Below are 56408 nucleotides of genomic sequence, written 5' to 3'. Positions count from 1 at the left end.
TTCACGGCAGCGCTATCCGCGCCTGCTGGAGGTCGGGCCAGGACAGGCAGAAGCCGGGCCGGTCCGGCACGAAGGCCGCGCGGTGCGGAGCGAACTTCGAGGTGGCCGGGTCGTCGAGCCGGAACTCGACGGCGAACGCCAGGCTGTCCTGGATGAACCGCGGCACCTCGTCCCACGTCCGCGCGGTCACGACGACGTGGCGCTCCGGGTCGATCGGCTCGCCGGGGCCGTCGAGCAGCTGGTACCTGTGCACCTCGTCCCCGAGCACGGTCGCCAGGGTGCGCAGGGTCGTGCTCTTGCCCGTCCCCGGACCGCCGACGATGGCGCCGTGCCGCCGGTGCTCGTCGAAGTGGACGATCATGACCGCGAGGCGTTGCTCGAACGGCAGGTCCACGATGCCGATGCCCCCTGGCGGCAGCATGCTCAGCCTGAGCTCCTTCCCGCTGTCGTGCAACGGCGGCGGGACGATCGGGCGGGCGGGCGAACCGGACCCCGCCAGCGCCCGGGGGAGCACGTCGGCCCACTCCTCGAGGTCGTGCGGCGGCACCCCGGAGGGCCACTCCGACCTCACCGACGCCCGCAACCCCTCGGGGAACGAGTCCCCCGAGTGGAGCACGTAGACGCCCAGGACGCGGCCCGCGCTCGTGATGGTGTTCAAGGCGTCCGCGAAGCGGGGGTGCCGCCGCAGCACCACCTCCGCGCTGTCCACGCAGACCAGCAGGGCGGGCAGCGGTTCGAGGTCCTCACCCGCGAGCACCTTGGCGCGGTAGTCGTGGAAGTCGCGGCACCCCCCGGCCGCGCGCAACAGCTCCTGACGCCGGGCGATCTCGCCCTGGAGGCCCTGCCCGAACCGCTCGAAGGTCTCGGCGCTGTCGCCGCCGGTGAGGCTGAAGGCCATGTGGGGCGCGTGTTCCAGGCCGTCGAACACGCCGATGTCCGCCATGTCGACGCAACCGATGTTCAGGTCCGCCGGCGAGTGCGTGACCATGAACCCCAGCAACGCGGTGAGCACCTTCTGCTCCCGTTGCGCCGGCGGACCGACGTAGGCACCCAGGTAGCCGTCGCCGTCCACGCTGACGTGCAGGTACACCGGCCAGCCGCGGTCGTCGGACCCGACGGCGACCCTGAGGTCCCGGTGCCGGTGCTTGTTGCTCAGGTCGGGCTCGATGCCGTGCAGCGCCAGGAAGTCCGTGGCCTCGCCGTGCAACCGGCGCCGCAGGCGGCCGGGGACGTCCGCCCACTTCCGCGCGGTGACGACGACCTGCACCCCCTGCGCGGGCCCGAAAGCGGCGATCCACTCGACGGTCCGCTCCAGCCCGCGGTCGAACTCCGCGCACAGCGCCCAGTCGTCCACCAGCAGCACCGCACCCGACGGCGCCCCGCGCTCGAACCAGTCCAGCAGGCTCCGGCACCCCGGCTGGTCGGAGGGGTCGAACGTGGCCGAGACCGGCAACGGGTCCGCACCCCGCCCGATCCGGTAGACCGAGATGTCCGGTGCCGCCGCCAGAGCGGCCGTCAGCCGCTCCCTGGTCGCCTGCCCAGGGCCGACGACGGCGAAGTTCCTGATCACCGTTCAGATATACCAACAGCCCCGAGAGCGCCGCTGGCCCTTCGCTAATGTGGGCGGCGTGCCAGCCAGAGCCGTCGACCCCGCCGAGATGCGCGCAGCGGTGCAGGCCGTGCTGCCGTGGCTGCGCGGTGAGGCTGACCAGCCGGAACGCTCCGTGCTCGCCGCCGCGGTCCGCCTGAGCCTGCGCACCTTGGAGCAGATCGCGCCCGGCCGCAGCGTCGAGGTGCGCGTGCCGCCGTTCGCCGCCGTGCAGTGCGTCGAGGGCCCGCGCCACACCCGCGGCACGCCCCCGAACGTCGTCGAGACCGACGCCCGCACGTGGCTCGAACTGGCGACCGGCAGCCTCGAGTGGGCCGACGCCCTGGACGGCCGGGTCACCGCGTCGGGGACCCGTGCCGACCTCTCACCCCTGCTGCCGGTCGTGCGCTTCCAGGACCCGGACTAGAACCAGGAACCGATCGTCTTCGCCACGCCGCCGACGCCCTCGACGACGTCGCGGCCCAGCTCGACCGCGTTGCCGACGGTGTCGACCACGACATCGCCCGCGTCGCTCGCCACCTCGCCGAGGGTGTCCACCGCGTGGCCCGCCGCGTCGCCCCAGCGGCCGTTCGAGATGTCGTCCACGACCTGGCCGCCACCGCGCCAGACGTCCTCGCCGATGTCGGCGACCTCCTTGCCGGTGTTGACGCCCCAGTCGATGACCGGGCCCGCCACCGGCAGGTCGGAACCGGGCACCTCGCGCGGGGTGGGGGCGTCCTGCCAGCGCTGCTCGGTGACGCTGCCGCCCTCGCCGTTGGCGATCTTCGCGATGTTGCCGAGCGACTCGGTGCCCTTGTCGTAGTAGGACGAGTGGGCGTGCCCGATCCACGACTCGCCGGACGTGCCGAACGTCTTGGCGCCGAACGAGGAGTCGTAGGGACCGGTGGACGACCCGTCCTTGGTGAACCAGTCGCCGCTGGTGGCCTGGATGACCGGGTCGTGCTCCGTGCCGCCGACGTAGACGTGCCCGGCGCCGACCGAGAGCTGGTCCACGTTGGACGCGCCGACGCCCGGCGAGCCGACGAACACGATGTCGTCCGCCTTGAGCCCGTTGTCCATCGCCGAGTAGCCGACGACCGTGCTGCCGTAGCTGTGGCCGACGACCGTGACGTGCGCGTTCGGGTTGGTCGTGCGGTAGCCCTCGACGTCCTTCGCGAGGATCGCGCCACCCTCGCGGGCCTGCTCCGGGTCGTTCACCTGGCCGGGCAGGAACTCCGGCGCGTCGTAGCCGAGCCACTGGATCGCGGCGCCGTTCGGTCCCATCTCGCCGCTGAGGTTCGCGGCCTGGTCGAGGCCGAAGCTGCTGAGCTTGGACGTGGTGCCCGGCACGCAGACCGCGACGTTCTCCGCCGTGTCGGGGTTGCCGAACGCGACGGCGATCGCGCCTTCCTTGGCACCGGCGCCGTCCGGGCTCCACGCGAGGACGTACGCCTTCTTGCCGTTCTCGTCGCTCAGCGAGTCGGCCTTGCCCAACGCGCCGACCGCGTCGTCCGCGTTCTTCGCCCGGCGCGCGGCTTCGTCGTACTGCGACATCAGCTGCGAGCCTTGGGCGTCGTTGCGCAGCGCCCGCTGGCCCTCCGGTGAGTCCGGGTCGACGCCCAACTCGCGCGCACGGTCGGCCAACTGCTGCTTGAGCTGGTCCTTCTCCGCGTTGAACCGCGCCGCGTCCTCGGGGATCCGCTTGCGGTTGGCGAAGTCGAGCACGTCGGCGGGCAGGCCGCGGAGCTGCCCGAGCTCCTGGTACTTCGTGTTCTTGAGCGCTTCCTGCTGCGCGGGGCTGAGCGACTTCCACCAGTCGGCGACGGCCTTCGGGTCGCTGCCCGGCGGCGGCACGGGAGGCAGCGGGCCGGAGGCGCCGGCGCGTTCGGCGGCACGGCTCCAGCCGCTGTCGGTGCGCGCGGACTGCTCGAAGCCCGGCGGGATCCTGGTGAGGGCGCTCGCGTACGAGCGCAGGACGTTGTCGTACCCCGCCTTCACCTTGGTCAGGTGCTCGTTGACCTGCTGGGCGAGCTGACGGGTCTGCTCGGCGTCCAGGCCGGGCGGACGGCCGCGCCAGACGCCGATGGCCTGGTCGGCGGCACCGCGCATCTGGCTGTAGGCGCGCGAGGCGGCCTGGACGATGTCGACGCCGGCACCGAGCCGGTCGACGGCGGCCTTGGCGGCGGTGGCGGACAGCTCGGCGCGCGCGGTGAACCGGGTGGCGGTGTCGCCGACCCAGCCGCCGACCGCGGTCTTCCCGCCCCTGGCGACCGACTCACCGGCTCGCCCGACCGCGCTGATCGCGCCGGTGATGGGGTCGGCGGCGGCGGCGATCCGGCCGGCGTCGCCCGAGGCGAGCTTGCCGTACAGGCTCTCCGGGTCCGTGTAGCTCACTTGCCGCCCCCAAACCCGGAGAAGAGCTTCTTCAGCACCGCCGCGTGGTCCTCGTCCGTGCGCTGGTAGGCGTCGGCGTTCGACACCAGGCCCTCGGCGGCGTCGTTGATCCAGGCGGACCCGCGCTGGAGGTCCTGGGCGTGCTTGCCGACGAACTCCGCGAGCGCGCCGGCGAACTCGGCGGCGCCGTCGACCTCGCCCAGCGCACCGGGGTCCAGCCGCAGCATCGAGATCATCTCGGCCGCCTCCCGCACCGCGTCGGAGCCGTTGCCGAACTCCTTGGACGCGTTGCGCAGCAGCTCTGGCTCAACGCCGAACATCGCCACCCCCGTGTTGGTCCTCGGTCACTGCGACGCAGTCACATCATGGCCGGTTCCCCCCTCGTGCGATGAACGTTTCGGGCACGATGTCGCTCATGGTGCAGACAGGGTGGACGGCCGAGCGGTGGACCGCTGTGTTCGTCGAGCAGGCGGAGATGTTCCGCAAGGCGGTGGTGCAGGCGGACCCGGCGGCCGAGGTGCCGACCCGCCCCGGCTGGACCGTCGGGGACCTGGTCGTCCACGTCGGGCGCTTCCTCGAGACCTCGACCCCGTACCTGCGCACCGGCAGCCGCACCGCGATGCGGCCGCCGGAGCCGCGGGCCGGCCTGGCGCCGCTCGAGTACCTCGACCTGCAGATCACCGCCGCCGCGGAGGTCCTCACCGCCGTGCCGGGCAACCGCCCCGTCTGGACGTTCTCGCCCGCGGCGCCCGACCTCGCGTGGGTGTGGCACCGCCGGATCGCGCACGAGACGGTGCTGCGCCGGTTCGACGCCCAGACCGTCGTCCGCCAGGTCGTGGCCACGGACGCCGACCTGTGCGTGGACGGCATCGACGAGGTGCTGACCACGATCGTCGCGGCCAAGCTCGACGGCGACGTGCCGAACATGGTGTCGGGAAGCGCCGTCGTGCGGCCGGCCGACGTGCCGGAGTCGTGGCTGATCTCCCTGGCCCCGGACGAGGCGCCGCGGATCCGTGCCGCCGCCCCCGGCGAGGAGGGCGACGCGCAGGTGACCGGTGAGGCCGAGCTCGTCTACTTCTGGCTGTGGAACCGGATGAACTACCGGGAGATGACCGGCGACCGGCGCGTGCTGGACGTCCTGCAGGTCGGAAGGGGGCACTGATGCGCGGGCTCGCGGTCGTCCTGACGTGCTGCCTCGCGGTCACCGCGTGCGGCGGCAGTGACAAGTTCGAGGGCGACGTCAGGTTCAAGGTCACCAAGGCGGACTCCGAGGGCTACGAGCTCGTGCTGGCGCAGGAGCAGCCGAGGGCCATGATCAGCGACTGGTATTCGGGCCGGGTCCTCGCGAGGGAGTTCTCGGGTCCGGTGGCGGTCGGCGACGAGGTCGTGTGCCACGTCGCGCAGCAACGGGTCGATGAGAAGCACATCTCCACCCGCACCCAGGTCACCGGCTGCAAGAAGGCCTGACGGGGCGGCCTGGGTGCCGGTCCGCTCCCGCGGGCATGAGCTTCATCACCTCACCAGGGGTCTGATGGGGGTGGTTGGCCCCCTGCGCCACATACACTCGGAAGCGCAGCCAGCCCCGTCGTGAGGGAGCCAATTCGGTGGTCGACGACCATTCCCCGTCCGAACAGGAACCCCGTGAGGAGTGCGGCGTCTTCGGCGTCTGGGCTCCCGGTGAAGACGTCTCCAAGCTGACCTACTACGGCCTCTACGCCCTGCAGCACCGCGGTCAGGAGGCGGCCGGCATCTCGGTCGGAGACGGGGCCCAGGTCGTCGTCTTCAAGGACCTCGGGCTCGTCAGCCAGGTGTTCGACGAGCAGGTCCTGCAGTCGCTCAAGGGCCACGTGGCCGTCGGGCACTGCCGCTACTCCACCACCGGGTCCACGACCTGGGAGAACGCCCAGCCGACGTTCCGCACCACCGCCGCGGGATCGGGGCTGAGCCTCGGCCACAACGGCAACCTCGTGAACACCGCCGAGCTGCTGGAGAAGGCCAAGGCCCTCGGCATCACCAGCCGCAACGGCGCCACGACCGACTCGGACATCCTGACCGCGCTGCTCGCGCACGCGGCCGCCGACAAGGGCATCGAGCAGGCCGCCCTGGAGCTGCTCCCGACGGTCAAGGGCGCGTACTGCCTGACCTTCTCCGACGAGTCCACGCTGTACGCGGCGCGCGACCCGCACGGCGTGCGCCCGCTGGTCCTCGGCCGGCTGGAGCGCGGCTGGGTCGTCGCGAGCGAGACCGCCGCCCTCGACATCGTCGGCGCGAGCTTCGTGCGCGAGGTCGAGCCCGGTGAGCTGATCGCGATCGACGAGGACGGGCTGCGGTCCACCCGGTTCGCGACGCCCGAGCCCAAGGGCTGCATCTTCGAGTACGTCTACCTGGCGCGGCCGGACACGACGATCTCCGGGCGCGGCGTGCACGCCACCCGCGTCGAGATCGGCCGCCGCCTCGCCAAGGAGCACCCGGTCGAGGCCGACCTGGTGATCCCGGTGCCCGAGTCCGGCACGCCGGCCGCGATCGGGTACGCGCAGGCCAGCGGCATCCCGTACGGGTCGGGGCTGGTCAAGAACGCCTACGTCGGCCGGACGTTCATCCAGCCGTCGCAGACCATCCGCCAGCTCGGCATCCGGCTGAAGCTGAACCCGCTGCGCGACGTCATCCGCGGCAAGCGGCTCGTCGTCGTGGACGACTCGATCGTGCGCGGCAACACCCAGCGCGCGCTCGTGCGCATGCTGCGCGAGGCGGGCGCCCTCGAGGTGCACGTCCGGATCGCGTCGCCGCCCGTGAAGTGGCCGTGCTTCTACGGCATCGACTTCGCCTCGCGGGCCGAGCTCATCGCGAACGGCCTGGACGACGACGGCATCCGCCGGTCGGTCGGCGCCGACTCGCTGGGCTACGTGTCGCTGGAGCAGCTCATCGCGGCCACCGAGCAGCCCAAGACGCGGCTGTGCTCGGCGTGCTTCGACGGCGAGTACCCGATCGAGCTCCCGCAGGACGCGCTCATCGGCAAGCACCTGCTCGAGGGCCTCAAGGGTGTCTCGGGCTCGGCGGCTCCCGTCCTGCCGAACGGCTATGGTGCCGAAGACGCCCTGCGTCGTCCCTAGGCACCCGATATCCAAGTGGAAGAAGTTGACGTGACCGACAGCGCCAAGGCCACCTACGCCGCCGCCGGAGTCAGTATCGCCGCAGGTGACGAGGCGGTGGAGAAGCTCAAGCCGTGGGCGGCCAAGGCGCACCGGCCCGAGGTTCTGGGCGGCATCGGCGGCTTCGCGGGCCTGTTCCAGCTCAAGCTCGACCGCTGGAAGGAGCCCATCCTGGCCTCGTCGACGGACGGCGTCGGCACCAAGATCGCGATCGCGCAGGCGCTCGACAAGCACGACACGGTCGGCATCGACCTGGTCGCCATGATCGTCGACGACCTGGTCGTGTGCGGTGCCGAGCCGCTGTTCGTCCAGGACTACATCGCGGTCGGCCGGGTCGTCCCCGACAAGATCGCGGCGCTGGTCAAGGGCATCGCCGAGGGCTGCGTCCAGGCCGGCTGCGCGCTGCTCGGCGGCGAGACGGCCGAGCACCCCGGCCTGATGGGCGACGACGACTACGACATCTCCGGCACGGGCGTGGGCGTGGTCGAGCAGTCGAAGCTGCTCGGCCCGGACAGGGTCCGCGACGGCGACGTCGTGATCGCGATGGGCTCGTCCGGCCTGCACTCGAACGGCTACTCGCTCGCGCGGCACGTGCTGCTGGAGATCGCGCGCATGCCGCTCGAGGGCCACGTCGAGGAGTTCGGCCGCACCCTCGGCGAGGAGCTGCTGGAGCCGACGAAGATCTACGCCAAGGACTGCCTGGCGCTGATCGCCGAGACGGAGGTCCGCGGGTTCTCGCACGTCACCGGTGGTGGCCTCGCCGCGAACCTGGCCCGGGTGCTGCCGCAGGGCCTGCACGCGCAGCTCGACCGCGGCACCTGGACGCCCGCGCCGGTGTTCCAGCTCATCGCCCAGCGCGGCCGCGTGGAGCGCGAGGAGATGGAGAAGGCGTTCAACATGGGCGTCGGCATGGTCGCCGTCGTCGCGCCCGAGGACGTCGACCGCGCGCTGGCCGTGCTCACCGCCCGCCACGTCCCGGCGTGGGTGCTCGGCGAGATCACGAAGTCCGAGGAGGGCGGCGCCGCCCTCGTCGGCGACCACCCGCGTTTCTGAGGCAACCTCCTGAACCGGTCGTCGCGTACCAAGCGGCGACCGAGGAGGGGCACTTGGACCGGGACCGCGAGTTCGGGGAGTTCGTCGACGCACGCGCTCTCGTCATGCGCCGCACGGCCTATCTGCTGTGCGGCGACTGGCACCGCGCGGAGGACATCGTCCAGCAGGCGTTGATCAAGATGTACGTGGCCTGGTCGCGCGTGCGCAAGGACAGCGTCGACGCCTACGCGCGCAAGGTGCTCGTGCGCACCGCCATCGACGAGACCCGGCGCGGCTTCTTCCAGCGCGAACGCATCGTCGACACCGTGCCCGAGGGCGCGGTCGTGGACGCCACGACCGACCTGGACCTGCGTGAGGCGCTCAACGCGCTGCCCGCCGGGCAGCGCGCTGTCGTCGTGCTGCGGTACTGGGAGGACCTGAGCATCACCGAGACCGCCCGCATCCTCGGCAGGACGGAGGGCACGGTGAAGAGCCAGGCCGCCAAGGGGCTCGCCGCGTTGCGCGACCTGCTGCTGGACGAGCCGGTGTCGCGGATCCACACCTCCGAGGTGATCCGGAAGGGCCGGACGAAGCTGGTGCGCCGCCGCACCGCGATCGCGGGGGCGCTGGCGTTCGTGCTGCTGGCGGGGTTCGGCACGGCCGGCTACCTGGCGTCGCCGCAGAAGGCGAGCAGCAACCGGGTGAGCGAAGCGGCCCCGGTCCTCGACCGGAACGCCCGGCTCACGGTGATCCTGCGCGATGCCGGAGTCGTCCCGCCGGGCGTGAAGGCGGAGGACGTGCCGGGAGCGAAGGCGCTGCAGTTCTTCGAACGCGACGGAAGGCGTCAGGCGGCGGCGCTGCTGGTGGACGCGCAGGGCTCCAGCGCCCTGACGATCCTGCTGCACCGCGATCCCGGCGCGAAGGCCCCCGCGTGCCTGCCCGAGGAGGGCGCGGACTGCCGGATCGAGAACGTCGACGGCATCGAGGTGCGGTCCAGCCTGGCGCGCCGCGAGGACGGCCTGCTGGCGCACGACGTGCGCGCGTACCGCCCGGACGGCACGTACGTCGAGATCCGCAGCGCCAACCTCGGGGCGTTCGTCCCCGACGTCCCCGGCCTGTCCGACTGGAACTCCGCGCCGAGCAGGCCGACCCCGGTCCTCGGCAGGGACGCCCTGATAAAGATCGCGACACTGCCGGGCCTCACCTTCTAACCTGGAGGCATGAACGACGTGACCGTGACTCGGACGCTGGTGGTGCCGGCGTCCGAGTTGCGCGAGCGTTTTTCCAGGTCAGGTGGGCCGGGCGGGCAGGGGGTGAACACGGCGGACAGCCGTGTGGAGCTCTCGTTCGACCTGGCTGCCTCGCCGTCGATCCCCGATCACCTCAAGGCCCGGATGCTCGACAGGCTGGCGGGCCGGCTCGTCGACGGCGTGCTCACGATCGCCGCGTCCGAGCACCGCGCGCAGTTGCAGAACCGCGCCGCGGCCCGCGAGCGCCTGGCCGCGGTCCTGCGGGCCGCCGCCGCGCCGCCACCGCCGGTGCGCCGGGCGACGAAGCCCACCAAGGGCTCGAAGGAACGGCGCATCGCCGGGAAGAAGCGGCGTGCGGAGACCAAGCGCGGCCGTTCAGGCTCCTGGGACTAACGCGTAGATCCGTTCGGGGCGGCCGGTTCCGCCGTACCGCAACCGGACCTCGGCCCGTCCCGTCGACACGAAGTGCTCCAGGTACCGGCGCGCGCTCACCCGCGCGACGCCGGTCGTCGAGGCGCACTCCGACGCCGACAAGCCCTCCGGGCGCGACCTCAGGGCACCCTCGACGAGCCGCGCCGTCTCCGGCGTCAAACCCTTGGGCAGCAACGGTTTCGACGTCGGTCGCGCACCGAACACCTGGTCCACGTCCGCCTGCCCGGCCGAGGCGAGCCCGCGCAGCTTCTCCCGCAGCGCCGCGAAGTGCGCGAGCTGGTCGCGCAGCGCCGAGTGGTCGAACGGCTTGATCAGGTAGTGCAGCACGCCACCGCGCATCGCACTGCGCACGGTGTCCACGTCCGTCGCGGCGGTGATGACGATGACGTCCACGTCCTCGTTGGCGCGCAACGACTTCAGCACTTCGAGCCCGTTCACGTCCGGCAGGTAGACGTCGAGCAGCACCAGGTCCGGCTTCAGCGACGCGACCAGCCGCAGCGCGTCCGCGCCGTTGTGCGCGACGCCCACGACCTCGAACCCCTCGGTGCGCGCCACGTACCCGCTGTGCACCTTGGCCACCATGAAGTCGTCGTCGACGACCAGCACCCGGATCACCAGGGCAGCCTTGCCGTGAAGACCGACCCGGACACGCTCACCGAACCGCCTCGGCGCAGGCAGGCCCGCCTGATCAGCGCGAGCCCGATCCCGCGTTCGCCGTGCGACGCCGCCTTGGTCGTGAAGCCGTGCCGGAACACCTCTTCCGCGAGCTCCGGAGCCACGCCCGGACCCGAGTCGCGCACCACGACCTGGACCTCGTCGTCCAGCTGCACCACACCCACCTCGATCCACTTCCCCGCGCCGTCGGAGCTGAACGAGCTCAGCGCGTCCAGCGCGTTGTCGACGAGATTTCCCAGCACCATCACCAGATCCGCCGACAACGCCTCGTCGACCCTGCCCAGCACGCTGTCCGGGGCGAGCCGCAGCGCCGTACCGCGTTCGGCCGCGAGCGACGCCTTGGCGATCAGCAGCGCGGCCACGGCGGAGTCGCCGATCGCCGAGCCGACCTCGGTCCGCCACTGGTCCTGCGCCGAGCTGATCTGGTGAATGTAGTGGGTGACCTCGTCGTACTCCTTCAGCGCGATCAGGCCGGCGATGGTGTGCAGCCGGTTCGCGAACTCGTGCGCCTGCGCCCGCAACGTGTCCGTCGCGTGCTGCGAGGCGTCGAGCTCGTGCTGCAGCGCGAGGAGCTCCGTGCGGTCCCGCAGCGTCACGACCGCGCCCTCGCCACCCTCGATCGGCATGCGGTTCAACGTCAGCACGACGCCCTGCCGCAGCACGAGCTGGTCGACGCCGGTCGCGCGGCCCGTCAGCACGTCGCGCAGCCGGTCGTTGAGCTCCAGCTCCTCGACCGAGCGGCCGACCGAGTCCTCCGGCAGCGCGAGCAGGTCGCTCGCGTGGTCGTTGACCAGCGTGATCCGGTTCTGGCCGTCGAGGCCGACGACGCCCTCGCGGATGCCGTGCAGCAACGCCTCGCGGTTCTCGACCAGCGCGGTGATCTCGTGCGGCTCCAGCCCGAGCGTCTGGTTCTTGACGCGGCGCGCGAGCAGCAGGGAGCCGGTGACGCCGATGATCAACGCGATCGCCAGGTAGCGCAGCACGTCGACGGGCTGCTCCAGCGCGCCGGCGAAGACGCCGGGGTCCTCCGCGCCCGCGACCACCATGCCGTTGACCCTGCGGCTGACCGGGTCGAACACCGGCACGTGCGCCTCGATCGAGTCGCCTGCCGTGCCCGTCCAGGACCGGCCCTCGAGCGCGGTCGTCCTCGTGTCCAGGGTGGACCCGATCTGCGCCGGGTCCGGCGAGGCGATCACGAGCCGCCGGTCGTCGAGGATCAGCACGTAGGAGGCGCCGGACAGGCTGCGGGCCGTCTCGGCGGGCGCGGACAGCTCGCGCCAGTTGCCCATCCGCTCCTGGACCAGCGAGTTCGCGGCCACCGTCTCGGCGACCGCCAGCATCCGGCGTTCCTCGTTGGAGCGAAAGTTGTTCCCCGTCTGGACGACCGTCAGCGCGCCCACCGCGACCAGCAGCAACGTGACGACTACGAGTTGCCAGGCGAGGAGCTGGCTGGCCAGGGAACGGCGGCGGCGCATGTCACCTCCCGTGACCAGAAAGACCGAAAGAAACCTTAAAAGCGCAAGAGCGACATCCAGGTTTACACGAGTGCAACATGTCCAACCACGCGGACGAGAGGCGGGGATCACAGTGTCGGTGAAGGTGTGGGTGGCGGTGGCGACGGCGTTGCTCGCCGTCCTGCTCGTGCCACCGCTGCTGACGCCGGGTGCGGACAGCGGCGAAACGAACCAGGTGCGCGCGCTGCGGGTGCTGGTGCCGAACGCGCCCGGCGGCGGGTACGACATCACGGCCCGTACGGCGGCGAAGGCCATGGAGGACGCGGACCTGCTGCGCAACGCCGAGGTGTTCAACCTCCCCGGCGCGGGTGGCACGGTCGGGCTCGGGCGCACGGTCGGTGAGCGCGGCAACGGCAAGCTGATCATGTCGATGGGCCTGGGCGTCGTGGGCGCGGTGTACACGAACAAGTCGCCGAACTCGCTGCTCGACACCACCCCGATCGCGAAGCTGATCGAGGAACCGGACATCGTCGTGGTGGCGAAGGACTCGCCGTACACGTCGATGCAGCAGCTCGTCGACGCCTGGAAGGCCAACCCCGGCACCGTGACGGTCGGCGGCGGTTCGGCTCCCGGCGGTCCCGACCACCTGGCGCCGATGCTGATGGCGAAGGCCGTGGGCCTGGAGCCGAAGACGGTCAACTACATCCCGTTCGACGGCGGTGGCGAGCTGCTCGCGTCGGTGCTCGGCGGCAAGGTCGCGTTCGGCGTCTCGGGCGTCGGCGAGTACCGCGACCAGATCCAGGCCGGGACGCTGAGGGTCCTCGCGGTGACGAGCGGGGACCGCATCGAGGGCATCGACGCGCCGACGCTGCGGCAGTCCGGTGTGGACGTCGAGTTCACCAACTGGCGCGGGATCGTCGCTCCGCCCGGCATCTCGCCGACCGACAGGGCGAAGCTGGTCGAGGTCTTCCAGAACCTGCAGAAGACGCCGCAGTGGAAAGAAGCGCTGCAGCGCAACGGGTGGACGGACGCCTTCGCGCCGGGAGACGAGTTCGGGACCTTCCTGGACAACGAGAACAAGCGGGTGGCAACGGTGCTCAAGGACTTGGGGCTGGCATGACGACCGTGACGAAGCCGGAGCGCGGGAGCTGGCTCCGCGAACACTCCGAGCTGGGCATCTGCGCCCTGCTGGTCGTGCTCGGCGTGCTGGTGCTCACCGACGCGCTGCGCATCCCCACCGACTTCGCCCAGCGCGGTCCCGTCGGCCCGAAGGCGGTGCCGATCCTCGTCGGCTCGCTGCTGCTGGTCGTCGCCGCGCTGCTGGCCCGCGACGTCCTGCGCGGCGGCAGGGGCGAGGCCGAGGCGGGCGAGGACGTCGACCTGTCCGCCCCCGCCGACTGGCGCACGGTCCTGCTGCTGTGCGGCGCCTTCCTCGCGAACGCCGCCCTGATCGGCGTGGTCGGGTTCCCCATCTCCGGCGCGATCCTGTTCTGGGGCGCGGCCTACGCGCTCGGCAGCCGCAACCTGGTGCGCGACCCGCTGATCGCGGCCGGTCTCTCGATCTTCACGTTCGTGATGTTCAACAACCTGCTCGGCGTCCCGCTCCCCGGTGGCCCGTTGATGGAGGTGTTCTAGGTGGAACAACTGCTCGACGGCTTCGCCACCGCGCTGACGCCGACGCACCTGCTGCTCGCCGCCGTCGGCGTGCTGCTCGGCACCGCGATCGGCGTCCTGCCGGGCATCGGCCCGGCCATGGCGGTGGCGCTGCTGCTGCCCGTCACCTACGGCATGGAGCCGACCGGCGCGTTCATCATGTTCGCGGGCATCTACTACGGCGGCATGTTCGGCGGCTCGACCACGTCGATCCTGCTCAACACGCCGGGTGAGAGCGCCGCGGTCGTGGCGGCGTTCGAAGGCAATCCCATGGCCCGCAAGGGCCGGGGTGCGCAAGCGCTTGCCGCGGCGGCCATCGGCCACTTCACCGGCGGCATCATCGGCACGATCCTGATCGTCCTGCTGGCCCCGTTCGTCGCCAAGCACGCCGTCGACATCGGCGCACCGGACCTGTTCGCCGTCATGGTGCTCGCGTTCATCGCCGTCACCTCGGTGCTCGGCGCCTCGCGGATCCGCGGCTTCGCGTCGTTGCTCATCGGCCTGACGCTCGGCCTGGTCGGCCTGGACGAGATGACCGGTCAGCAGCGCCTGACGTTCGGCTCGCTGCACCTGGCCGACGGCATCGACATCGTCGTGGTCGCCGTGGCGCTGTTCGCGGTCGGCGAGGCCCTGTGGGTGGCCGCGCACCTGCGCCGCAAGCCGTTCGAGCCGATCCCGGTCGGCCGCCCGTGGCTGTCGAAGGCGGACCTGAAGCGCACCTGGAAGCCGTGGCTGCGCGGCCCGGCGATCGGCTTCCCGTTCGGCGCCATCCCGGCCGGCGGCGCGGAGATCCCGACCTTCCTGTCCTACGTGGCGGAGAAGCGGCTCTCCAAGCACAAGGACGAGTTCGGCAAGGGCGCGATCGAGGGCGTCGCGGGCCCGGAGTCCACGGCGTCGGCCTCCGCCGCGGGCACCCTGGTCACGATGCTGACCCTGGGCCTGCCCACCACGGCGGTCGCGGCGGTCATGCTCGCGGCGTTCCAGCAGTACGGCATCCAGCCCGGCCCGTTGCTGTTCCAGCGCGAGTCCGGCCTGGTGTGGGCGCTGATCGCGTCGCTGTTCATCGGCCTCACCCTGCTGCTGGTCCTGAACCTGCCGCTGGCCCCGCTGTGGGCGAAGCTGCTGCGCATCCCGCGGCCGTACCTCTACGCGGGCATCCTGTTCTTCGCCTCGGTCGGCGCCTACGCGGTCAACGCGGACATCTTCGACCTGCTGCTGATGTTCGTGATCGGCCTGCTGGGCTTCGGCATGCGCCGCTACGGGCTGCCGGTGCTGCCCGCGATCATCGGCGTGATCCTCGGCCCGGCCGCGGAACAGCAGATGCGGCGCTCGCTGCAGCTCTCCGACGGTTCGCTGACCGGCCTGGTCAACAGCCCGATGGCGGTCATCGTCTACGTCGTCATCCTGGTGATCCTGTTCTTCCCGCTGATCAGGAAGTTCCTGCCGAAGACCCCCGCCGCGGCCGCCGCGCCGGAGCGTGAGAAGATGGACGCCTGAACGCGTCGTGTGCAAGCCCCCGCCCAGGAACCGGGCGGGGGCTTTCTCATGCGCTGCGCACGATCAGGATCGCGAACGGCTTGTCGTCCTCGGGCCCTCTCACGGCGAGCTCGGTCTGCTCGCGCAACGTCGCCCACAGCTCCATCACGCGGGCGACCTGCGGTTCCGGCAGCCCGCAGATCGTCACGAACGTCCGCACCTGCTCGGGCTTCGTCGGCAGCCTGGCGCGCTTGAGCAGCGAGTAGACCTGGCTGCGCGGCAGCACCTGCCCCGCCCGCCGCGACAGCTCCGGCAGCGTCAGCCCGGACCGCGCGTGGATCGTCCGCAGCAGCTCGACGAACTCCGCCTCGGTCGCGGCCCGCAGCTCCGCGGTCGACGTCGCGACGAGCGGCCGCACCGGGTCGGGCCCGATGCCGAGCTCGGTGGTGAGCAGTGCGCTCACCTCGCGGTACGCGGCGATCGCCTCCGCCCGCCTGCCCGGCCGGGACAGACCGGACACGAGCTGGGACCAGAGCCGGTTGAGGCGCTCGAGCGGATCGCCCTCCGGGTAGGTCATCGCTGCTCTTCCTGCCAGATCACCATCGGACCGGCGGGCGGCAGCGGGCCGAACCTCGCGGTGAGCGGCCGGCTGCCGCCCAGCGCGACCGTCACGGCCAGGACCGCGCTCGTCGTGGCGATGGCGGCGACCGGCGAGTGGCCCTGCCCGAGCATCCAGCCGGTGAAGGGGAAGGCGAGCGCTGCGAGCAGCACGGTGCTCGATCCGGAGGTGGAGCACCGCCGGCGGGGGTGCAGAGCCCCGCTGTAGGGGGTCGTGGTCATCCGAGACTCCTGGGGTGGGGCCCGGCGCAGGCGTCACCGTGCGCCGGGTGGACCAGCTGATTGGCAGAACAACGAAAAGCCGGATGCCGGAAATCGTCTGCGCGGTCAATTGGCGTTGCCGCGGACTGTGCGACAGAGCGGCTCGACCACGAGCATGTCACTCACACGGGTGATTGCCAACCGAATCGTCGTCCAGATTTTCCCGCGTGCCGTCCACCGGCGTTCAAAGCCGTCCAACGGCGTCCAAATGTCCACTTTTTGGCATGTTCTCATCGGCTTCTGACCACGTCCGGGGACAATTGTTCGGAACGACAACGTCCAATGTCGTCCAACTGTCTGGTCGTAACCCGAGTACGGCGTTAGGCTCGCGGACGCCGGAATGCTACTCCGGTGGTGAGAAGCCCCTGGCCGAGCTTTGGACCAGCTGAGCAGCGGGGTGCGGCCTCCTGTTGGCGCGGGAGGCCGTCACGCGCCGCCACTGCCCGACCCACAGCTCCTGCGCCTCCTCCGGCTCACCGCAGCCGGTCAGGAAGGCTCTCAGCGCTTCCTCGTGCTTCGGCATCCGAAGGGTGCACATCGCGTGCGCGGAGCTCTTCGCCAGGACCAGGCCGCCGGCGTTGTCCGACACCTGCCGGAACGACAGCTCCCTGGATCTGCGCAACGCGTCGAGAGCGCGGATGAATTCGCGACCGGTGGCGGCGCGGCATGCCGTCGCGAACGGACTGTCGTCCTCGCTGGGCGACATCGTGGTCGATCCTCCTGCTTGCGGCGTTCCTCTCCCTTTCCCGCGACATCTGTAACGGGCAGCGGCTTGCCCGCGAGAAAGAAGGAGAGTTGTTCGGCTGTGAACGCGGATACTACCTGTGTGTCCAGCGTCTTTGTCGAGCCGATGATCCGCGCACTGCTATTCCATGATCGGCGAACCGCGGGAATTTCAAGCAGGACAATCGTTCGCTTAGTTCGTCGGTCCAGATCAGCGAGTTGTTCGCTCTTCGATTGGTTCGTACCAGGTACGACAACGGCCGCCTCGCGGGGAGACGGCCGTTGCTCCGAACGGATCAGCCGTGCGTCGGGAAGCCCAGGTTCACGCCGTGCTGCTGCGGCCACCGCGCCGTCACGGCCTTGGCTCGCGTGTAGAACCGCACGCCCTCGGCTCCGTGCACGTGCGTGTCGCCGAACAGCGAGTCCTTCCACCCGCCGAACGAGTAGTAGGCCATCGGGACGGGGATCGGCACGTTGATCCCGACCATGCCGACGTGCACCCGCCGCTGGAACTCGCGCGCGGCGAGCCCGTCGCCGGTGTAGATCGCGGTGCCGTTGCCGTACGGGTTGGCGTTCACCAGCTCCAGGGCGTCCTCGAACGTCTCGGCGCGCACGACCGAGAGCACCGGCCCGAAGATCTCGTCGGTGTAGATCGTCATCTCGGGCGTGACGTGGTCGAACAACGTCGGCGCCAGCCAGAAGCCGTCCTCGTGGCCCTCCGGCGCGTGACCCCGTCCGTCGACGACCAGGGACGCGCCCGCGGCCTCGCCCGCGTCCACGTAGGACCGCACGCGGTCCCGGTGCGCCCCGGTGACCAGCGGGCCCATCTGCGCGGAGGGGTCGGTGCCGGGCAGCACGGACGGGTGCAGCTCGCGGGTCCGTTCCGCGATCTTCGCGACCAGCTCGTCCCCGGCGGACCCCACGGCCACGACCACCGAGATCGCCATGCACCGTTCGCCGGCGGAGCCGTACCCGGCGGAGACAGCGGCGTCGGCGGCCACGTCGAGGTCGGCGTCGGGCAGGACGACCATGTGGTTCTTCGCGCCACCGAGGGCCTGCACGCGCTTGCCGGCCGCCGTGCCGCGCGAGTACACGTGCCGCGCGATCGGGGTGGAGCCGACGAACGACGCCGCGGCGACGTCCGGGTGGTCGAGCAGGGCGTTGACCGCGAAGGCGTCGCCATGGAGCACGTTGAGCACGCCGTCGGGCAGGCCGGCCTCCTGGAACAGCTCGGCCAGCCGCACCGACGCAGACGGGTCGCGCTCGGAGGGCTTCAGCACGAACGTGTTCCCGCAGGCGATGGCGACGGGGAACATCCACATCGGCACCATCACGGGGAAGTTGAACGGCGTGATGCCCGCGACGACGCCCAGCGGCTGCCGCAGCGAGTAGGCGTCGACCCCGCGCGAGACCTGCTCGGAGTGCTCGCCCTTGAGCAGCTGCGGGATGCCGCACGCGAACTCGACGACCTCCAGGCCGCGCTGCACCTCACCGGCCGCGTCCGAGAGCACCTTGCCGTGCTCGGACGTGATGATCGCGGCGAGCTCGTCGCGGTGGGTGTGCAGCAGGTGGCGGTACTCGAAGAGGATCCGCGACCGCGTCGACAGCGACGACTCCGACCACGACCGGGCCGCCTTCAGCGAGGACGAGACGGCGAGGTCGACGTCGGCCTGCTCGGCGAGCGCGACCCGCGCGGCGACCGCCCCGGTGGCGGGGTCGAAGACGTCAGAGGTCCGGGACGACACCCCGGCGGTGCGGGCGCCGTCGATCCAGTGGGGGATGGTGCTCAACGCGGTCCTCCTGGGGGAGCTGTCGTGGTCCGTACGACTAGAGAGGGGTTCAGCAGATGGCGCACGGGTTCGGTGCGGCCGTCACGAACCCGTTGCAGCAGCGCGGAAGCGGCCAGCCGCCCGAACTCGGCACGGGGCTGGTCGATCGTGGTCAGCGAGACGTGGCGCAGCGCGGCCAGCGACGTGTTGTCGTACCCCACGACGGAAACGTCGGCGGGCACGCGCAGCCCGGCGTCCTCCAGGGCCGAGATGGCGCCGACGGCGTTGAAGTCGTTGCAGGACAGGATGGCCGTGGGCAGAGCCTCGTCCTCGATCAACCCGCGGATCGCCCGCGCGCCCGCCGCGTCGGTGTACTCGGACGACACGACCTGGGGCACGAGCCCGTGCGACTCCATGGCGGCGACGTACCCGCGCCGGCGCGGCCCGGCCTGGGACCCCTCACCGCCGTCCAGGTGAGCGATGCGCTTGTGCCCCAACGACACCAGGTGGTCGACGGCCAGACGGGCGCCCGTCTCGCCGTCGTCGTTCACCGTGTCCACGGTGGACACCCGTGACGACCGCGCCACCAGCACGACGGGCAGTTGCTCGGCCGCCTTGCCGATGGCGGTCGCCGGCACGACGGGCGACAGCAGCACCAGCCCGGCGGGCCGGAACGACAGCAGCGACTCCAGGGCCCGGCGTTCGCGGGCGGGCGAGCGGCCGCCGGTGTTGATGATGATGTCGAACCCCTGCTCGCGGGCCACCTCGTCGATGCCGTCCACGACCTCGGCGAAGAACGCGTTGTGCAGGTCGGACACCATCACGCCCAGGACTGTCGACGTGCGCGAGGCCAGCGACCTCGCCATGGCGTGCGGGGAGTACCCCAGCTCCTCCGCGGCTTTCAGCACAGCGGTGCGCCGCAGCTCGCTCACCTTGGGCGAGCCGCGCATCACCAGTGACACCAGTGCGCGCGACACCCCCGCGCGCAGGGCGACGTCTTCCATCGTCGGCCTGACCACCGGCAACACCTCCCCTCACGTCACGGGCAGGAAACGCACCCTTGACACCCGTGTGACGCAAGCTACAGCATTAGAGCGCTCCAACCAATAGAGCGCTCTAACACATCAGGCTCATGAACAGGGGAAACCTGCGATGCGGATCGGAGTAGCGGGTGTCGGCAGGATCGGCACCATGCACGCGACCAACCTCGCCGCACTGGACGGGGTCGACGAGGTCCTCCTCTTCGACCCGGTGCCCGGTCGCGCAGCGCAGGCGTCGGCGGAGCTCGCCGGGACCAAGGCGGTCGACGACCTCGACGCGCTGCTGGGCGGCGTCGACGGCGTCCTGCTGGCGACCCCGACGAACACCCACCCCGAGATGCTGCGCGCGGCCATCGCCAGGGGCGTTCCCACGCTGTGCGAGAAGCCGATCGCGAGCGACGTCGCCGAGATGACCGCGCTGGTCGAGGACGTCGAGAAGTCCGGTGTCGAGGTGCTCGTGGGCTTCCAGCGCCGCTTCGACCCCGCGATCTACGAGCTGAACCGCCGCATCAAGGCGGGCGAGGTCGGTGACATCTACCTGGTCAGGGCCATCGGCAACGACGCGAACCCGCCGGACTTCTCCTACTTGCCCGCGTCCGGCGGCATCTTCCGCGACCTGCTGATCCACGACCTCGACTGCGTGCCCTGGCTGGTCGGTGAGCCGGTCGTCGAGGTCTACGCGAGCGGCTCGGTCCTGGTGCACCAGGCGTTCGCGGACGCCGACGACGTCGACAACGCCGTCGTGCTGCTGAAGTTCGCGGGCGGCGCGCACGCCACGCTGGCCGGTGGACGCCACGACCCGGTCGGCTACGACCACCGCATCGAGGTCATGGGCAGCAAGGACTCGCTCGTCGCGGGCGTCGACCCGCGCACCCCGCTGAACTCGCTCGAACCCGGCGGTCACGTGGCCGGCGCGGACGCCTACCCCGGCTTCCCGGAGCGCTTCCACCGCGCGTACGTCAACGAGATGAACCTGTTCACGCAGGTCATCAGGGGCGAGGTCGCGAATCCGTCCCCGGCGCGAGAGAGTTTGATCAGTCTTCGCCTGGCAGAAGCTTGTGAGCAGTCGCGCCGCAGCGGCGCACCGGTGAGGATCGAGGGGAACTAGGCATGGCGAAGATCGCTGGGGCACCGATCTCCTGGGGCGTGTGCGAGGTACCGGGCTGGGGCGAGGTGCTCCCGTCCGAGACGGTGCTGGGCGAGATGCGCTCCCTGGGCCTCACCGCCACGGAGCTCGGCCCGCCCGACTACCTGCCCGCGGACCCCGAAGCCCTGAAGGCGTTGCTGGGCGGGCACGAGCTGACGCTGGTCGGCGGCTTCCTCGCCGTCACGCTGCACACCGACGTCCGGTCCACCCTGGACGAAGCCGCCCGCGTGGCCGCGATCCTGCGGGCCGGTGGCGCCGAGGTCCTCGTCCTCGCCGCCGCGACCGGGCTGGACGGCTACGACGAGACGCCGAAGCTCACCGACGACGAGTGGAAGACCCTCGTCGACACCTGCGCGAAGATCCGCGAGATCGCCGCGGAGCACGGTCTGCGCACCGTGCTGCACCCGCACGTGGGCACCCACGTCGAGCGGGAGGCGGAGGTCGAGCGGTTCCTCGCGGACTCCGATCTCCCGCTCTGCCTGGACACCGGCCACCTGCTCATCGGTGGCACGGACCCGGTCGAGCTGGCGCGCCGCCACCCGGACCGCGTCGGTCACGTGCACCTCAAGGACGTGCGTGGTGAGATCGCGGCGAAGGTGCGCAGCGGCGAGCTCAGCTACACCGATGCCGTGGAACGGGGCATCTACGTGCCGCTCGGGGACGGCGACGTGGACGTGGAAGCACTGGTGCAGTCCGTCCAAGAGGCGGGCTACACCGGTTGGTTCGTGCTCGAGCAGGACACCCGGCTCGAGCACGGAAGTCCGGTGGACAAGCCACTCCAGGACACCGCGCGCAGCCTTGCGCACCTCAGCAGGATCCTCTGAAGGGACTGGAGACGATGAAGTCTCGCTTGGTCATCCGCGCGGGCGTGGCGCTCGCGGGTGTTGCTCTACTCACCGCGTGCAGCGGTCCCACCGGTACCGGCACGCAGAACGCCGGCGGCAACAACAGCTCGCAGGCCTCGGGTGACCTCAAGGTGTCCGTCATCACGCACGGCACCGCGGGGGACGCGTTCTGGAGCGTCGTGAAGGTCGGCGCCGAGGACGCGGGCAAGCAGCTCGGCGTCGGCGTCACGTACAACTCCGACGGCGACCCCGGCGCCCAGGCCAAGCTGATCGACAACGCCGTGTCGCAGAAGGTCGGCGGCATCGTCGTGTCGATGGCGAACCCGGACGCGCTCAAGACCTCCGTCGAGAACGCGGTGAAGGCCGGCATCCCGGTCATCACGATCAACTCCGGCAGCGCGAAGAGCGCGGAGTTCGGCGCCATGGCGCACGTCGGCCAGGAGGAGACGATCGCCGGCGAGGAAGCCGGGAAGAAGCTCAAGGCCGCCGGCAAGACCAAGCTGCTCTGCGTGATCCACGAGGCCGGCAACTCGGGCCTCAACCAGCGCTGCGACGGTGCCCGCTCCGGCTTCGGCGGCGCGGTGGAGAACCTCCAGGTCGACATCTCCAACCCGACCGACATCGAGGCCCGCATCAAGGCCAAGCTGCAGTCCGACGCGTCCGTCGACGGCGTGCTGGCGCTCAACCCGCAGGTCGCCGTGAACGCGGCGTCCGCCATCAAGGGTGCGAGCTCCAAGGCGCAGGTCGCGACGTTCGACCTCAACGCCGACGTGGTCAGCGCGATCAAGGCGGGCGAGGTGCTCTTCGCCGTCGACCAGCAGCAGTACCAGCAGGGCTACCTTCCTGTCGTGATGCTGAAGCTGTTCAAGGACAACGCCAACACGCTCGGCGGTGGCAAGCCCGTCCTCACCGGACCCGGCTTCGTCGACAAGACCAACGTGGACAAGGTCGCGGAGTACGCCAAGAACGGCAAGAGGTAGGGAGGAGGCGGGGAGATGACCGTGACAGCCACAGCTCCACCGGCTGCCGACGAACGGCTGGGCCAGCCGAGGGCGATGGATCAGCTGATCAAACGCCCCGAGATCGGCGCGATGCTCGGCGCACTGCTCGTGTTCGTGTTCTTCTCCGTGGTCACCGAGCAGTTCCTGAGCGTGGGCGGCGCGGCCACCTGGCTGGACGACGCGTCCATGCTCGGGATCATGGCGGTCGCGGTGGCACTGCTGATGATCGGCGGCGAGTTCGACCTGTCCGCCGGCGTCATGACCGCCTCCACGGCGCTCGTCACGGCTCTCCTCGCCACCCAGCTGGGACTGAACGTCTGGCTGTCGCTGCTGGTGTCGCTCGCCTTCGCGTTGTCGGTGGGCGCGCTCAACGGCTGGCTCGTGATGCGCACGGGCCTGCCGAGCTTCATCGTGACGCTGGGCAGCTTCCTCGCCTTGCAGGGCCTCAACCTCGGCGTCACGCGCCTGGTGACGGGCAGCGTGCAGGTGTCGGGCATGCGGGAGGCGGCGGGCTACGAGTCCGCCGGGTTCCTGTTCGCCTCGACGTTCCAGATCGCCGGCACGAGCTTCTACGTGTCGATCATCTGGTGGGTCCTGTTCACCGTCGTGGCGTCGACGGTGTTGCTGCGCACCAGGTTCGGCAACTGGATCTTCGCGATCGGCGGCGCCGCGCAGAGCTCCCGCGCGGTCGGCGTGCCGGTCGTGCGGTCGAAGGTCCTGCTGTTCATGACGACGGCGTTCGCCGCGTGGCTCGTCGGCTCGATCAACATCCTGCGGTACGCGAGCGTGCAGGCGAACCAGGGCATCGGCCTCGAGTTCCAGTACATCATCGCGGCGGTCATCGGCGGCTGCCTGCTCACCGGCGGCTTCGGCTCCGCGGTGGGCGCGGCGATCGGCGCGCTGATCTTCGGCATGGCCCGGCAGGGCATCGTCTACGCCGGCTGGAACAGCGACTGGTTCCAGCTGTTCCTCGGCGTGATGCTGCTGGCCGCCGTGCTGGTGAACAACATGCTGCGCCGCCGAGCGGAAAGGGTCCGGCGATGACGCCACTCATCGAGGTCGAGAACATCGGCAAGACCTACGGCAGCGTCATCGCCCTGAGCGACGTGTCCACCGTGGTCAACGCCGGCGAGGTCACCTGCGTGCTCGGCGACAACGGCGCGGGCAAGTCGACCCTGATCAAGGTCCTGGCCGGGGTGCACCAGCACGACCGGGGCTCGTTCAAGGTCGAGGGCGAGGAGATCCGCTTCTCCTCACCCCGCGACGCGCTCGACCACGGCATCGCGACCGTGTACCAGGACCTCGCGGTCGTGCCGCTGATGTCGGTGTGGCGCAACTTCTTCCTCGGCTCGGAACCGACGACGAAGTTCGGTTTCCTGGACCGGAGGAAGGGCCGCGAGATCACCAAGAAGGCGTTGTCCGACATGGGCATCGACCTCCGCGACGTCGAGCAGCCCGTCGGCACCCTGTCCGGCGGCGAACGGCAGTGCGTCGCCATCGCCCGCGCCGTCCACTTCGGCGCCAAGGTGCTGATCCTCGACGAACCGACCGCGGCTCTCGGCGTGAAGCAGGCCGGTGTGGTGCTGAAGTACGTGGCCCAGGCGCGTGATCGCGGCCTCGGCGTCGTGCTGATCACCCACAACCCGCACCACGCCTACCCGGTCGGCAACCGCTTCCTGCTGCTCAAGCGGGGCCGCCCGCTGGGCAGCTACGAGAAGTCCGAGATCGACATCGGCGAGCTGACGAAGCAGATGGCGGGTGGCGCCGAGCTCGAGGCGCTGGAACACGAGCTGCGGGGTGTGCAGGCGTGACGTCGCTGGAAGTGCTGACCGTGGGCCGGGTCGGCGTCGACCTCTACCCGGAGCAGTCCGGCGTGCCGCTGGCGCGGGTCAGCACCTTCGCCAAGTCGCTCGGCGGCACCGCGACCAACGTCGCGGTCGCCGCCGCGCGCCTCGGCCGCCGGGCCGCGGTGCTGACGAAGGTCGGCCCGGACGGCTTCGGCACCTACGTCCGCGAGGCGCTGGAGGGCTTCGGCGTCTCGTCGGAGTACGTCGGCACCTCACCGGACCTGCTGACGCCGGTGGTGTTCTGCGAGCTGAACCCGCCCGCGGACCCGCCGTTGCTGTTCTACCGGCTGCCGACCGCGCCGGACCTCACCCTCGGCGAGGACGACGTGCCGTGGTCGCTGGTGCGCGACGTCCCGCTGCTGTGGGTGACGGGCACGGGCGTCTCCGCCGAGCCCTCCCGGTCGTCGCAGCGGATGATGCTCGCGAGCCGCGCCCGCGGCGGCCACACCGTGCTGGACCTCGACCACCGGCCGATGTTCTGGCCGGACGTGGAGACCGCGCGGGCCGAGATCGGCTGGATGCTCGACCACGTGACGGTCGCCGTGGGCAACCGCGCCGAGTGCGAGGTCGCGGTCGGCACGTCCGACCCGGACCTCGCCGCCGACCGGCTGCTGGAGCGCGGGATCTCGCTGGCACTGGTCAAGAAGGGCGCCGACGGCGTCCTCGTGGCCACCCCTGGCGGCCGGTGGACCGTCGAACCGAACCCCGTCGAGGTCGTCTGCGGGCTCGGCGCCGGTGACGCGTTCGGCGGATCCGTCGTGCACGGCCTGCTGTCCGGCTGGGACCCGGTGAAGATCGCACGTCACGCCAACGCGGCCGGCGCGATCGTGGCGTCCCGGCTGGCCTGCGCCGACGCCATGCCTGACCAGAAAGAGATCGAGGAACTCCTGTGATCACCGACGGCCAGTGGCGCGAACTGTTGTGGAGGCGGGCGGAGGACCCCGGCTCCATCAGACGCGCCTACCAGTCCCGCAAGCGGCGCAACTCGTTGCTGAACGGCAAGTCCACGCTGTTCCTGGTCGCGGCGGACCACCCGGCGCGCGGCGCACTGGGCGTCGGCGGCGACCCGCTGGCGATGGCCGACCGGCGGCAGCTGCTGTCCCGCTTGCTGACGGCGCTCGCGAACCCCGAGGTGGACGGGGTGCTCGGCACGCCGGACGTCATCGAGGACCTGCTGCTGCTCGACGGCCTCGACGAGCGCGTGATCATCGGCTCGATGAACCGCGGCGGCCTGGCCGGCGCGGACTGGGAGATCGACGACAGGTTCACCGCGTACGACGCGTCGTCCATCGCCACCTTCGGCCTCGACGGCGGCAAGATGCTGCTGCGCCTGGTCGACTCGGACCCCGGCACGATCCCGACGCTGGAAGGCTGCGCGCGGGCCGTCACCGAACTGGCCGAGCACGGCCTGATGGCGATGGTCGAACCGTTGCCGTACCGGCGTGACGACCACGGCAAGCTCGTGCTGGAGAAGGACTCCGCCGCTCTCTCTCGCGCCTCCGCCGTGGCCGCCGGTCTCGGCTCCACCTCCGCCTACACCTGGCTGAAGCTGCCCGCGCCGGAGGAACCCGAGGTCGTGCTGGACACCACGGCACTGCCCGCGCTCGTGCTGGGCGGCGTGCCGTCGGCGAACCCCGCGGACGACCTGGCGTCGTGGGGCCGTTCGCTGAAGCACCCGACCGTGCGCGGCCTGGTCGTCGGCCGCGCCCTGCTCTACCCGCCGGACGGCGACGTCGCCGCCGCGGTCGCCGCCGCCGCCCAGGTCCTGCGCACCGCGAAGGGGGTGGAGGAGTGACCCTGCACCGTCCACACGGGACTCTCTCGACCTCCGACGACGTCATCTCGCTGACCCCCGAAGACGCGGGCTGGGCCTACACGGGTCTGCGCGTGCTGCGGATCGGGGCCGGTGCGTCGCGCACGGTCGAGACCGGTGAGTTCGAGGCGTTCGTCCTGCCGCTGGCCGGATCGCTGACCGTCGAGGTGGGCTCCGAACGGTTCGCACTGCAGGGCCGGGAGTCGGTCTTCACCCGCGTCACGGACTTCGCCTACGTCCCGCGAGGCGCCTCGGTGACCCTGTCCTCAGTAGACGGATGTGAGATCGCGCTGCCGATGGCGCGCTGCGAGAACAGGCTGACGCCGAAGTACGGTCCGGCGCAGGACGTCCCGGTGGAGGTGCGCGGCTCCGGCAACGCCACCCGCCAGGTCACGAACTTCGGCGTGCCGGGCGTCTGGGACCACGCGGACAGGCTCATCGCGTGCGAGCTGATCACCCCGGACGGCAACTGGTCCTCGTACCCGCCGCACAAGCACGACTCCTCGGAGCCGTGCGAGGTGGAGAACGAGGAGATCTACTACTTCCGCATCGCGGACCGCGACCAGGTCACGCCGTCCCGGACCGGGTTCGGCTTCCACCGCACGTACACCGGCGACGGCACGATCGACGAGGACGTGGCCGTGCGGGACGGTGACGTGTTCCTGATCCCGCGCGGCTACCACGGCCCGTGCGTCGCGGCGCCGGGTTACCCCATGTACTACCTGAACGTTCTCGCCGGTCCGGGTCCCGAGCGCTCGATGGCGTTCTGCGACGACCCGGCCCACACGTGGGTCCGCGACAGCTGGGCGGCGCAGGAGCAGGACCCGCGTTGCCCGGTCACGACAGCAGAGGGGCGCGTCCAGTGAAGCTCACGACCGCGCAGGCGCTGGTCCGCTGGATGCTGGCCCAGCGGACCGAACTGCAGGACGGCACCGCGGCACCGCTGTTCCCGGGCGTGTTCGCGATCTTCGGCCACGGCAACGTCCTCGGCCTCGGCACCGCCCTGGAGGAGGTCCGCGACCGCATCCCGGTGTGGCGCGGCCAGAACGAGCAGGGCATGGCACTGGCCGCGGTCGGCATCGGCAAGGCCACCCACCGCCGCCAGGTCGGCGTCGCCACGTCGTCGATCGGTCCCGGCGCCCTGAACATGGTCACCGCCGCGGGCGTCGCCCACGCCAACCGCCTGCCCCTGCTCCTGCTGCCGGGCGACACCTTCACCGGCCGCGCCCCGGACCCCGTGCTGCAGCAGGTCGAGCACTTCCACGACCCGACCGCGACCGTCAACGACGCGTTCCGCGCGGTCAGCCGCTACTTCGACCGCATCACCCGCCCCGAGCAGCTGCTGTCGACGCTGCCGCAGGTGGCGCGGGTCCTGACCGACCCGGCCGACTGCGGCCCAGTCACCCTCGCCCTCCCGCAGGACGTCCAGGCGGAGTCCTACGACTTCCCGGACGCCCTGTTCGCCCCGGTGGTCCACCGCCCGCTGCGGCCGCGCCCCGACCTGGTCGCCCTGGCCGAGGCCGCCACCGCGATCCGGGCCGCCTCCCGACCGCTGCTCGTCCTGGGCGGCGGCGTCCGCTACTCGGGCGCGGCCGGCCGGGCGCTCCGCTTCGCCGAGCAGCACGCCATCCCGGTCGTCGAAACGACGGCGGGCCGCACCCTCGTCCCGCACGACCACCCGCTGCACGCCGGCCCGCTCGGCATCACGGGCTCCACCTCGGCCAACGTCCTCGCGGGCGAGGCGGACGTGGTGATCGCCGTGGGCACCCGCCTGCAGGACTTCACCACGGCGTCCTGGACGGTCTTCGCGCCGGACGCGCGGATGGTCTCGCTGAACGCCGCCCGCTTCGACGCCGTGAAGCACGGTTCGTCCGCCCTGGTCGCCGACGCCGACGAGGGACTGCGCGAGCTGACCGACGTGCTGGGCTCGTGGCAGGCCCCGGCCTCCTGGGCCGCCAGGGCGTCGGCGGAACGCGCGAAGTGGGACGAGCACATCACCTCGTTGCGCACACCCGGCGAGGGCCTTCCGACCTACGCGCAGGTGGTGGGCGTCGTGAACGACGTCAGCACCCCCACCGACTACGTGATGACGGCGTCCGGCGGCCTCCCGGGCGAGCTGATCGGCGGCTGGCGGGCCACCGGCGAGTCCACGATGGACGTCGAGTACGGCTTCTCCTGCATGGGCTACGAACTGGCCGGAGCCTGGGGTGCGGCGATCGCCCACACCCAGGGGGTCGTCACGACCCTGCTCGGCGACGGCTCGTACCTGATGCTGAACTCCGAGCTGTTCTCCGCGGCCTTCGCGGGCCACGGCTTCGTCGCGGTGGTCTGCGACAACGACGGCTACGCCGTGATCCACCGCCTGCAGACCGGTCAGGGCGGCTCGGGCTTCAACAACCTCTACCCCGACTGCACGTCCGCGCACGCCGAGCCGCCGCGCACGGACTTCGCCGCCCACGCCGCGGCGATGGGCTGCGCGGTGTTCGCGGTGGACTCCCTCGCCGAGTTCGAAGGCGCCTACCGCAAGGCGCGCGAGGTGGCGGTCGGCGAGAAGCGCCCGGCCGTGGTCGTGATCCGCACGCACCCGTCGTCGTGGACCGAGGCGGGCGCCTGGTGGGAGGTCGGGGTGCCGGAGGTGTCGCACCGGCCGGCCATCGCGGCCGCCCGCGACGAGGTGCTCGAGGGCAAGGCCAAACAGGTCCGCTATCTGAGCTGAACTCCAACAGCGGATACCGCCGCAAGGGGGGCGGTCGCGAGGATGACCCTCCGTGAGCAAGCGGATGTTCAGGCTCGGGGCGGTCACCCTGGTCGTGCTCGGTGTCGCCCTGATGGTGCCGGCCACGCCGAGATCGACGTCACCGCTGCTCATCGGCGGTCTGCTGGTCGTCGGGGGGAGCGTGCTGGCCTGGCGGCAGGCCAGGGACGGCCAGATCATCGACCGGTACCGCCAGGCCGTCGAGCACCTCGGCAGCGACCTGGCCGAGGTCCGGGCGGGAGGGCTCCGCGAACTGGAGCAGATCGCGAAGGACTCCGCGAGGAGCCGGTTGCTCGTCGACGTGACCCTCGGGGACTTCCTGCGCGAACGCTCCCCGTGGACCGACGCGGAGCACCCGGTGCGGCTCGCCGGCGAGGGCCCGGCGCCGGACGTCGCGACGGCCCTGGCGATCCTCACCGGGCTGCCCGGTGCGGCGCTGGACCTGTCCGAGGTCGACCTGCGGGGCGCCGACCTGGGGAAGCGGGAGCTCGGCGGTGCGGTGATCCGCCACGCCAACCTCGCCGGTGCCCGGCTCACCGGAACGCGCCTCGACGACTCCGTCCTGGCCGCCACGGACCTCCGCGACGCCGATCTGCGCGGGGCCTCGCTGCGCAGGGCCTCCCTGCGGGTCGCCCGCCTCGAAGGCGCGGACCTGCGTGCCGCCGACCTCACCGACGCGGACCTGCGCGGCGCCGACATGCGCGCCGTGAACCTCGACAAGGCCGTCCTGACCGGGGCTCGCGTCAACCGCGGCACGCTCTGGCCGCCCGACTTCACGCCGGCCCGTGTCTCTGCGTCGCTGTTCAGTGACTGAGACAACCCGGCGGCGGGGAACAACGACCCGGCGGCATCCCTTGAACAACTAGTTAGGTCTACGAACGTTCGAGGAGCTCCCGTGAGCCTGTTGTTCTCCCCCCTGACCCTGCGCTCGGTCACGCTGCCCAACCGCATCGCGGTCAGCCCCATGTGCCAGTACTCGGTCGACGAGGAAGACGGCGTGCCGACCGACTGGCACCTCGTCCACCTGGGCTCCCGCGCGGTCGGCGGCGCCGGCCTCGTGATGGCCGAGGCCACGGCCGTCGAGCCGCGCGGACGGATCTCGCCGCAGGACACCGGCATCTGGAACGACGAGCAGGTGCGGGCCTGGAAGCCGATCACGAAGTTCATCAAGGAGCAGGGCTCGGTGCCCGCGATCCAGCTCGCGCACGCCGGGCGCAAGGCGATCGGCGACTGGGTGCCGGTCGCGCCCACGACCGAGCCGTTCCCCGGCGGCAACCAGCCGGAGAAGCTCACGAACACCACGGAGATCGTGAAGGCGTTCGTCGACGGCGCGCTGCGGGCGGTCGAGGCGGGCTTCGAGGTCCTCGAGGTGCACGCGGCCCACGGCTACCTGCTCCACGAGTTCTACTCGCCGCTCACGAACGAGGGCAGCATCGAGGAACGCATCGCCCTGCCCGTCGAGGTCACCGCGGCCGTGCGCGCGGCCGTCGGCCCGGACGTGCCCGTGATCGTGCGGATCAGCGGGACCGACTGGGTCGACGACGGCTGGACGGCCGACGACAGCGTCGTGCTGGCACAGGCGCTCAAGGCCGCGGGTGCGGACCTGATCGACGTGTCCAGCGGCGGCAACACCGCGCAGGCGGACATCCCGATCGGGCCCGGCTACCAGGTGCCGCTCGCCGAAGCTGTGCGACGCAAGGCAGACGTGCCCACGGGTGCGGTCGGCCTGATCACCGAGGCGGCTCAGGCCGAAAAGATCTTGACGGACGGCTCCGCCGACCTGGTCCTGCTCGCGCGCGAGCTGCTCCGCGACCCGTACTGGCCGCTGCACGCGGCACAGCAGTTGGGTGTGGAGATCCACGCGCCGAAGCAGTACGCCAGGGCGTTCTGATACAGCCCTCAGAGTTCAAGGGTTGAGCCCCGGAAGACCGGTGGCCCAACCCTTGAACTCCGAAGGCTGAATTCAGCGACGGTAGTCGTCGTAATCGTCGTACGGGTCGTCGCGTGGCTCATCGCCACCGCCGCTCCCGTTCGGTGACCTTTCGTCACCGGACAGCTCGCGCTGAAGAGCAGCGAAGTCGGTCTCATGAGAGCTGTACTTGAGCTCCCTGGCGACCTTCGTCTGCTTGGCCTTCGCTCGGCCGCGCCCCATGGCTCGACCCCCTCGCACAGGGACGGGGGCGGCCGGGGGAACGGCGGCCCCACTCGTCTCGACAACTAGTTCCTGGTAACTACCGTACCGTGCCGATGGGGTTCCTCGCGACGCGGTAGGGGTGACACGTACCGCCAAATCCCGCGGGTACCCCCGCGTGGGAGGATGCACAGGTGCCCAGACCGTTCGTCGCCTACCTCCGGGTGTACGAACCGTTATCGGTCTTGGACGCACCGCTAGCGGTCAAGGTCGAAAAAGCCCTGGAAAAGGGCCCTGTCCCCCGCTCGGAGGCAGGGGACCGGGAACGGGAGCTGTGGTTGCGATCACAGTTGCGCCGAAAGCTCCTCCCGGGCGAGTCGTTCGACGTGATGACGATCAGTCCGGCCGAGGTTCCGACCTCCGAGGCGGCCAGGGTCGGCCCGGGGCCTCTCGTCTGCCCCCTCGACCTCAGGGCGCGCTCCGCCGCCGCTCTCGTGGGCTTCCTGGCCTCTTCTCCGCCGATCCTCCAGGACGCGGCTCTCAGCCTTTCGCCGGAAACGGTCCGAGCGCGCGCGTCGGCCGTGATGGCCGAACTCTCCGCGGGAGCGGTCCACGTCATCTCCACGACGTGGACGGTGCCGCTGCCGTGGTTCGCCCTCGTCGACCCCGCCCAGCGCCGCGTGGTGCTGGCGAGCGCCCAGGACGACCCGGAACGGCAGGTGTCGTGGCGCGTGGCGATGGCGGACGCGCGGCGCAGGGTGGCGAGGGCGCTCAAGGTCGTGAAGAGCTCCCTGGGCGACGAGGGGCCCGCGACGGTCCTCGCCGACACCGGCCGCTGGCTCGAGCACTTCCACCCGCACTCGGCCGTCGAGCTCGACTACGGCGGCCTCGTGCAGCTGGTGGAGGACAAGGACCTGCTGGAGGACACCTCGGCGGCGGACGTGAACGCCATCGTGGACGCCCTCGAAGCCGACGACGCCGAGGAGGTCGCGCTGCGCTACGAGACGCTGCGCGAGTTCTGGGGCGAGCTGGCCCGCAGGGAACGCCACGGCTGAAGCAGCACCCGCGCGGCCACCGCGCAGGCCGCCGCCAGCAGCATCGCCGCCGGCCAGCCGGCGGACACCGCGACGAAGCTCGCGACGAACGGCGTCAGCGCGGCGCTGAGGTAATTGGCCGAGTTCTGCAGAGCGATCCCGGTGGCGCCGCGGCCCTCCGGGGCGAGCTCACCCGCCTCGGTGACCGCGAGGCCGTTCCAGCACAGCGCGAGCACCGAGGTCGGGACGAGGACGGCGACCAGCAGCGGCAGGGGCGCCTGGTCCAGCACCGCGACCAGCACGAACCCGCCGGCGGTGAGCACCGCGACGATCTTCAGCGGCCCGATCCGGCTGCGCGCCCGGTCCGACCACACCCCGACCGCGAGCCGTCCGGCCCCGCCCAGCACCTGGGCGACGGCGAAGACCGCCGCGGCCGCCGTGACGGCCACGCCGCGGTGGTCGTGCAGGAGGGGCACCAGCAGGGCGGTGGTCGTGAACTGGGGCACCACGAGCAGTCCGCTGGCGAGCGACAGCCGCAGCAGCCGCGGGTCCCTGAGCACCAGTCCGTGCTCCGAGGTCGCCCTGACCGCGCCGGGGGGTTCGCGGACCAGCAGTGCCACGGCCAGCGCCACGAACACCGTCGCACCCGCGAGCACGACGAACGCCGTGGGCACACCGGCCGAGATCGCGATCCCCGGCAGCACGGCCGCGGTGAGTGCCGCGCCGAGCGGGGTCGCGGTCTGCCGCACTCCCATCGCGAGCCCGCGCGACTCGCGGCTGAACCACGACATCACCGCCCGCCCGCTGGCCGCGTTGACGCTGGCCCCGAAGAGCCCGGCGCCGAGCAGCGCGAGACCGGCGATCCAGGCGTTACCCAGCGCCACGGCGAGCAGGCAGGCGGCGGCTCCCACGCCGCCGATGGTCATCACGAGTCGTTCGCCGCGTCGGTCCGCGACGACTCCCCACGGCACGAGAGCGACCATCGTGCCGAGGTTGACCGCGCCGAGGAGGAGCCCGACCTGGGGCAACGTCAGCGAGAAGTGCTGCTGGAGCTGGGGGCTGATCGCGGGCAGTCCGAGGAAGACGGCCGCGTTGGTGCCCTGCGCCCAAGCTCCGACGGACAGCACGACCCAGCGGTACCCCATGGGGGCACGCTAGGTCCGCCGTCCAAAAAGTGGAACAACCGTCCCAGAATCTGGGAATCAGCTCTTGCGGCGGTGGTGTCCGCGCTCGGCCGCCAGCAGTTCGTCCACCGACGCGCTCCCGCGCTGGTAGCGCGAGGCGATCTCGGCGTTGAGCTTGTCGACGACGACCTGGACCTCACGCCGCCGCACCGAGACGGAGGCCTCTTCCGAGATGAACGTCTCCAGCACCTCGCCGAGGCGTTCGTCGGACAGCGAGCTCACGTCGGAGAGGTCGACGTCGGAGATGAGCGCCTCAACGTGCCGTTGATGCGCATCAGCACGTGACGGCTCATGGGTCTGGTACCGGCCGAGGCCGGTCGCGGGCCCCACGGCGTTCGTGGACAGGATCGTGGCCAGTTGCTCGACCACCGCCGAGCCGCCCGAGCTGCGGCGCTCCTGTTCCGCGCGGACGATGTCGATGCGCGCGTGCAACAGCCGCCGCAGGTAGGACAGATCTGTCTCTTCCTGCGCGGCCTCGTCGCGGAGTTCGCGCACCTCGACGAGCGGGCGCTGCTCGACGCCCTCCGTGTAGTCGGGGGCGAGCACCCTGTCGATTCGGCGGCGCCCGCCAGGACGCACCTCGATCACGTGTCCATCCTGCGGTAGATCCTCCTCACCCGCCAACACATCCCATGCACCGAACTTGTCTCAAATGTGCACACCCAGCAGCTTTCGCGCCTCGTCGGGCGCAAGGGGAGGTCGCTGAGCGATCTTCGACAGGCCCGCGGCACGTGCCACGAGCTGTGCGTTGTCCCGCACCGGAACCCCCCGCGAGTAGCTGGTCGTGTCTTCCATACCCACTCGGAGGTGACCACCCGCGCCCAATGCGGTGAACATCACCGGCAGCGTGGTCCGGCCGATCCCGGTGGCGGAGAACGTCGCGCCGTCCGGCAGGGCGTTCACCGCGGCGACGAGGGTCGCGGCGTCACCGGGCATGCCGCCGGGCACCCCCATGACGAAGTCGACGTGCACGTGACCGCCCGCGGGCAGGCCGTGCTGGTCCAGCAACCGCTTGAGCGACGCGAGCTGGCCGATGTCGAAGATCTCGTACTCCGGCACGATCCCGCGTTCCTGCATGCCCTTGTGCAGGGCGACGATGAACTGCCAGCGGTTCAGGAAGACGTCGTCGCCGAAGTTGACGGTGCCCATCGTGCAGGACGCCGAGTCCGGCATCGCCTCGAGCACGCGCAGCCGGTCCTCCTCGGGGTCGTGCACCGACCCGCCCGTCGACAGCTGCACGACGAGGTTCGTCTCCGACCGCAGGGCCTCGACGGTGGCCTTGAGGCGACCGAGGTCCAGCGACGGCTTGGTGTCCTCGCCGCGGATGTGGACGTGGATCATCGCCGCGCCGACCTGCTCGCAGCTCTGCGCCGTCGAGACCAGCTCTTCCAGGGTCACCGGAAGCTGCGGGACGTCGGCTTTCGCGTGTTCCGCTCCGGTGGGAGCGACAGTGATCAGCGTGCCCAGGGACATAGCCCCGGACTGTAGCGGCCCCGGCCGTTCAGCCCCTCAGGTTGCGCACGGCTTCCCGGCCCAGCCCTGGCGTGTCCGGCGGCACCGAGTCGGGGTCGATCCGCGCCTGCACCTCGCGCTCGGGCGCACCGGCCACGAGCTCCGCCTCGATCGGTACGGACCGCTTGACCAGCGCCAACGCGACCGTGCCCAGCTCGTGGTGCTGTGCCACGGTGCCCACCCGGCCCACCACCCGGCCGTCCAGCACCACCGGGTCACCGGTCACGGGCTGGGCGTCCGCAGAACCATCCAGGTGGAGTAGGAGCATCCGCCGGGGCGGGCGTCCCACGTTGTGGACCTTCGCGACCGTCTCCTGGCCGCGGTAGCACCCCTTGGTGAGGTGCACGGCCGGGTCGACGAGCCCGACCTCGTGCGGGATCGTGCGCTCGTCGGTGTCGACGCCCTGGCGCGCCCGCAGCGACTCGACCCGCAGCGCCTCGAACGCGAAGCTGCCGGCCGGGCGCGCGCCCGCGTCCGTGATGCGCCGCCACCAGTCGCCGAGCTCGGCGCGCGGGACCAGCAGGTCGACGGAGTTCTGCCCGGGCCACGACACGCGCCGCACGAACCCCTCGCCGAGGGGAGCGGCGCTCGCCGGCAGCGGCACGTCCAGCTTCTCCAGCAGCGCGGGGGTGTCCGGGCCGGTGATCGTCAGCAGCGCGAACTCGGAGGTGGCGTCGCGCGGCTCGACCTTCGACCAGAAGACCATCTTCCGCAGGTACGCCAGCAGGTCGTCGACCTCCTCGACGTCGAGGAACACCGTGCCGCCCACGTTCGCGACGACCATGTGGTGCTCCAGGCGGCCCTGGGCGTCGAGGACCAGGGCCTCGGTGGCCTCGTTCTCGCCGAGCTGCTCGAAGTGCTGGCTCGTCAGCTGGTGCAGCCACTTGAGCCGGTCCTCGCCGGGGATCGCGATGACGCCGCGGTTCGAGCGGTCGACCACGACGACGGACCGGACGGCGGACCGCTGCTCGGCGAACGGGTCGCCGTAGTGCCAGGCGACACCGGCGTCGAAGGACTCGTCGGGCGGCGGCGGGACGGCTCCGGGGAAGGTCACTCGGTCTCCTGCGTCAGGCAGTCGCGGCACGTTCCGGACAGCGCGAGATGGCTTGCATCCAGTTCGAACCCGTCGCGCTCCCGCAATGTTCCGACCAACGGGTCGAGGAGCTCGCACGGGATCTCCTGGATCGAGCCGCACACGTGGCAGACCAGGTGCACGTGGCGGTGCTCGTCGACCGAGTAGCTCGGCGCGCCGTGGCCCAGGTGCGTGTGCCGCACGAGTCCGAGCCGGTCGAGCAGGTCGAGCGTGCGGTAGATCGTCGTGATGTTGACCGTCGGCGCCGTCTCCTGGACGCGTGCGCAGATCTGCTCCGGAGTGGCGTGCTCCAGCGCCCTGACCGCGTCCAGCACGAGCTGGCGCTGCGGCGTCATCCTCATGCCGCGGTCGTGCAGCGTTTTCCGCAGGCCTCTTGCGGTCTCCACGCCGGCCATGTTAATCGCTGCCAGTAAGCTCGGCGCATGCGCGTGCTGGCACTGCTCGACGGAACCCTCGCTGACCCCGACTCGCCGCAGATCCGCGTCGACGACCTCGGGCTCATGCGCGGTGACGGCGTGTTCGAAACGATCCTCGTGGTCGGCGGGAAGCCCCGCGAGCTCACGCCCCACCTCGACCGGCTCGACCGGTCCGCGGCCATGCTCGACATGCAGCCGCCTCCCCGTGCGGAGTTCGAGCGCGCGGTCGAGCTCGTCATCGGCAACTGGACCGGTCCCGAGGAGTTCGCCCTCAAGCTCGTCTACACCCGCGGCGTCGAGGGCGGCGACGGCACGCCCACCGGTTTCGCGCTCGGCGTGGAGATCGGCCAGAAGGTGCTCAAGCAGCGCGCCGAGGGCCTGTCCGCCGTGACGCTGGACCGGGGCATCGACGCCGACCTCGCCGACCGCGCGCCGTGGCTGCTGCTGGGCGCGAAGTCGTTGTCCTACGCCATCAACATGGCCGCGATCCGCGAGGCGGAGCGCCGCGGCGCCGCCGAGGTCATCTTCACGACCTCGGACGGCTCGGTGCTCGAGGGCCCCACCTCGACGGTGGTCCTCGTGCGCGGCAAGACCCTCGTCACGCCGCCGTCGAAGTTCGGCATCCTCCCCGGCACCACGCAGTACGCGCTGTTCCGCGCCGCCGAGCGCGCCGGCTGGACCGTGCTCGTCGAGCCGATCCAGACCAGCGAGCTCTACGACGCCGACGGTCTGTTCCTCGCGTCCAGCGTCCGCAGGATCACGCGGGTGAACGTGCTGGACGGCAAGCAGCTGGCCGACTCCTCGGCCCTGCTGACCGAGCTGCAGGGCCTCTACGAGTCCGAGTACTGATCTACTGGCGCAGACCGGCGTCGACCGCGGCCATCAACGTGCCGCGGTCGCCCGACATCTCCCAGAACATCGCGCCCAGCAGGTTCTTCGACTTGAGCCAGGCCGTCTTGCGCTGGATCGACCAGGCGTCGTCGAAGGTCCACCACTGGTTGCCGGTGTAGCAGGACGTCGCGACGGCCACCTCGTCGTGGAAGACGGTGCAGTTCGGGACGGACGCGACGAGGTTCGCGTACCCGCGCGTGCCCGCCTCCTCGGGGAACTGGCCGGGCGCGGCGCCTCCCGCGGCCTGCCACTCGCCGTTCTTGCCTCCGCTCGCCACGTTCTGCCAGCCGCGCCCGTAGAACGCGAGCCCGAGCGTGATCTTGCGCGACGGCACCCCGGCGTCCAGGTAGGCCTGCACGGTGGACTCCACGCTGAACTTGGTCGTGTACGGGTCGTCCGGGTCCGGGTACAGGTTGCCCTGGTGCCCGGTGCGGTTCGGCTCCCACGAGTTGTCGCTGCCCGAGCCGTGGAAGTCGTAGCCCTGGACGTTGAAGATGTCCATCGACCGCGCGACCCGCCCGAGCTCCCAGCCCGCCTCGATCTTGGCCGGGTCGGCCGGGGTGAACGCGGTGAGCTGGTAGCGCTTGCCGGTCGTGGCGCTCATCGCGTCCATCTGCCGGCGGAACTCCTCGATCAGCAGCGTGTTGTTGACCTTGTCCTGCGGGCCGAAGTGGTTGCCCGCGTGACCCTCGGCGCCGGGCCACTCCCAGTCGAGGTCGAAGCCGTCGAAGATGCCCGCCGCGCTGCCGGGACCGCCCGCGCCGTTGTACACGGGCAGGTTGCCCTTGAGGTAGACGTCGATGCAGGAGGACACGAACTTCTTGCGCGCCGCGTCCGTGGCCGCGACGTCGGAGAAGTACTTCGAGTAGGTCCAGCCGCCGAGCGAGATCAGCACCTTCAGGTTCGGGTGCTTCGCCTTGAGCTTCTTGAGCTGGTTGTAGTTGCCGCGCAACGGTTCCCAGCCGCTGTCCGCGACGCCGTCAACGGACTGCGCCGCGCTCATCGGCCTGCCGTAGTCGGCCTCGGCGTCACCGGCGCCGTCGCCCTGGTTCGGATCCTGCGGGTTCGGGCTCGTGCCCTTCGTGACGCCTTGCAGGCACGTCAGGTTGACCGGGTCGATGTTGCCGAACGCGTAGTTGACGTGCGTCAGCTTCGCGGCGTCCATGTCCTTCACGAAGTACTGGCGCCCGTAGATGCCCCACTGCACGAAGTACCCGACACGGGCGTACCCGCTGACGATGTCGTCGGTGCGTTCGTTGAGCGCGTTGCTCGCCGCGGACACGTTGTCGTAGACGTCGCGTGCCTTGACCGTGAACGTGTAGCTCGTGGACGGCGCGAGACCGCTGACCACCGCCGTGGTGCCGCTGACCGTCTGCTTCACGGCCGAGTCCACGTAGACGTCGTAGTTCGCCACGCCTTTGTTGTCCGTCGACGCGTTCCACGCCAGCGTGATGCTGCCCGCGTCCTTGGCCGTCGCACGCAGGCCGCCCGGCGCGGTCGGCGGTGTGGTGTCGTCGGCGGGGTTGTTGGTCGTGACGCTCAGCGCGGTGCTCGCGCCGCTCTGGGCTCCCTTGGTGTCCCTGGCCCGCACCGTGAACGAGTGCGCGGTGCTGGGCGTCAGGCCGGTGATGATCGCGGACGTCGTCGTGGAGCTCCCGGCGAGTGCCGAGCCGTTGTAGACGTCATAGCCCGCGATGGGCAGCGAACCGGGCGTGGAGGCGTTCCACTGCAACGTCACCGTGCGCGTGGTCTTCGCCGGTGACGCGAGACCCGTCGGGACGCCGGGAGGAGTGTCCGCGCTGCCGTCGCAGTTGGCGTTGTTGATCCGGCACGTCACCGGGTCGGCGTTCGCGCTGATGGAGAACGACGGGCTGTACGGTTCGGTGCTCGCCCCGGCGTTGACGGTCTTGTTGTAGTGGGCCGGGGTGACGGTGACCTGGTTGCCGTTCTGGGAAATCGTGCCGTGCTGGCCGTTGCTCACCGTTACGCCGTTGGGCAGCGTGAAGGAGATCGACCAGCCGCTGACGGCGGCGGTGCCGTGGTTGCGCACGACGAACTTCGCCGTGCCCGAAGCCGCGGAGTACTCGGCGGTGAGCCCCGTCGGCGCGGGTGGCGGGGTGCCGCTGCCGTCGCAGGCCATGTTGTTGATCGTGCAGGTCGCCGGGTCGGCCGCGGCGCTCAGCGTGAACGTCGGGCTGTACGGCTCGGTGGTGCGTCCGGCCTGGATGGTGTTGATGTAGAAGGCCGGGGTGAGGGTCACCCTCGTGCCGTTCTGGGTGATCGTGGCGTTCTGCGGGTTGGTGGCGGTGACACCGGCCGGGAGGTCGAACTTGATCCACCACCCGGTGAGCGCGGCCGTGCTCGCGTTGGCGACCACGAACTTGCCGCTCGTGCCGGTGCGGGAGAAGGTCGCGGTGATGCCCGTGTCGGCCTGTGCGGGGACGGCCAGTGCGAGCAGTGCGACCAGAAGTGCCAGCAGTGCAGGGATTCGGCGCATGCGGAACTCCAGTTTGGTAGAGGTTCCGCGGCGGCCTGGTCGTTACGGTATTTGGTCTGGACCACTCACGTCAATGACCCGGATGCCCAGTCGACCGGCAGGAACCGGACCTCCGTCCCCGGCCGCGCCTGGCCGAGGAACCGCAGGTGGCCGGGGTCGACGACGCCGATGACGGGATAGCCGCCCGTCGTCGGGTGGTCGTTGAGGAAGACCACGGGCTGCCCGTCCGGCGGCACCTGCACCGAGCCGGTGATCATCCCCTCGCTGGGGATCTCCCCGTCACGACGATTCAGCTTCGTGCCGCCGAGCCGCGCGCCGACCCGGTTGCTGCGGTCGGAGACGGTCCAGGAGCCCTGCCGCAGCTGGGTTTCCGCGTTCTCGAACCAGTCGTCGCGCGGACCGAGGCGGATCGGGATGACCAACGCCGGCGGCGCCTCGTGCGGGGGTACGACGTCCGCGCCGGTGGCCGGGTTCGGTGGACCGAGTTCGAGGACGTCGTTGTCCCGCAAGGGGTCTGGACCGATTCCGGAGAGCAGGTCGGTGGAGCGGCTGCCCAGCTCCTCGGGGGCGTCGATGCCGCCGGAGAGCGCGAGGTAGGTGCGCAGCCCGGTGTCCGGCGTGCCGATCTCCAGGGTGTCGCCGGCCTTCAGGTGGACCGGGTGGTGCGAGTCGGCGAGCCTGCCGTTGACCCGGACCGCGACCGCCGGACCGGTGACGGCGATGGTGCAGCTCGCGTTCGCCTCGACCGCGAGGCCGCCCAGCAGCAGTTCCAGCCCCGCCGCGGTTTCGGGGTTGCCGACGAGGCGGTTGGCCAGCTTGAGCGAGTGCGGGTCGACCGCGCCGGACGGCGGGACGCCCAAGTGCGCATTGCCCGGCCGGCCGAGGTCTTGGACCAGCGCCTGCGGGCCGGTCCTGATGATCCTGACGGTGCGGCTCATGCGACCACGAACCTGACCTGGTCGCCGGGCTGCAGCAGCGCCGGGGTCTCGGCCCTCGGGTCGAAGAGCGTGATCTCGGTGCGGCCGATCAGCCGCCAGCCACCCGGTGTGGCTCGTGGGTAGGCGGCGGTGAACTCGCCCGCGATGCCGACCGAACCCTGCGGGACCTTGGTGCGCGGCGAGTCGAGCCGCGGCTGCCGGAGGACCTCCGGGAGGCCGGTCAGGTAGCCGAAGCCCGGCGCGAAGCCGCAGAACGCCACCTCGTAGGTGGCGGTGGTGTGGAGCTCGACGACCTCGTCGGCGGTGGTGCCGGCGGTCTCCGCCACCAGGTCGAGGTCCGGGCCGTCGTAGGTCACCGGGATGGTGATCTCGCGCGGGTGCGTGGCCGGGGCCTGGGTGAGGTCGACGGTCTTCAGGGCGGCCCTGATGCCGTGGAGGTCGCCCTTGGCCAGCACCGTCCGCGCGGCCGGGACCAGTTCCTCGATGCCGTCGACACCTTGGAGGGCGGCGCGGACGGCCGCGACCTCGGTCAGCGAGTCGACCTCGACCAGGAGGGCGTCGGTTCCGCAGCGCCGCAGCAGCATGAACCCATGTTACGGGGAATCGTGGGATCGTTGAACAATCCGACACGCTGATCGTTCAACAATCCCGCAATACGCTTGCAGGATTGTTGAACGATCGATGCCTGCATCCCGTGTTCTGCGGTCTGTGGTTCGTGGTCCGCGGCGGGTGCTCAGCCGACGATGCGCTTGAGGTGCGCCGACGCGTGCGGCTGCATCTCCTGGCCCATCATCGCGCGCTCCTCGACGTACGCGAGGTCGCCGTTCACCACGCCGTACAGGCGCTGCGACGCCTTCACGTCCTTGGCGCTCGCCGAGCGGATGACCGCGTCGGTCTCGAACTCCCAGGACGTCTGCGTGCGCACCTTGCCGTAGTACAGCTCGACGATGCCCGTGTTGTGCGTCAGCAGCAGCTCGATCGTGTCGTCCGCCTGCGGGCGCCAGAAACCCTGCTCGCGAGCGGCGGGCCGGATGACCTCGCCGGCCTCGTTGAGCAGCCAGCTGCGCGCCTCGTACACGAGGAACGGACGGCCGTCGTGGGCGAACGTGATCTGCTGGCCGAACCGGAACGGACCGTCGATCGTCGGGTAGACGACCTCGCCCTCGCCCCGCCACACGCCCACGAGGGGCAGCACACCCAGCAGGGCGTCGTTCAGGTTCGCGCCCTCGCGCAGGTTCGCCGTGTCCGCCGGGATCGGCATGTCGTCGAACTGCGGGAGGTTGCGCGCTCTGGTGGCGGCAGCTCGTTCCTCGGCCAGGCGGATGGCCTCGTCGCCGCTGGTCATCGCTGGTCGGAGTAGAGGCGGTAGACGACGTAGCCGGCGAACCACATAACGGCGATCGTCACTAGCACCAGGAGTCCGGTGAAGATGTGTTCCACGGGATGAGGATATCCCGGCTGGTTTGACGTGCAGGGTTGTGGTGGTGGAGGACACCGGTCCCGGGTCGTTTTGCGTTGGCGGGTGCCGGTTCTACTGCTCGGGGCTCTGCCCCGGACCCCGCCGATCTGATCCGAAGCCTGGGCCGGCGCCGTTGGTGGGTTGATGGCACGCCTGGTGCGTTGGGCGGCTGCCGGTTGCGTTGGTTCTTGCGTTGGTGGGGTGGCTTCGTCACGAGCCGGGCCGGAGCGAGCCACACCCGAGGAGGGGTGTCAACTCGACGAAGAGCGTGTCGAGTTGACACCCCTCCTCGGGCGCGGCCAGAGCTGAGGCACGACTCGTGACGAAGCCACCCCACCCGAGGTGTCTTGGAAGGACGGCTCGCCTTCGGCATCGCGGTGATCTGGGTGCGATGGCGCGCTGGGTTTGACTACTCGCCTTCGGCGTCGCGGTGATCTGGGTGTGGTGGCGCGCTGGGTTTGACTGCTCGCCTTCGGCGTCGCGGTGGTCTGGGTGCAACGGCGCGCTGGGTTTGACGGCTCGCCTTCGGCGTCGCGGTGGTCTGGGTGCGACGGCGCGCTGGGTCTGACGGCTCTCCTTCGGCGTCGCGCCAGCGGGGGTACGGCCCTGCGCCTGGTGGCTCGCCTCCGGCATCGCGACTGCCAGCCCGCCCTGCCTGCCCGCCCCGCGCCCCACCCCGGACGTGGAAGGCCCCGGCGGTGAGTCACCGCCGGGGCCTTCGCCCTACCGATCAGGTCTGCCTAGGCGACCGCGATCTCCACCGCGTGGACGCCGGGGCCGGAGGCCGACACGTCGGCCTGGCCGTTGCCCGTGCGGTGCAGGGCGCGGACGGTCCAGTTGCCGGGGGCGGCGAAGAAGCGGAAGTCGCCCTCGGGGGAGGTGACGACCTCTGCGGTGAACTCGCCGGTCGAGTCCAGCAGGCGGACGAAGGCGCCGCCCACCGGGGTGCCCTCGGAGAGGACCTTGCCCTCGAGGACCGTCTCCGTGGTCGAGACGTCGATCGAGCCGCCCTGGGCGGGGGCTCCGCATCCGTTGGTCATCAGGACTCCTTGCCGGAACCGAGCTCGATCGGCACGCCGATCAGCGAGCCGTACTCCGTCCAAGAACCGTCGTAGTTCTTGACGTCTTCGTGGCCGAGCAGCTCGCGCAGGGCGAACCAGGTGTGCGAGGAGCGCTCGCCGATGCGGCAGTACGCGATGGTCTTGCGGCTGCCGTCGAAGCCCGCCTCGGCGTAGAGCTCGCGGAGCTCCTCGTCGGACTTGAAGGTGCCGTCCTCGTTGGCCGCCTTCGACCACGGGACGTTGACGGCGGACGGGATGTGGCCGCCTCGCTGCGCCTGCTCCTGCGGGAGGTGGGCCGGGGCCAGGAGCTTGCCGGAGAACTCGTCGGGGGAGCGGACGTCGACGAGGTTCTTGTTGCCGATGGCCTCGACGACCTCGTCGCGGAACGCGCGGATCGAGAGGTCCTGCTCCTGCGCCTGGTACGAGGTGGCGGGGCGGGTCACCTCTTCCTTGTCGAGGGGGCGGCCGTCGAGCTCCCACTTCTTGCGGCCGCCGTCGAGCAGCTTCACGTTCTGGTGGCCGTAGAGCTTGAAGTACCAGTACGCGTAGGCCGCGAACCAGTTGTTGTTGCCGCCGTAGAGGATGACGGTGTCGTCGTTGGAGATGCCCTTGGCCGAGAGCAGCTTCTCGAAGCCCTCGCGGTCGACGAAGTCGCGGCGGACCGGGTCCTGGAGGTCGTTCTTCCAGTCGATCTTCACGGCTCCGGGGATGTGGCCGCCGTCGTACGCGGTGGTGTCCTCGTCGACCTCCGCGAACACGACGCCGGGCGTCTGGAGGTTCTCCTCGGACCAGGCGGCCGAGACCAGCACGTTCTCACGGCTCATGGGAAGTTGCTCCTGTAGTAGTGCGTGTCTTATTGCGGTCGAGCGAGGGCAGGCACGTGCCTGCGCAGCAGCAGGTACACCTCGCACCCGAGGCACAGGCCGACCGCCGCGTTCAGCAGCGCGGCGACCAGTGCGAAGCCGGTGGCCACCATGCCGAGCGTGGTGAGGCCGGTGGCGTAGCCGAGGGTGCCGATCAGGGCGAACACGAACCCGACGCCTTGCGCGAACCGCAGCGGGGCGGCTTCCTCGCGGTCGGTGGTCGGGGTCAGGCGCGGTTGGATCGCGTAGCGGTAGACGTGACCCCACGGGTTGAGCTTCAGCGAGATGAACGCGCACATCGCGAAGAGCACCGTCTGGGCGGCGAGGAGACGCCACCAGCCGGTGAGCAACACGATCGCGAGGATGGCTGTGGTCATCCAGGCGGAGAAGCGCGGTCCGCGAGGGTCTACAGGGTTGTCCTTGGGCACGACGACCTCCGGGCAGACGGACGAGTGGATTCAGTCCGGCAGAGGTGGCTGACGGGCGTCAAGCGGCCCGGGTCAGCTCGTCGTGCGACACAGGCTGCTGCGCGTGCGGCACAGGTCAACCGCGCGTCGCTTCGTGAGCAGCATGGTCATGCCAGCGAGGGTAGCCCTCAATCCCTCGGTGCGGGAGGTATGTCCACTTGGTGGAACAACGCAGGTTCACCCGACCGGCTCAGCGCAGATGCGGGCGCAGGGCTTCGAGCAACGAGTCGCGTTTCGGCACGCCGCCGACTCGCAACACCTCGGTGCCGTCGGCCGTCAGGGCGACCGTGGTGGGGGTGCGCAGGACGCCCAGCGACGCGGCGACCTCGGGGAGGTTCGTGACGTCCAGCTCGGCGTGCGTGAGGCCGTCGACGCGGTCGGCCAGGTCGCGCAGGACCACCTTCGCGTGCCGGCACGGCGCGCAGAACGTCGTGGAGAGCTGGACCAGCGTCACCCCCGGTGCGAGCAGGTCGCGCACGGGAGCGGGCAGGTCCGCCGACGGCTGGGCGCGGTGGGAGACGCGGCCCTCGCGGACCTTGAGCAGCACGCCGATCGCGCCGGCCGCGGCCAGCGCGCCCAGCAGCGCCCACACCCCTGTCACCGCTGCACCAGCGGCACGTCCGCGATCTCGCCGGACAGCTTGAACGAACCGCTCTCCACCTCGACGGCGGTGGGCGTCGCGCCGAACGGCAGCGTGCCGGGGTCGATCTTGATCGCGAGCGCCTGGCGGAGCTGCGGGACGATCTGCTTGAGCGAGGCGTCGTTCAGCTCGATGTCGTCGATGGTGATCTGGATCGAACCGCTGACCAGGGCGATCTGGCCGTACGCGGTGAGCGTGACGACCTTGCCGGCGACGTTGGTCTCGCCGGAGAGCTTGATCGCGGCCGTCGTCTTCGGGGCCGCGGGGTCCGCTGCCGCCGGTGCCGCGACGCGGTTGTCCGGCTCGATCGAGAGCTTGTCGAACGGCGTCACCTGGTTCGCCAGCCGGTTGAGGTCGAGCGCCTTGATCCGCACGCTGCCCCTGACGGTGTCGATGGTCGCCTTGGAGACGTTGCCCGCCAGCAGGTCCGACAGCTCGACGCGGGTGTGCAGCAGGTCCGCCTCGACGTCGAGGTCGCGCAGGTCGACGCCCTGCTGCTCGTTGCGGATCGGCACGCCGTACGCGCGGATCTCCACGTGCCGGTAGTCGCCGCGCAACGCCTGCAGCGTGAACGGGAAGCCGTTGATGCGCACCGACGGGTCCTCGCTGAGCTGCAGCTTCTCCCGCATCCGCTGGGCGATCTGGTACTCGCCCGCCGCGGCCAGCGCGAAGTCGGCCGCCACGAGCAGCACGCCCAGGACGATCACCGTGATGACGAGGAACTTCCCGCGCCGAGACTTCTTCTTCCGCGGCCGTGCAGGAGTGTGCGCAGTCATCCCTCGTCCTCGACGTTGCCGGCGATCCAGGTCGCCATCCGGTCTACCAGGTCAGGAGTCGCCGCCGACTCCGCGTGCCGCATGCCGGGCTCGATCCACAACTCGGCATGTCCGCAGGACGCGCGGTGCAGGGACCTGGCGTGCTCCACGGAGAAATAGTGGTCCAGGTCACCGTGCACGATCAGCAGTGGGGTGGGCGTGATGCGGGCGACCACCTCCAGCGGACTCTCCGGCGCCTGTACCCAGCCGTCGCCGAGCCGAACCCCCATCGCCCGCGCGGCGAGCTTGCCGTGCGGCTGCTCGAGCAGCCAGTGCACCCGGCGCATGGGAGCGGTCTCCCGGGACCACCACCGGGCGGGCCCGCTCACCGCGACGACGGCGTCCGGCCTGGTGGCGCCGAGAGCGGCGTGCCGGAGCACGATCGAGGCGCCCATCGAGAACCCGATCGTGGCGACCTTCGAGTACCCGAGCTCCCGCGCCTTGAGCACGGCCGCCTCGACGTCGTGGACCTCGTCGGTGCCGACCGTGGAGCGGCCGCCGGAGCGTCCGTGACCGCGGAAGTCGAACGCGACGACCCCGGCCCGGCGGGCCAGCCGGGCCAGCACCCGCGCCACGTACGGCTTGCGCACGTTGTTCGTGAACCCGTGTCCCACAACGAAAGCGAGGTCGCCGTCACCCCTGTGGTGGACGCCGTGCAGGCGCACTCCGTCGTGTGACACGGATGTAACAGGCATGACGTCTGTGGAAACAAGTGTGAGCACGGCTTCTTGACCTGGGACTTTCTGGGGGTGCACCGGTATCGTCTCCGTCATCCGCAGGCAACGGGGCCCGGTCACCGTACGCCGCTGGTCTGGTCGAGGTGACCGTCCACGGCCGATTTGGAGGGCGCCGCGATGAGCATCGACGTGCTTCTGCTGACGACAGACCCGGACCCGGAGGCGGTGCTCCCCGCGCTGGCTCTGCTCCCCCACGCCGTGCGGCCGCTGCGCCCGGAGGTCTCCGCGCTCCTCGAAGCCGGCCCGCACGACATCGTGCTGGTGGACGCCCGCACCGACCTCGTCGGCGCCCGGTCGCTGTGCCGCCTGCTCGACTCGTCCGGCGTGGACGTCCCCGTGGTGGCCGTGGTCACCGAGGGCTGCCTCGTCGCGGTGAACTCCGACTGGTCGGTCGACGAGATCCTGCTGCCGAACTCCGGCCCGGCCGAGGTCGACGCCCGCCTGCGCCTGGTGCGCTCGCGCCGCGGCACGACCCAGCCCGGTGGCGACGGCGCGCTGCAGCTCGGCGACCTCGTGATCGACGAGGCCACCTACACCGCGCGCCTCAAGGGCCGTCCGCTCGACCTCACCTACAAGGAGTTCGAGCTGCTCAAGTACCTCGCGCAGCACGCGGGCCGGGTGTTCACCCGCGCGCAGCTGCTGCAGGAGGTCTGGGGCTACGACTTCTTCGGCGGCACCAGGACGGTCGACGTCCACGTGCGACGGCTGCGCGCGAAGCTCGGCCCCGAGCACGAGGCGCTGATCGGCACGGTCCGCAACGTGGGCTACAAGTTCGTCCGCCCGCCGCGTCCCGGTTCGTCCCGCCGCCCGGCCGACATCGCCGAGGTGGAGATCGACGACTCCGCTCGCGTCCTGGATGATCGTTTGATCGCGCGGTAGGTTCGCCTGTGTGGCGCAACTGAGCTGGTTCGAGGAGCTGGCGGCCGACCAGGCCGCCGAGGTGACGGGGCTGCTGGAGGCGGCCGGGAGCACCGACGGCGTGGCACCGGTCGGCGAGGCCGTGCGGCTGAGGATGCGTCCCGGCGCGCAGGGCAGCCGCCACCTCCTCGCGCACCTGAACGGCGAGCTCGCCGGGTACGCGCACGTCGACCTCGTCGGCGACTCCGGCGGCAACAAGGTCGCCGAGCTCGCCGTGCACCCGAAGCACCGCCATCAGGGTGTGGGCGAGGCGCTGGTCAAGGCGCTGCCCCAGGAGTCGCTGCGCATCTGGGCGCACGGCGGCCACCCGGACGCCGAGAGGCTGGCGGCCAAGCTCGGCTTCCGCAAGGTGCGCGAGCTGCTGCGGATGCGGCTGCGCGTCGAGAACGACCTCCCGGAGCCCGAGCTGCCCGAGGGCATCACCATCCGGCCGTTCGTGCCCGGTCAGGACGAGGCCGCGGTCGTCTACGTGAACCACCGCGCGTTCGACTGGCACCCCGAGCAGGGCTCCATGTCGATCGAGGACGTCCGCGCCAAGGAAGAAGAGGACTGGTTCGACCCCGAGGGGTTCCTCCTGGCGTTCGACGGCGACGGCAGGCTGGCGGGCTTCCACTGGACGAAGGTGCACACGCCCGAGCTGGGCGAGGTCTACGTCGTGGGCGTCGACCCGGACAGCCAGGGCGGTGGTCTCGGGAGGGCGCTGACCCTCGCGGGCCTGCGCCACCTGCGCGAACAGGGCGTCAAGGAAGTCATGCTCTACGTCGAGGCGGACAACGCTGCCGCGGTCCGCGTCTACACGAAGCTCGGCTTCACCCTGTGGGACGCCGACGTCCAGTACGCCCGGTAGTCAACGTACCGTCACAATACGCATACGCCCTGGTCACGCAGTCACTCGTTCGGCCGTGTGACCCGTCACTTCCCGTCCTGTGTTCACCTCCCGTTCACCCTGTCTAGGTGGGTTGTCCATTCTGGCTACCTACCTTCCGTAGCGAGCGGCGGCGTCCGTCGCGAAACCGCTACTGCTTTCCGCAAGGTGGAGGACCAAAGTGAAGATCCAGCGGCACGGTGCCGTGCTCGGCCTCGTCGCGGCCAGCGCGCTGCTGCTCGGTGCATGTGGCAGTGACAACAACGCGCCGGCGGGTGGCAACAACACCACGTCGAACGCTGCCTCCGTCCCGGTCGAGTGCGGTGGCAAGACCAAGCTCAACGCTGAGGGCTCCTCCGCGCAGAAGAACGCGGTCGACGCGTTCGTCCAGGCCTACCAGGCCGCCTGCCCCGGTGTGGACCTCGCGTACAACCCCTCCGGCTCCGGTGCGGGCGTGAAGAACTTCAACGCCGGCCAGGTCGACTTCGGTGGTTCGGACTCCGCCCTCAAGGAAGGCGCCGAGACCGAGGCCGCCGCCAAGCGCTGCCAGAGCAACCCGGCGTGGAACCTCCCGCTGGTCTTCGGCCCCGTCGCCATCGGCTACAAGGTGTCCGGTGTGGACAGCCTCGTGCTGGACGCCAAGACCACCGCCGCGATCTTCTCCGGTGCGGTCAAGAAGTGGAACGACCCGGCCATCAAGGCGCTGAACGGCTCCGCAACCCTGCCGGACAAGGACATCGCGGTCATCTACCGCTCGGACGAGTCGGGCACCACCGACAACTTCCAGAAGTACCTCAAGGTCGCCGGTGGCTGGACCAAGGGTGACGGCAAGCAGTTCAAGGGCGGTGTCGGCGAGGGCAAGGAGAAGTCCGCCGGTGTCGCGCAGGCCGTCGGCTCCATCGACGGTGCGATCACCTACGTCGAGTGGTCGTTCGCGCAGGACAACAAGCTGTCGATCGCCAAGATCGACTCCGGTGCCGGCGCCGTCGAGCTGACCGCCGAGTCGGCCGGCAAGGCGATCGACGAGGCCAAGATCAAGGGTCAGGGCAACGACCTCGTCCTCGACCTCGACTCGATCTACGGCTCCAAGGCCGCCGGTGCGTACCCGCTGCTCCTCGCGACCTACGAGATCGTCTGCTCCAAGGGCTACGACGCCGACACCGCGAAGGCCGTCAAGGCGTTCCTGACCGTCGCCGCCACCTCGGGCCAGGCGCAGCTCGCCGAGGCCGGCTACGTGCCGCTGCCCAAGGCGTTCCAGGAGAAGCTGCTGACCGCTGTGAAGGCGATCGCCTGAGCTTGATGCGACACTTCGACCAACGCTGACGCGATGAACGATCCCGTCGTGGCCAGGCGCCCCGCCCGCTCCGGTGAACCCGGAGCGGAGCGGGGCGTCGCGGCTGCTCCCCACGCCTCGGAGGCTCCGATTCTCCCGACACCGGAAGCTCCAGAAACCCCAAAGGCACCGCACGTTCGGCCCGGTGACCGCATCTTCCGCGGCCTGGCGACGGGATCCGGTGTCTTCATCGTCGCGCTCATCGGTGCGATCGGCCTGTTCCTGATCGTGCAGGCGATCCCGTCGCTCGGGCTGGACAACGTCAACTTCCTGACCAGCCGCGAGTGGAACACCTCGAACCCGGAGGACCTGCGGTTCGGCATCCTCGACCTGCTGCTGGTCACCGTGGTGGTCTCGATCCTGGCGCTGCTGATCGCCATGCCGATCGCGCTGGGCATCGCCCTGTTCCTCACGCAGTACGCGCCGCGCAACCTCGCCCGGCCGTTCGCGTACGTCATCGACCTGCTGGCCGCAGTCCCCTCGATCGTCTTCGGCCTGTGGGGCCTGTTCGTGCTCGGCCCGGAGCTCTACCCGGTCTCGCAGTGGCTGGTCGACAACCTCGGCTGGTTCCCGCTGTTCGCCAAGGGCAACGTGAACCTGCAGCTCGGCGCCACCGTCTTCACCGCGGGCATCGTCGTCGCCGTGATGATCCTGCCGATCATCACGGCCGTCAGCCGCGAGGTCTTCGAACGCACGCCCACGATGCACATCGAGGGCGCCATCGCGCTCGGCGCGACCAAGTGGGAGGTCGTCCGCACGACCGTCCTGCCGTTCGGCAAGGCGGGGTACGTCAGCGCCTCGATGCTCGGCCTCGGCCGCGCGCTCGGCGAGACCATCGCGGTCATGATCATCCTGAGCACCGCGACCTCGGCGTTCGGCTGGTCGCTCTTCGACGGCGGTGCCACCTTCGCCTCGAAGATCGCGCTGGCCGCACCGGAGTTCAACGACCCGCGCTCGGCCGGCGCCTACATCGCCGCCGGTCTGGTGCTGTTCGTGCTGACCTTCGTCGTGAACGCCATCGCGCGCTCGATCGTCGCCGGCCACAAGGAGTACGAGTGAGCACGAACCTCGCCGACCCGACGCGCCTCGCGACGCCGCCGACGTTCCAGTCGGTCAGCGTCTCCCGCCGGATCAAGAACGGCCTCGCCACCGGCCTCGTCTGGGGCGCGTTCCTGGTCGCCATCGTCCCGCTGGTGTGGGTGCTCTACACCGTGCTCGAGCGCGGCTTCCCGGTCATCCTCGACGGGGACTGGTGGCAGAAGTCGCTGTCCGGCCTGCTCGCCCGCCAGGAGGGCGGCGGCGCATACCACGCGATCTACGGCACCCTGGTACAGGGTCTCATCTGCGCCGTCATCTCCGTGCCGATCGGCATCATGATCGCGATCTACCTCGTCGAGTACGGCGGCCGCTCCAAGCTGGCGAAGTCCACGACGTTCATGGTCGACATCCTCACCGGTGTGCCGTCGATCGTCGCGGCGCTGTTCGTCTACACGGTGTGGATCACCTACGCGGGCTTCGGCCGCAGCGCGTTCGCCGTGTCGCTCGCCCTGGTGCTGCTGATGGTCCCGGTCGTCGTGCGCACGACCGAGGAAATGCTCAAGATCGTCCCGGACGAGCTGCGCGAGGCCTCCTACGCGCTCGGCATCCCGAAGTGGAAGACGATCGTCAAGATCGTCATCCCGACGGCCCTGTCCGGCATCCTGACCGGCATCATGCTGGCCCTCGCCCGCGTCATGGGTGAGACCGCACCGGTGCTCGTGCTCGCCGCGTACGCCCCGTACATCAACTACAACCTCTTCGACGGCCCCATGGCGTCGCTGCCGTTGATGATGGTGAACGAGCGGAACAACCCGACGCAGGCGGGCTTCGAGCGCCTGTGGGGCGCGGCGATCACGCTCGTGCTGATCATCACCCTGTTCAACCTGCTGGCGACCGTGATCTCGCGGACGCTGGCGCCGAAGACGAAGTGAGCGGGCGGACATGGCCAAGCGACTCGACATCAAGGACCTGAACCTCTTCTACGGCAAGTTCCACGCCGTGGAGAACGTCTCGCTCGCGGTGCCGCCGAAGAACGTCACCGCGTTCATCGGCCCCTCCGGCTGCGGCAAGTCGACCGTGCTGCGGTCGCTCAACCGCATGCACGAGGTCGCCCCCGGCGCCCGCGTCGAGGGCAAGGTGCTGCTCGACGGCGAGGACATCTACGCGTCCACTGTGGACCCGGTCGAGGTGCGCCGCACCATCGGCATGGTGTTCCAGCGCCCCAACCCGTTCCCCACGATGTCCATTCGCGACAACGTGGTGGCCGGGCTGCGGCTCGCGGGCATGAAGGACAAGAAGAAGCTCGACGAGGTGGCGGAGCGCTCGCTGCGCGGCGCCAACCTCTGGAACGAGGTCAAGGACCGGCTCGACAAGCCGGGCGGCGGCCTCTCCGGTGGTCAGCAGCAGCGCCTGTGCATCGCCCGCGCCATCGCGGTGCAGCCCGACCTGCTGCTCATGGACGAGCCCTGCTCGGCCCTGGACCCGATCTCCACGCTGGCGATCGAGGACCTGATCACCGAGCTGAAGAAGGAGTACACGATCGTCATCGTGACCCACAACATGCAGCAGGCGGCGCGCGTGTCCGACCAGACCGCGTTCTTCAACCTGCTGGGTGTCGGTCAGCCGGGACAGCTGATCGAGGTGGACGACACGGAGAAGATCTTCTCCAACCCCGGCCAGAAGGCGACCGAGGACTACATCTCCGGCCGGTTCGGCTAAATTCCTGGGCGTGAGCCCGCAGAGCAAGTCGCGCAAGCGCAAGCAAGGCAAGGCACCCGGCCGCCGGCAGGAGCAGCAGTCCCCGTACGGGGCGCTGCTCGAGTCGGCGGCCGCGCTGCGTTCGGAGTCGTGGCTGCTCGCGGACGCCTGGGCGAGCGAGCTCTACGCCACGCTCTGGCTCGCCGGCTCCGGCCACACGCCGATGGTCGAGGCCTTGAAGGCGATGGACGACCCGGCGGCGCTCACCGCGCTGCGCGCGCTGTCCGGCGTGGGCTCCGCCGAGCACAGGGCCGAGGCGTTCGAGGCCGCGCAGGCCGTCGCGGCCCGCGGCGTCGCCGAGCCGGACTGGTACGTCCCGGGCGCCGTCTCCGACTTCCGCGACGCCTTCCTCGTCACGAACCTGCTGGGCGACGTGGAGGTCATCGCGATCACCCAGGAACGCGCCGGTGTGGGCGAGACCGTGCTGTTCATGCGCCAGCCGGTGCTCGGGGCCACCGCGATCGAGCTGTTCTCGACGCCGGACGAGGGCACCGTGGCGCTGCTGGAGGACATGATCGCCTCCACCCCGGACGCGTTCCGAGACGAGATCACCCCGCTCAGCGCCTCCGGCGTCTACGACCGCGTGTGGCCGGACGTCGAGCAGTTCTGGGCGGACGGGCCCGACGAGGAGGCCGAGGAAGGCCTCATGGGCGACGAGGACGTGCGGCACCCCGTCCAGCTGATCGCCCTCGCCGACGCCCGCGTCAGCGCGCTGGTGCCGAGCGAGTACCAGATCCCCGTCATCGGTCCGGAGAGGACGGACGAGGTCGTCGAGGCGTTCCTGGCCTCACAGCACGGGATCGCCGACACCGAGGCCGCGCGGGCGTTCGCGCGGATCGTCGTCTCCGCAGCGGTGGAGCAGAACCGCGACCCCGTGGTGTACGGGCCCGCGTCGCTCACCGCGGTGCTGATCCTCAACGTGGCCGCGAAGCTGCACGTGTCCGAAGAGGACCTGGCCCTGCTGCCGGACCTGGTGCGGGCCTGGGCGTACTTCACCGTGGACGCACGGGATCTGCCGCGCGACGAGGCGCGGGCGGCGTGGGACGAAGAACTGCCCACCGTGCTCGCCGAGTTCTCCGAGGCCTACGCCGATCCGGAGCTCGCGGCGGAACGCGATGGGCAGTTTCGCTGAGTGAGCGGCGCTCTCAGAGGTTCTCGTCGCCACCGTAGCCGGGCATCCGGCCGGTGACGACGAAGACCGTGCGCTTGGCGACCGACACGGCGTGGTCGCCGTAGCGCTCGTAGAAGCGGCCGAGCAGCGTCACGTCCACCGCGGCGGGGACGCCGTGCTGCCACTCCTTGTCCATGATGACGGAGAACAGGTGGCGGTGGATGTCGTCCATCGCGTCGTCCTCTTCTTCGAGGCTGCGCGCGCGGTCGACGTCCTTCTCGCGGATGATCTCCGCGGCCTCGTTCGCGAGCTTGACCGCGATCTGGCCCATCTCGGAGAAGTACGGCCGCACGTCCTCGGGCAGCGCCGACGCCGGGTGGCGGCGGCGGGCGGCCTTGGCGACGTGCAGGGCCAGGTCGCCCATCCGCTCGACGCTCTCGGCGGCGTGGATGACCGCCAGCACGGTGCGCAGGTCGGTCGCGACCGGTGCCTGCAGCGCGAGCAGCGCGTACGACTGCTCCTCGATGCTGGAGCGGACGTCGTCGACCTTCTGGTCGCCGCTGATGACCTGCTCCGCCAAGCCGAGGTCGGCCTGCAGCAGGGCGGCGGTCGCGTTCTGCATCGCCTCGGCGACCATGCCGGTCATGTCGGCCAGCTGGTCGGCGAGCTGTTCTAGCTGGTCGTGGTAGGCCTCGCGCATGGCGCTCAGCCTACGTCCCGACCACCGCGGCAGCGACATCGAAGGATGAACCGGAGGTGAACCCCCGGCGAATCACTTCGCCGCGCACGGGTCCTGCGCGGCGTTCACCACGGCGAAGTCGCCGCCGGGCTGCTGGGTCTGGCCCTGGTTGGTGCCGGCGGGGGTGCCCGCCTTCGGGGAGACGATCTTCTCGTCGAAGTTCGCACCGATGATCAACTGGACGGCGCCCCCCATCTCGGGTGCCTCCACCAGTTCCGCGATGGGCACGGCGGCCTTGAGCGTCGCCGCCTTGTTCTCGTTGCCCTTCGCGTACCTGATGATCGTCTTCGGTGCGCGCTCCGGCGCGTTGTCCCGCTTGGCGATCTTGAAGCCCTGCTGCTCCAACCCGTTCGACGTCCTGGCGACGGCGCCGCCGTTCGTCGGGTCGCCGTTGAGGACCTGGATGGAGATCTCCTTGGGGTCGATCACCGTGCCGGGCTGCGGGGCCGCGGGATTCGCGTCCCCCGGCTTGGCGTCGACGGGCTTCTCCTGCGGCAGCGGCGTTCCGTCGATGATCGTCTGGAACAACGCCTTGACGTCGTCGTCCTTCAGCCGCTCGATGTTGTCGTCCGGGATGTCGATCAGCTTGTTGTCGTCGGTCCAGTGCGGCATCGTCACGAACGAGACGCGTCCCGCGTCGAGGCTCTGCAACGAGTTCGCGAGCTCCAGCAGCGAGGCCACGTCGATGTTGTCGCCGACGGTGGAACTGGTGAGGGCGTTGATGAAGTTGTTCAGCTTGGTGGGGCTGAGCAACACCTCGTTCGACAACGACTGGCGCAGCATCGCGGACAGGAAACCCTGCTGGCGCTTGATGCGGTCGAAGTCCGTGCCACCGTCGCCGATGACCTTGCGCGCGCGGACGTACTGCAGCGCCTGGTCTCCCTTGAGCAGGTGCTTGCCCGGCTTGTCGATGACGACGCCGAGCTCACCGTCGACGATCTTCGTCGGCGTGCAGATCTCCACGCCGCCGATCGCCGTCGACATCTCGCGGAAGCCGTTGAAGTCGATGCTGACGAAGTGGTTGATCTTGAGTCCGGACAGCTGCGTCATCATGTTGGCGACGCACTCGGGCCCACCGTCGTTGTAGACGGAGTTCGCCATGACCTCTTCCTCGGGCGCCAGCGGACCGCCGTACTGCCCGGTGTCCGGGTTCCAGCTGCGGCACGCGGGCCGGTCGACGCGCACGTCACGCGGCAGCGACACGACGACCATGCGCTTCCGGTCGGCCGGGATGTGCGCGAGCATCAGCACGTCCGAGCGCGCGCCACCCTCCTGCGCCTGCGTTCCGACGTTGTCACCCGCCTTCGCGCCCGCCCTGGTGTCCGAGCCGACCAGCAGGAAGTTCTCGTCACCGAGCTGCTTCTCGGCCTGCTGCACCGCCTGCGAGTTGCCGCCGAGCGCGTCGATCTTCTGGATCTTGGAGTCGGCCCACTTCATCGCGCTCCAGCCGATGCCGGTCGACGCGAAGATCACGGAGGCGGCGGCGATCGCGCCGATCCGCGCGGTGCGCATCCACTTGCGCTGCTGGGCCGTGCGGCCCACGACCCGCGGCTCGCCGGTCTCGTCGTCGACGACCACCGGGTCGGCGAACTGGGTCGCCTCCTCGTCGGGATCGTCCTCGTCCTTGACCCACGGCATGAGCTTGGCGCGCCGCTCCTTGCGCTGGCGCTCCTGCTCGAGCAGTTCGTCGTGCACCGCGGAGAACCGCGCGAGGGTGTGGTCGACCTCGCGGCGCTTCTTCACGTCCTCGCCGATGGCCTCCATCTCGGTGGTGAGGCTCATCGGGTCCATGTCTTCGCGCTTCTCGACCTTGGCCACACCCGCCGCGGGGGCGATCTGGGTGGCTTCGGGTCCCGGCCCGTCGACCTGGGTCTCCTCCGCCGGAGTGGGCGCGTCCGACGGCGCGCCGAGCCGGTTGGAGAGGGCGGGGGGCATCGGGCGCGGACCGCTCGACTCCGCCCGCGGGGGCATCGGCCGGGGGCCGCT

General features: G+C 70.6%; 59 protein-coding genes and 1 pseudogene (1 of these 60 only partly in view). 30 read left to right on the top strand and 30 right to left on the bottom strand.

Going from position 1 to position 56408, the window contains the following annotated elements:
• A protein-coding gene (locus L6E10_RS18820) for a hypothetical protein (RefSeq protein WP_236220792.1) crosses the window boundary here: on the bottom strand, nt 1–5 show its beginning. 1690 nt of this gene lie to the left of the window's left edge; 5 of the gene's 1695 nt are visible here — the first part of the coding sequence; it begins with the start codon at nt 3–5; the stop codon falls past the left edge of the window.
• Nucleotides 2–1570: a hypothetical protein gene (locus L6E10_RS18815; protein WP_236220791.1), complete on the bottom strand. Its 1569-nt coding sequence runs from the start codon at nt 1568–1570 to the stop codon at nt 2–4. The genes L6E10_RS18820 and L6E10_RS18815 overlap by 4 nt, the downstream gene beginning before the upstream one ends.
• 88 nt (nt 1571–1658) lie before the next feature.
• Between L6E10_RS18815 and L6E10_RS18810 the strand changes: the two genes are divergently transcribed.
• Nucleotides 1659–2015: a sterol carrier family protein gene (locus L6E10_RS18810; protein ID WP_240010939.1), complete on the top strand. Its 357-nt coding sequence runs from the start codon at nt 1659–1661 to the stop codon at nt 2013–2015.
• Here the strand turns inward: L6E10_RS18810 and L6E10_RS18805 are convergent.
• Both L6E10_RS18805 and L6E10_RS18800 read right to left on the bottom strand, forming a co-directional pair.
• Complete coding sequence (locus tag L6E10_RS18805; RefSeq protein WP_236220789.1) at nt 2012–3982, bottom strand: alpha/beta hydrolase; 1971 nt, start codon at nt 3980–3982, stop codon at nt 2012–2014. The genes L6E10_RS18810 and L6E10_RS18805 overlap by 4 nt on opposite strands.
• Nucleotides 3979–4302, bottom strand: coding sequence for a type VII secretion target (locus L6E10_RS18800; protein WP_236220788.1), 324 nt, complete (start codon nt 4300–4302; stop codon nt 3979–3981). The genes L6E10_RS18805 and L6E10_RS18800 overlap by 4 nt, the downstream gene beginning before the upstream one ends.
• A 95-nt stretch (nt 4303–4397) precedes the next feature.
• On the opposite strand from L6E10_RS18800, the gene L6E10_RS18795 reads away from it, so the two are divergent.
• The 6 genes and pseudogenes from L6E10_RS18795 (at nt 4398) to arfB (ending at nt 9806) form a co-directional block, all read left to right on the top strand.
• Nucleotides 4398–5144 (top strand): maleylpyruvate isomerase N-terminal domain-containing protein, encoded by a 747-nt coding sequence (locus tag L6E10_RS18795; protein WP_236220787.1) that lies wholly within the window; start codon nt 4398–4400, stop codon nt 5142–5144.
• A complete protein-coding gene (locus L6E10_RS18790) occupies nt 5144–5449 on the top strand; it encodes a hypothetical protein (RefSeq protein ID WP_236220786.1) in 306 nt (101 codons plus the stop codon). Before L6E10_RS18795 ends, L6E10_RS18790 begins: the two co-directional genes overlap by 1 nt.
• Nucleotides 5450–5586: 137 nt before the next feature.
• Complete coding sequence (purF, locus tag L6E10_RS18785; RefSeq protein WP_236220785.1) at nt 5587–7092, top strand: amidophosphoribosyltransferase; 1506 nt, start codon at nt 5587–5589, stop codon at nt 7090–7092.
• Between the two features lie 30 nt (nt 7093–7122).
• Nucleotides 7123–8184, top strand: a complete 1062-nt coding sequence (gene purM / locus L6E10_RS18780) for a phosphoribosylformylglycinamidine cyclo-ligase (protein WP_236220784.1) — start codon at nt 7123–7125, stop codon at nt 8182–8184.
• Between the two features lie 53 nt (nt 8185–8237).
• Nucleotides 8238–8696, top strand: a pseudogene (locus tag L6E10_RS41215) (SigE family RNA polymerase sigma factor); the annotation flags it as partial.
• 687 nt (nt 8697–9383) lie between these two features.
• Entirely contained in the window at nt 9384–9806 is a 423-nt protein-coding gene (gene arfB / locus L6E10_RS18770; protein WP_236220782.1) for an alternative ribosome rescue aminoacyl-tRNA hydrolase ArfB, read from the top strand.
• On the opposite strand, the gene L6E10_RS18765 is transcribed toward arfB, so the two are convergent.
• Both L6E10_RS18765 and L6E10_RS18760 read right to left on the bottom strand, forming a co-directional pair.
• Entirely contained in the window at nt 9789–10460 is a 672-nt protein-coding gene (locus L6E10_RS18765; protein WP_090102561.1) for a response regulator, read from the bottom strand. The two genes, arfB and L6E10_RS18765, sit on opposite strands and share 18 nt — an antisense overlap.
• Nucleotides 10457–11995: an ATP-binding protein gene (locus L6E10_RS18760; protein WP_236220781.1), complete on the bottom strand. Its 1539-nt coding sequence runs from the start codon at nt 11993–11995 to the stop codon at nt 10457–10459. Before L6E10_RS18760 ends, L6E10_RS18765 begins: the two co-directional genes overlap by 4 nt.
• Nucleotides 11996–12125: 130 nt before the next feature.
• Here L6E10_RS18760 and L6E10_RS18755 point away from each other — a divergent pair, with 130 nt between their 5' ends.
• Genes L6E10_RS18755 through L6E10_RS18745 form a run of 3 tightly spaced genes read left to right on the top strand, consistent with a single transcriptional unit; the run spans nt 12126 to nt 15124 of the window.
• Nucleotides 12126–13094: a tripartite tricarboxylate transporter substrate binding protein gene (locus L6E10_RS18755; protein ID WP_236221121.1), complete on the top strand. Its 969-nt coding sequence runs from the start codon at nt 12126–12128 to the stop codon at nt 13092–13094.
• Nucleotides 13091–13609, top strand: a complete 519-nt coding sequence (locus L6E10_RS18750) for a tripartite tricarboxylate transporter TctB family protein (RefSeq protein ID WP_236220780.1) — start codon at nt 13091–13093, stop codon at nt 13607–13609. The genes L6E10_RS18755 and L6E10_RS18750 overlap by 4 nt, the downstream gene beginning before the upstream one ends.
• Nucleotides 13610–15124, top strand: coding sequence for a tripartite tricarboxylate transporter permease (locus L6E10_RS18745; protein ID WP_236220779.1), 1515 nt, complete (start codon nt 13610–13612; stop codon nt 15122–15124). It begins immediately after the preceding gene.
• A 46-nt stretch (nt 15125–15170) separates the two neighbouring features.
• Here L6E10_RS18745 and L6E10_RS18740 read toward each other — a convergent pair whose 3' ends face one another.
• The 5 genes from L6E10_RS18740 to L6E10_RS18720 form a co-directional block, all read right to left on the bottom strand.
• Nucleotides 15171–15680 carry a BTAD domain-containing putative transcriptional regulator gene (locus L6E10_RS18740; RefSeq protein ID WP_236220778.1) on the bottom strand — a complete coding sequence of 170 codons (510 nt, stop codon included), beginning with the start codon at nt 15678–15680 and terminating at the stop codon, nt 15171–15173.
• Complete coding sequence (locus L6E10_RS18735; protein ID WP_236220777.1) at nt 15677–15943, bottom strand: hypothetical protein; 267 nt, start codon at nt 15941–15943, stop codon at nt 15677–15679. The genes L6E10_RS18740 and L6E10_RS18735 overlap by 4 nt, the downstream gene beginning before the upstream one ends.
• 382 nt (nt 15944–16325) lie before the next feature.
• The gene (locus tag L6E10_RS18730) at nt 16326–16688 is read right to left on the bottom strand and encodes a hypothetical protein (protein ID WP_236220776.1); all 363 of its coding nucleotides are present in this window, start codon (nt 16686–16688) and stop codon (nt 16326–16328) included.
• Between the two features lie 313 nt (nt 16689–17001).
• Nucleotides 17002–18495: a CoA-acylating methylmalonate-semialdehyde dehydrogenase gene (locus tag L6E10_RS18725; RefSeq protein WP_236220775.1), complete on the bottom strand. Its 1494-nt coding sequence runs from the start codon at nt 18493–18495 to the stop codon at nt 17002–17004.
• On the bottom strand, nt 18492–19493 hold the full coding sequence (locus tag L6E10_RS18720) for a LacI family DNA-binding transcriptional regulator (protein WP_236220774.1): 1002 nt from the start codon (nt 19491–19493) through the stop codon (nt 18492–18494). The genes L6E10_RS18725 and L6E10_RS18720 overlap by 4 nt, the downstream gene beginning before the upstream one ends.
• Nucleotides 19494–19626: 133 nt before the next feature.
• Here L6E10_RS18720 and L6E10_RS18715 point away from each other — a divergent pair, with 133 nt between their 5' ends.
• The 11 genes from L6E10_RS18715 (at nt 19627) to L6E10_RS18665 (ending at nt 30813) form a co-directional block, all read left to right on the top strand.
• Nucleotides 19627–20622, top strand: coding sequence for a Gfo/Idh/MocA family oxidoreductase (locus tag L6E10_RS18715; protein WP_236220773.1), 996 nt, complete (start codon nt 19627–19629; stop codon nt 20620–20622).
• 2 nt (nt 20623–20624) lie between these two features.
• Entirely contained in the window at nt 20625–21485 is an 861-nt protein-coding gene (locus L6E10_RS18710) for a TIM barrel protein (protein WP_236220772.1), read from the top strand.
• A 14-nt stretch (nt 21486–21499) separates the two neighbouring features.
• A complete protein-coding gene (locus L6E10_RS18705; protein WP_236220771.1) occupies nt 21500–22486 on the top strand; it encodes a sugar ABC transporter substrate-binding protein in 987 nt (328 codons plus the stop codon).
• 15 nt (nt 22487–22501) lie between these two features.
• The gene (locus tag L6E10_RS18700) at nt 22502–23551 is read left to right on the top strand and encodes an ABC transporter permease (protein ID WP_236220770.1); all 1050 of its coding nucleotides are present in this window, start codon (nt 22502–22504) and stop codon (nt 23549–23551) included.
• A complete protein-coding gene (locus L6E10_RS18695) occupies nt 23548–24318 on the top strand; it encodes an ATP-binding cassette domain-containing protein (RefSeq protein ID WP_236220769.1) in 771 nt (256 codons plus the stop codon). The genes L6E10_RS18700 and L6E10_RS18695 overlap by 4 nt, the downstream gene beginning before the upstream one ends.
• Complete coding sequence (gene iolC / locus L6E10_RS18690) at nt 24315–25247, top strand: 5-dehydro-2-deoxygluconokinase (protein WP_236220768.1); 933 nt, start codon at nt 24315–24317, stop codon at nt 25245–25247. The genes L6E10_RS18695 and iolC overlap by 4 nt, the downstream gene beginning before the upstream one ends.
• Complete coding sequence (locus L6E10_RS18685; RefSeq protein WP_236220767.1) at nt 25244–26149, top strand: aldolase; 906 nt, start codon at nt 25244–25246, stop codon at nt 26147–26149. Before iolC ends, L6E10_RS18685 begins: the two co-directional genes overlap by 4 nt.
• A complete protein-coding gene (gene iolB, locus L6E10_RS18680; RefSeq protein WP_236220766.1) occupies nt 26146–27033 on the top strand; it encodes a 5-deoxy-glucuronate isomerase in 888 nt (295 codons plus the stop codon). Before L6E10_RS18685 ends, iolB begins: the two co-directional genes overlap by 4 nt.
• A complete protein-coding gene (iolD, locus tag L6E10_RS18675) occupies nt 27030–28883 on the top strand; it encodes a 3D-(3,5/4)-trihydroxycyclohexane-1,2-dione acylhydrolase (decyclizing) (RefSeq protein ID WP_236220765.1) in 1854 nt (617 codons plus the stop codon). Before iolB ends, iolD begins: the two co-directional genes overlap by 4 nt.
• Nucleotides 28884–28935: 52 nt before the next feature.
• Entirely contained in the window at nt 28936–29736 is an 801-nt protein-coding gene (locus L6E10_RS18670; RefSeq protein ID WP_236220764.1) for a pentapeptide repeat-containing protein, read from the top strand.
• 81 nt (nt 29737–29817) lie between these two features.
• Entirely contained in the window at nt 29818–30813 is a 996-nt protein-coding gene (locus L6E10_RS18665) for an NADH:flavin oxidoreductase/NADH oxidase (RefSeq protein ID WP_236220763.1), read from the top strand.
• A 72-nt stretch (nt 30814–30885) separates the two neighbouring features.
• Here L6E10_RS18665 and L6E10_RS18660 read toward each other — a convergent pair whose 3' ends face one another.
• Nucleotides 30886–31074: a DUF3073 domain-containing protein gene (locus L6E10_RS18660; RefSeq protein ID WP_090102339.1), complete on the bottom strand. Its 189-nt coding sequence runs from the start codon at nt 31072–31074 to the stop codon at nt 30886–30888.
• A gap of 173 nt (nt 31075–31247) precedes the next feature.
• Between L6E10_RS18660 and L6E10_RS18655 the strand changes: the two genes are divergently transcribed.
• Entirely contained in the window at nt 31248–32108 is an 861-nt protein-coding gene (locus L6E10_RS18655) for a hypothetical protein (protein ID WP_236220762.1), read from the top strand.
• On the opposite strand, the gene L6E10_RS18650 is transcribed toward L6E10_RS18655, so the two are convergent.
• Genes L6E10_RS18650 through L6E10_RS18630 form a run of 5 tightly spaced genes read right to left on the bottom strand, consistent with a single transcriptional unit; the run spans nt 32051 to nt 36271 of the window.
• The gene (locus tag L6E10_RS18650; RefSeq protein ID WP_236220761.1) at nt 32051–33232 is read right to left on the bottom strand and encodes an MFS transporter; all 1182 of its coding nucleotides are present in this window, start codon (nt 33230–33232) and stop codon (nt 32051–32053) included. The two genes, L6E10_RS18655 and L6E10_RS18650, sit on opposite strands and share 58 nt — an antisense overlap.
• Before the next feature lie 57 nt (nt 33233–33289).
• Nucleotides 33290–33859: an aerial mycelium formation protein gene (locus L6E10_RS18645; protein WP_236220760.1), complete on the bottom strand. Its 570-nt coding sequence runs from the start codon at nt 33857–33859 to the stop codon at nt 33290–33292.
• Nucleotides 33860–33919: 60 nt separating this feature from the next.
• On the bottom strand, nt 33920–34744 hold the full coding sequence (locus tag L6E10_RS18640; protein ID WP_236220759.1) for a 3-keto-5-aminohexanoate cleavage protein: 825 nt from the start codon (nt 34742–34744) through the stop codon (nt 33920–33922).
• A 28-nt stretch (nt 34745–34772) separates the two neighbouring features.
• Nucleotides 34773–35858 carry a folate-binding protein YgfZ gene (locus L6E10_RS18635; protein WP_374237098.1) on the bottom strand — a complete coding sequence of 362 codons (1086 nt, stop codon included), beginning with the start codon at nt 35856–35858 and terminating at the stop codon, nt 34773–34775.
• Nucleotides 35834–36271 carry a Fur family transcriptional regulator gene (locus tag L6E10_RS18630; protein ID WP_236220757.1) on the bottom strand — a complete coding sequence of 146 codons (438 nt, stop codon included), beginning with the start codon at nt 36269–36271 and terminating at the stop codon, nt 35834–35836. Before L6E10_RS18630 ends, L6E10_RS18635 begins: the two co-directional genes overlap by 25 nt.
• Nucleotides 36272–36298: 27 nt before the next feature.
• Here L6E10_RS18630 and L6E10_RS18625 point away from each other — a divergent pair, with 27 nt between their 5' ends.
• Nucleotides 36299–37141 carry an aminodeoxychorismate lyase gene (locus L6E10_RS18625; RefSeq protein ID WP_236220756.1) on the top strand — a complete coding sequence of 281 codons (843 nt, stop codon included), beginning with the start codon at nt 36299–36301 and terminating at the stop codon, nt 37139–37141.
• A 1-nt stretch (nt 37142) separates the two neighbouring features.
• Here the strand turns inward: L6E10_RS18625 and L6E10_RS18620 are convergent, their stop codons facing one another.
• The 11 genes from L6E10_RS18620 to L6E10_RS18575 all read right to left on the bottom strand — a co-directional run bounded on the left by L6E10_RS18620 (nt 37143) and on the right by L6E10_RS18575 (nt 46603).
• Nucleotides 37143–39680 carry a glycosyl hydrolase family 18 protein gene (locus tag L6E10_RS18620; protein WP_236220755.1) on the bottom strand — a complete coding sequence of 846 codons (2538 nt, stop codon included), beginning with the start codon at nt 39678–39680 and terminating at the stop codon, nt 37143–37145.
• 65 nt (nt 39681–39745) lie between these two features.
• A complete protein-coding gene (locus L6E10_RS18615; RefSeq protein ID WP_236220754.1) occupies nt 39746–40618 on the bottom strand; it encodes a biotin-dependent carboxyltransferase family protein in 873 nt (290 codons plus the stop codon).
• Nucleotides 40615–41202, bottom strand: coding sequence for a 5-oxoprolinase subunit PxpB (pxpB, locus tag L6E10_RS18610; protein WP_236220753.1), 588 nt, complete (start codon nt 41200–41202; stop codon nt 40615–40617). Before pxpB ends, L6E10_RS18615 begins: the two co-directional genes overlap by 4 nt.
• Before the next feature lie 149 nt (nt 41203–41351).
• The gene (locus L6E10_RS18605) at nt 41352–41963 is read right to left on the bottom strand and encodes an FABP family protein (protein WP_090102320.1); all 612 of its coding nucleotides are present in this window, start codon (nt 41961–41963) and stop codon (nt 41352–41354) included.
• A gap of 854 nt (nt 41964–42817) precedes the next feature.
• Complete coding sequence (locus L6E10_RS18600) at nt 42818–43117, bottom strand: DUF1416 domain-containing protein (RefSeq protein ID WP_236220752.1); 300 nt, start codon at nt 43115–43117, stop codon at nt 42818–42820.
• Nucleotides 43117–43962 carry a sulfurtransferase gene (locus L6E10_RS18595; protein WP_090102316.1) on the bottom strand — a complete coding sequence of 282 codons (846 nt, stop codon included), beginning with the start codon at nt 43960–43962 and terminating at the stop codon, nt 43117–43119. The genes L6E10_RS18600 and L6E10_RS18595 overlap by 1 nt, the downstream gene beginning before the upstream one ends.
• Nucleotides 43963–43991: 29 nt before the next feature.
• A complete protein-coding gene (locus L6E10_RS18590) occupies nt 43992–44429 on the bottom strand; it encodes a DUF4395 domain-containing protein (RefSeq protein WP_308102815.1) in 438 nt (145 codons plus the stop codon).
• Between the two features lie 72 nt (nt 44430–44501).
• Complete coding sequence (locus tag L6E10_RS41210; RefSeq protein ID WP_374237096.1) at nt 44502–44573, bottom strand: putative leader peptide; 72 nt, start codon at nt 44571–44573, stop codon at nt 44502–44504.
• An 85-nt stretch (nt 44574–44658) separates the two neighbouring features.
• Complete coding sequence (locus L6E10_RS18585) at nt 44659–45069, bottom strand: thioredoxin family protein (protein WP_236220750.1); 411 nt, start codon at nt 45067–45069, stop codon at nt 44659–44661.
• Nucleotides 45066–45884, bottom strand: a complete 819-nt coding sequence (locus tag L6E10_RS18580; protein ID WP_236220749.1) for a DUF2993 domain-containing protein — start codon at nt 45882–45884, stop codon at nt 45066–45068. Before L6E10_RS18580 ends, L6E10_RS18585 begins: the two co-directional genes overlap by 4 nt.
• Nucleotides 45881–46603 (bottom strand): alpha/beta hydrolase, encoded by a 723-nt coding sequence (locus L6E10_RS18575; protein ID WP_236220748.1) that lies wholly within the window; start codon nt 46601–46603, stop codon nt 45881–45883. The genes L6E10_RS18580 and L6E10_RS18575 overlap by 4 nt, the downstream gene beginning before the upstream one ends.
• Before the next feature lie 174 nt (nt 46604–46777).
• Here L6E10_RS18575 and L6E10_RS18570 point away from each other — a divergent pair, with 174 nt between their 5' ends.
• The 7 genes from L6E10_RS18570 to L6E10_RS18540 all read left to right on the top strand — a co-directional run bounded on the left by L6E10_RS18570 (nt 46778) and on the right by L6E10_RS18540 (nt 53704).
• Nucleotides 46778–47539 (top strand): response regulator transcription factor, encoded by a 762-nt coding sequence (locus tag L6E10_RS18570; RefSeq protein ID WP_236220747.1) that lies wholly within the window; start codon nt 46778–46780, stop codon nt 47537–47539.
• A 10-nt stretch (nt 47540–47549) separates the two neighbouring features.
• Nucleotides 47550–48425, top strand: a complete 876-nt coding sequence (gene mshD / locus L6E10_RS18565) for a mycothiol synthase (protein WP_374236936.1) — start codon at nt 47550–47552, stop codon at nt 48423–48425.
• A 199-nt stretch (nt 48426–48624) separates the two neighbouring features.
• A complete protein-coding gene (pstS, locus tag L6E10_RS18560) occupies nt 48625–49737 on the top strand; it encodes a phosphate ABC transporter substrate-binding protein PstS (protein WP_236220746.1) in 1113 nt (370 codons plus the stop codon).
• A 33-nt stretch (nt 49738–49770) separates the two neighbouring features.
• Complete coding sequence (gene pstC / locus L6E10_RS18555; RefSeq protein ID WP_236220745.1) at nt 49771–50835, top strand: phosphate ABC transporter permease subunit PstC; 1065 nt, start codon at nt 49771–49773, stop codon at nt 50833–50835.
• A complete protein-coding gene (pstA, locus tag L6E10_RS18550) occupies nt 50832–51746 on the top strand; it encodes a phosphate ABC transporter permease PstA (protein WP_236220744.1) in 915 nt (304 codons plus the stop codon). The genes pstC and pstA overlap by 4 nt, the downstream gene beginning before the upstream one ends.
• Nucleotides 51747–51756: 10 nt before the next feature.
• Nucleotides 51757–52533 (top strand): phosphate ABC transporter ATP-binding protein PstB, encoded by a 777-nt coding sequence (pstB, locus tag L6E10_RS18545; RefSeq protein WP_236220743.1) that lies wholly within the window; start codon nt 51757–51759, stop codon nt 52531–52533.
• A 10-nt stretch (nt 52534–52543) separates the two neighbouring features.
• The gene (locus L6E10_RS18540; RefSeq protein ID WP_236220742.1) at nt 52544–53704 is read left to right on the top strand and encodes a hypothetical protein; all 1161 of its coding nucleotides are present in this window, start codon (nt 52544–52546) and stop codon (nt 53702–53704) included.
• 13 nt (nt 53705–53717) lie between these two features.
• Here L6E10_RS18540 and phoU read toward each other — a convergent pair whose 3' ends face one another.
• On the bottom strand, nt 53718–54383 hold the full coding sequence (gene phoU, locus L6E10_RS18535) for a phosphate signaling complex protein PhoU (RefSeq protein ID WP_236220741.1): 666 nt from the start codon (nt 54381–54383) through the stop codon (nt 53718–53720).
• Nucleotides 54384–54455: 72 nt separating this feature from the next.
• A partial coding sequence (locus L6E10_RS18530; protein ID WP_236220740.1) for an LCP family protein occupies nt 54456–56408 on the bottom strand: 1953 nt, incomplete at its 5' end.

Source organism: Lentzea sp. CC55 (assembly GCF_021056325.1).
GTDB lineage: Bacteria > Actinomycetota > Actinomycetes > Mycobacteriales > Pseudonocardiaceae > Lentzea > Lentzea jiangxiensis.
Note: the sequence above shows the minus strand (reverse complement) of the source record. Positions and strands in the feature narration are given on the sequence as shown.

Coding starts and splice junctions, on each gene's coding strand:
- L6E10_RS18600 (WP_236220752.1), bottom strand. CDS start 43,117: ATGACCAACGGATGCGGAGCCCCCGCCCAGGGCGGCTCGATCGACGTC.
- L6E10_RS18580 (WP_236220749.1), bottom strand. CDS start 45,884: ATGACTGCGCACACTCCTGCACGGCCGCGGAAGAAGAAGTCTCGGCGC.
- pstC (WP_236220745.1), top strand. CDS start 49,771: ATGAACGATCCCGTCGTGGCCAGGCGCCCCGCCCGCTCCGGTGAACCC.
- L6E10_RS18750 (WP_236220780.1), top strand. CDS start 13,091: ATGACGACCGTGACGAAGCCGGAGCGCGGGAGCTGGCTCCGCGAACAC.
- L6E10_RS18810 (WP_240010939.1), top strand. CDS start 1,659: ATGCGCGCAGCGGTGCAGGCCGTGCTGCCGTGGCTGCGCGGTGAGGCT.
- L6E10_RS18660 (WP_090102339.1), bottom strand. CDS start 31,074: ATGGGGCGCGGCCGAGCGAAGGCCAAGCAGACGAAGGTCGCCAGGGAG.
- L6E10_RS18640 (WP_236220759.1), bottom strand. CDS start 34,744: ATGTCCCTGGGCACGCTGATCACTGTCGCTCCCACCGGAGCGGAACAC.
- L6E10_RS18570 (WP_236220747.1), top strand. CDS start 46,778: ATGAGCATCGACGTGCTTCTGCTGACGACAGACCCGGACCCGGAGGCG.
- L6E10_RS18620 (WP_236220755.1), bottom strand. CDS start 39,680: ATGCGCCGAATCCCTGCACTGCTGGCACTTCTGGTCGCACTGCTCGCA.
- phoU (WP_236220741.1), bottom strand. CDS start 54,383: ATGCGCGAGGCCTACCACGACCAGCTAGAACAGCTCGCCGACCAGCTG.
- L6E10_RS18790 (WP_236220786.1), top strand. CDS start 5,144: ATGCGCGGGCTCGCGGTCGTCCTGACGTGCTGCCTCGCGGTCACCGCG.
- L6E10_RS18735 (WP_236220777.1), bottom strand. CDS start 15,943: ATGACCACGACCCCCTACAGCGGGGCTCTGCACCCCCGCCGGCGGTGC.
- L6E10_RS18630 (WP_236220757.1), bottom strand. CDS start 36,271: ATGGCCGGCGTGGAGACCGCAAGAGGCCTGCGGAAAACGCTGCACGAC.
- L6E10_RS18740 (WP_236220778.1), bottom strand. CDS start 15,680: ATGACCTACCCGGAGGGCGATCCGCTCGAGCGCCTCAACCGGCTCTGG.
- L6E10_RS18625 (WP_236220756.1), top strand. CDS start 36,299: ATGCGCGTGCTGGCACTGCTCGACGGAACCCTCGCTGACCCCGACTCG.
- L6E10_RS18705 (WP_236220771.1), top strand. CDS start 21,500: ATGAAGTCTCGCTTGGTCATCCGCGCGGGCGTGGCGCTCGCGGGTGTT.
- arfB (WP_236220782.1), top strand. CDS start 9,384: ATGAACGACGTGACCGTGACTCGGACGCTGGTGGTGCCGGCGTCCGAG.
- L6E10_RS18695 (WP_236220769.1), top strand. CDS start 23,548: ATGACGCCACTCATCGAGGTCGAGAACATCGGCAAGACCTACGGCAGC.
- L6E10_RS18795 (WP_236220787.1), top strand. CDS start 4,398: ATGGTGCAGACAGGGTGGACGGCCGAGCGGTGGACCGCTGTGTTCGTC.
- L6E10_RS18730 (WP_236220776.1), bottom strand. CDS start 16,688: ATGTCGCCCAGCGAGGACGACAGTCCGTTCGCGACGGCATGCCGCGCC.
- pxpB (WP_236220753.1), bottom strand. CDS start 41,202: ATGCTGCTGCGGCGCTGCGGAACCGACGCCCTCCTGGTCGAGGTCGAC.
- L6E10_RS18700 (WP_236220770.1), top strand. CDS start 22,502: ATGACCGTGACAGCCACAGCTCCACCGGCTGCCGACGAACGGCTGGGC.
- pstB (WP_236220743.1), top strand. CDS start 51,757: ATGGCCAAGCGACTCGACATCAAGGACCTGAACCTCTTCTACGGCAAG.
- L6E10_RS18715 (WP_236220773.1), top strand. CDS start 19,627: ATGCGGATCGGAGTAGCGGGTGTCGGCAGGATCGGCACCATGCACGCG.
- L6E10_RS18650 (WP_236220761.1), bottom strand. CDS start 33,232: ATGGGGTACCGCTGGGTCGTGCTGTCCGTCGGAGCTTGGGCGCAGGGC.
- L6E10_RS18800 (WP_236220788.1), bottom strand. CDS start 4,302: ATGTTCGGCGTTGAGCCAGAGCTGCTGCGCAACGCGTCCAAGGAGTTC.
- L6E10_RS18595 (WP_090102316.1), bottom strand. CDS start 43,962: ATGAGCCGTGAGAACGTGCTGGTCTCGGCCGCCTGGTCCGAGGAGAAC.
- L6E10_RS18710 (WP_236220772.1), top strand. CDS start 20,625: ATGGCGAAGATCGCTGGGGCACCGATCTCCTGGGGCGTGTGCGAGGTA.
- L6E10_RS18760 (WP_236220781.1), bottom strand. CDS start 11,995: ATGCGCCGCCGCCGTTCCCTGGCCAGCCAGCTCCTCGCCTGGCAACTC.
- L6E10_RS18605 (WP_090102320.1), bottom strand. CDS start 41,963: ATGACCAGCGGCGACGAGGCCATCCGCCTGGCCGAGGAACGAGCTGCC.
- L6E10_RS18615 (WP_236220754.1), bottom strand. CDS start 40,618: ATGAGCCGCACCGTCAGGATCATCAGGACCGGCCCGCAGGCGCTGGTC.